The sequence below is a fragment of the Microbacterium sp. B19 genome, from assembly GCF_000333395.1.
Classification (GTDB): domain Bacteria; phylum Actinomycetota; class Actinomycetes; order Actinomycetales; family Microbacteriaceae; genus Microbacterium.
In genome coordinates this window covers 1-56482 of the sequence record NZ_BADA01000060.1, presented here as the reverse complement: position 1 = coordinate 56482, position 56482 = coordinate 1, and the positions used below count along the sequence as shown (strand labels likewise).

At 68.0% G+C, this 56482-nt stretch carries 60 protein-coding genes; 36 read left to right on the top strand and 24 right to left on the bottom strand.

Annotation, left to right across the window (positions count from 1 at the left end):
• A partial coding sequence (locus I5G_RS26290) for a 4-hydroxybenzoate 3-monooxygenase (RefSeq protein ID WP_187288789.1) occupies positions 1–2370 on the bottom strand: 2370 nt, incomplete at its 3' end.
• Between the two features lie 91 nt (positions 2371–2461).
• Here I5G_RS26290 and pcaH point away from each other — a divergent pair.
• The 7 genes from pcaH to I5G_RS23855 all read left to right on the top strand — a co-directional run bounded on the left by pcaH (position 2462) and on the right by I5G_RS23855 (position 8302).
• Entirely contained in the window at positions 2462–3274 is an 813-nt protein-coding gene (gene pcaH, locus I5G_RS02385; RefSeq protein ID WP_022877630.1) for a protocatechuate 3,4-dioxygenase subunit beta, read from the top strand.
• Positions 3271–3819: a protocatechuate 3,4-dioxygenase subunit alpha gene (gene pcaG / locus I5G_RS02380; protein WP_022877629.1), complete on the top strand. Its 549-nt coding sequence runs from the start codon at positions 3271–3273 to the stop codon at positions 3817–3819. Before pcaH ends, pcaG begins: the two co-directional genes overlap by 4 nt.
• Positions 3809–5134, top strand: coding sequence for a lyase family protein (locus I5G_RS02375; protein WP_022877628.1), 1326 nt, complete (start codon positions 3809–3811; stop codon positions 5132–5134). The genes pcaG and I5G_RS02375 overlap by 11 nt, the downstream gene beginning before the upstream one ends.
• Positions 5131–5898, top strand: a complete 768-nt coding sequence (locus I5G_RS02370) for an alpha/beta fold hydrolase (RefSeq protein WP_036325784.1) — start codon at positions 5131–5133, stop codon at positions 5896–5898. The genes I5G_RS02375 and I5G_RS02370 overlap by 4 nt, the downstream gene beginning before the upstream one ends.
• Positions 5898–6278: a 4-carboxymuconolactone decarboxylase gene (gene pcaC / locus I5G_RS02365; protein ID WP_026095591.1), complete on the top strand. Its 381-nt coding sequence runs from the start codon at positions 5898–5900 to the stop codon at positions 6276–6278. The genes I5G_RS02370 and pcaC overlap by 1 nt, the downstream gene beginning before the upstream one ends.
• A gap of 252 nt (positions 6279–6530) precedes the next feature.
• Entirely contained in the window at positions 6531–6791 is a 261-nt protein-coding gene (locus I5G_RS02360; RefSeq protein WP_022877627.1) for a glutaredoxin domain-containing protein, read from the top strand.
• 197 nt (positions 6792–6988) lie between these two features.
• A complete protein-coding gene (locus I5G_RS23855; protein WP_148286375.1) occupies positions 6989–8302 on the top strand; it encodes a pentapeptide repeat-containing protein in 1314 nt (437 codons plus the stop codon).
• 162 nt (positions 8303–8464) lie between these two features.
• On the opposite strand, the gene I5G_RS02345 is transcribed toward I5G_RS23855, so the two are convergent.
• Positions 8465–8734: a hypothetical protein gene (locus tag I5G_RS02345; protein WP_148286374.1), complete on the bottom strand. Its 270-nt coding sequence runs from the start codon at positions 8732–8734 to the stop codon at positions 8465–8467.
• Between the two features lie 9 nt (positions 8735–8743).
• Positions 8744–9019 carry a hypothetical protein gene (locus tag I5G_RS20140; protein ID WP_022877623.1) on the bottom strand — a complete coding sequence of 92 codons (276 nt, stop codon included), beginning with the start codon at positions 9017–9019 and terminating at the stop codon, positions 8744–8746.
• Here I5G_RS20140 and I5G_RS25055 point away from each other — a divergent pair.
• Complete coding sequence (locus I5G_RS25055) at positions 9018–9344, top strand: hypothetical protein (protein ID WP_148286373.1); 327 nt, start codon at positions 9018–9020, stop codon at positions 9342–9344. The genes I5G_RS20140 and I5G_RS25055 overlap by 2 nt on opposite strands.
• 254 nt (positions 9345–9598) lie before the next feature.
• On the opposite strand, the gene I5G_RS02330 is transcribed toward I5G_RS25055, so the two are convergent.
• Positions 9599–11074 (bottom strand): toll/interleukin-1 receptor domain-containing protein, encoded by a 1476-nt coding sequence (locus tag I5G_RS02330; RefSeq protein ID WP_022877621.1) that lies wholly within the window; start codon positions 11072–11074, stop codon positions 9599–9601.
• 845 nt (positions 11075–11919) lie between these two features.
• Here I5G_RS02330 and I5G_RS02325 point away from each other — a divergent pair.
• The 5 genes from I5G_RS02325 to I5G_RS02305 all read left to right on the top strand — a co-directional run bounded on the left by I5G_RS02325 (position 11920) and on the right by I5G_RS02305 (position 14926).
• On the top strand, positions 11920–12531 hold the full coding sequence (locus I5G_RS02325; protein WP_022877620.1) for a LysE family translocator: 612 nt from the start codon (positions 11920–11922) through the stop codon (positions 12529–12531).
• A 6-nt stretch (positions 12532–12537) separates the two neighbouring features.
• Positions 12538–13176 carry a B3/4 domain-containing protein gene (locus I5G_RS20135; RefSeq protein WP_022877619.1) on the top strand — a complete coding sequence of 213 codons (639 nt, stop codon included), beginning with the start codon at positions 12538–12540 and terminating at the stop codon, positions 13174–13176.
• A gap of 81 nt (positions 13177–13257) precedes the next feature.
• Positions 13258–13602, top strand: coding sequence for a helix-turn-helix transcriptional regulator (locus I5G_RS02315; protein WP_026095589.1), 345 nt, complete (start codon positions 13258–13260; stop codon positions 13600–13602).
• A complete protein-coding gene (locus I5G_RS02310; protein ID WP_022877617.1) occupies positions 13599–14279 on the top strand; it encodes a cation diffusion facilitator family transporter in 681 nt (226 codons plus the stop codon). The genes I5G_RS02315 and I5G_RS02310 overlap by 4 nt, the downstream gene beginning before the upstream one ends.
• A 2-nt stretch (positions 14280–14281) precedes the next feature.
• Positions 14282–14926, top strand: coding sequence for a thioredoxin domain-containing protein (locus I5G_RS02305; protein ID WP_022877616.1), 645 nt, complete (start codon positions 14282–14284; stop codon positions 14924–14926).
• Positions 14927–15063: 137 nt separating this feature from the next.
• Here the strand turns inward: I5G_RS02305 and I5G_RS24330 are convergent, their stop codons facing one another.
• The 5 genes from I5G_RS24330 to I5G_RS02280 form a co-directional block, all read right to left on the bottom strand.
• On the bottom strand, positions 15064–15762 hold the full coding sequence (locus tag I5G_RS24330) for a M23 family metallopeptidase (RefSeq protein WP_187288788.1): 699 nt from the start codon (positions 15760–15762) through the stop codon (positions 15064–15066).
• A gap of 408 nt (positions 15763–16170) precedes the next feature.
• Positions 16171–17037, bottom strand: a complete 867-nt coding sequence (locus I5G_RS20125; RefSeq protein WP_022877614.1) for a F510_1955 family glycosylhydrolase — start codon at positions 17035–17037, stop codon at positions 16171–16173.
• Between the two features lie 66 nt (positions 17038–17103).
• Complete coding sequence (locus tag I5G_RS02290) at positions 17104–17706, bottom strand: DUF305 domain-containing protein (RefSeq protein ID WP_022877613.1); 603 nt, start codon at positions 17704–17706, stop codon at positions 17104–17106.
• An 88-nt stretch (positions 17707–17794) separates the two neighbouring features.
• On the bottom strand, positions 17795–18253 hold the full coding sequence (locus I5G_RS02285) for a DUF6153 family protein (protein ID WP_026095588.1): 459 nt from the start codon (positions 18251–18253) through the stop codon (positions 17795–17797).
• Positions 18254–18302: 49 nt separating this feature from the next.
• Entirely contained in the window at positions 18303–20417 is a 2115-nt protein-coding gene (locus I5G_RS02280; RefSeq protein WP_026095587.1) for a heavy metal translocating P-type ATPase, read from the bottom strand.
• Positions 20418–20699: 282 nt separating this feature from the next.
• Here I5G_RS02280 and I5G_RS02275 point away from each other — a divergent pair, with 282 nt between their 5' ends.
• Together I5G_RS02275 and I5G_RS02270 are read left to right on the top strand one after the other, a co-directional pair.
• Entirely contained in the window at positions 20700–20960 is a 261-nt protein-coding gene (locus tag I5G_RS02275) for a hypothetical protein (RefSeq protein WP_022877610.1), read from the top strand.
• 164 nt (positions 20961–21124) lie between these two features.
• The gene (locus tag I5G_RS02270; RefSeq protein ID WP_026095586.1) at positions 21125–21454 is read left to right on the top strand and encodes a hypothetical protein; all 330 of its coding nucleotides are present in this window, start codon (positions 21125–21127) and stop codon (positions 21452–21454) included.
• Here I5G_RS02270 and I5G_RS02265 read toward each other — a convergent pair.
• From I5G_RS02265 to I5G_RS24320, 4 genes are all read right to left on the bottom strand, one after another.
• Entirely contained in the window at positions 21435–21821 is a 387-nt protein-coding gene (locus tag I5G_RS02265) for an IS5/IS1182 family transposase (protein ID WP_022877608.1), read from the bottom strand. The two genes, I5G_RS02270 and I5G_RS02265, sit on opposite strands and share 20 nt — an antisense overlap.
• 151 nt (positions 21822–21972) lie before the next feature.
• Complete coding sequence (locus tag I5G_RS27085; RefSeq protein ID WP_083896526.1) at positions 21973–22515, bottom strand: putative immunity protein; 543 nt, start codon at positions 22513–22515, stop codon at positions 21973–21975.
• Positions 22516–22612: 97 nt separating this feature from the next.
• Positions 22613–23257 carry a LysE family translocator gene (locus I5G_RS02255; RefSeq protein WP_022877606.1) on the bottom strand — a complete coding sequence of 215 codons (645 nt, stop codon included), beginning with the start codon at positions 23255–23257 and terminating at the stop codon, positions 22613–22615.
• 213 nt (positions 23258–23470) lie between these two features.
• Entirely contained in the window at positions 23471–23887 is a 417-nt protein-coding gene (locus I5G_RS24320) for a MarR family winged helix-turn-helix transcriptional regulator (RefSeq protein WP_187288786.1), read from the bottom strand.
• A 61-nt stretch (positions 23888–23948) separates the two neighbouring features.
• On the opposite strand from I5G_RS24320, the gene I5G_RS25660 reads away from it, so the two are divergent.
• Positions 23949–24401: a hypothetical protein gene (locus I5G_RS25660; protein WP_022877604.1), complete on the top strand. Its 453-nt coding sequence runs from the start codon at positions 23949–23951 to the stop codon at positions 24399–24401.
• Positions 24402–24867: 466 nt separating this feature from the next.
• Here I5G_RS25660 and I5G_RS20115 read toward each other — a convergent pair whose 3' ends face one another.
• Positions 24868–25791 (bottom strand): DMT family transporter, encoded by a 924-nt coding sequence (locus I5G_RS20115; protein ID WP_022877603.1) that lies wholly within the window; start codon positions 25789–25791, stop codon positions 24868–24870.
• A 638-nt stretch (positions 25792–26429) separates the two neighbouring features.
• Between I5G_RS20115 and I5G_RS02235 the strand changes: the two genes are divergently transcribed.
• The 4 genes from I5G_RS02235 to I5G_RS25050 all read left to right on the top strand — a co-directional run bounded on the left by I5G_RS02235 (position 26430) and on the right by I5G_RS25050 (position 30670).
• Complete coding sequence (locus I5G_RS02235; protein ID WP_022877602.1) at positions 26430–26699, top strand: hypothetical protein; 270 nt, start codon at positions 26430–26432, stop codon at positions 26697–26699.
• Entirely contained in the window at positions 26696–27868 is a 1173-nt protein-coding gene (locus tag I5G_RS23845; protein ID WP_022877601.1) for a zeta toxin family protein, read from the top strand. The genes I5G_RS02235 and I5G_RS23845 overlap by 4 nt, the downstream gene beginning before the upstream one ends.
• Entirely contained in the window at positions 27865–28512 is a 648-nt protein-coding gene (locus tag I5G_RS20105) for a recombinase family protein (RefSeq protein WP_022877600.1), read from the top strand. The genes I5G_RS23845 and I5G_RS20105 overlap by 4 nt, the downstream gene beginning before the upstream one ends.
• A 1315-nt stretch (positions 28513–29827) precedes the next feature.
• Positions 29828–30670 carry a hypothetical protein gene (locus tag I5G_RS25050; RefSeq protein WP_148286372.1) on the top strand — a complete coding sequence of 281 codons (843 nt, stop codon included), beginning with the start codon at positions 29828–29830 and terminating at the stop codon, positions 30668–30670.
• A 6-nt stretch (positions 30671–30676) separates the two neighbouring features.
• On the opposite strand, the gene I5G_RS25045 is transcribed toward I5G_RS25050, so the two are convergent.
• Entirely contained in the window at positions 30677–31216 is a 540-nt protein-coding gene (locus I5G_RS25045) for a hypothetical protein (protein ID WP_148286371.1), read from the bottom strand.
• Positions 31213–31530, bottom strand: coding sequence for a PadR family transcriptional regulator (locus I5G_RS27080; RefSeq protein WP_083896522.1), 318 nt, complete (start codon positions 31528–31530; stop codon positions 31213–31215). Before I5G_RS27080 ends, I5G_RS25045 begins: the two co-directional genes overlap by 4 nt.
• A gap of 424 nt (positions 31531–31954) precedes the next feature.
• Between I5G_RS27080 and I5G_RS02220 the strand changes: the two genes are divergently transcribed.
• Together I5G_RS02220 and I5G_RS02215 are read left to right on the top strand one after the other, a co-directional pair.
• On the top strand, positions 31955–33256 hold the full coding sequence (locus tag I5G_RS02220; RefSeq protein WP_022877599.1) for a DUF6379 domain-containing protein: 1302 nt from the start codon (positions 31955–31957) through the stop codon (positions 33254–33256).
• Between the two features lie 10 nt (positions 33257–33266).
• Positions 33267–34742, top strand: a complete 1476-nt coding sequence (locus I5G_RS02215) for a DUF6379 domain-containing protein (RefSeq protein WP_022877598.1) — start codon at positions 33267–33269, stop codon at positions 34740–34742.
• 147 nt (positions 34743–34889) lie between these two features.
• Here I5G_RS02215 and I5G_RS20100 read toward each other — a convergent pair whose 3' ends face one another.
• The 4 genes from I5G_RS20100 to I5G_RS02195 form a co-directional block, all read right to left on the bottom strand.
• A complete protein-coding gene (locus I5G_RS20100; RefSeq protein WP_022877597.1) occupies positions 34890–35522 on the bottom strand; it encodes a TetR/AcrR family transcriptional regulator in 633 nt (210 codons plus the stop codon).
• A 14-nt stretch (positions 35523–35536) separates the two neighbouring features.
• Entirely contained in the window at positions 35537–36973 is a 1437-nt protein-coding gene (locus tag I5G_RS02205) for a hypothetical protein (protein ID WP_022877596.1), read from the bottom strand.
• 20 nt (positions 36974–36993) lie between these two features.
• Positions 36994–38157 carry an FAD-dependent monooxygenase gene (locus tag I5G_RS20095; protein ID WP_022877595.1) on the bottom strand — a complete coding sequence of 388 codons (1164 nt, stop codon included), beginning with the start codon at positions 38155–38157 and terminating at the stop codon, positions 36994–36996.
• 177 nt (positions 38158–38334) lie between these two features.
• Positions 38335–39273: a LysR family transcriptional regulator gene (locus I5G_RS02195; RefSeq protein WP_026095585.1), complete on the bottom strand. Its 939-nt coding sequence runs from the start codon at positions 39271–39273 to the stop codon at positions 38335–38337.
• Positions 39274–39497: 224 nt separating this feature from the next.
• Between I5G_RS02195 and I5G_RS02190 the strand changes: the two genes are divergently transcribed.
• From I5G_RS02190 to I5G_RS02125, 14 genes are all read left to right on the top strand, one after another.
• On the top strand, positions 39498–40790 hold the full coding sequence (locus tag I5G_RS02190; RefSeq protein WP_022877593.1) for an extracellular solute-binding protein: 1293 nt from the start codon (positions 39498–39500) through the stop codon (positions 40788–40790).
• A 74-nt stretch (positions 40791–40864) separates the two neighbouring features.
• Positions 40865–41833 (top strand): carbohydrate ABC transporter permease, encoded by a 969-nt coding sequence (locus I5G_RS02185; protein ID WP_022877592.1) that lies wholly within the window; start codon positions 40865–40867, stop codon positions 41831–41833.
• A 1-nt stretch (position 41834) separates the two neighbouring features.
• Complete coding sequence (locus tag I5G_RS02180) at positions 41835–42671, top strand: carbohydrate ABC transporter permease (RefSeq protein WP_022877591.1); 837 nt, start codon at positions 41835–41837, stop codon at positions 42669–42671.
• A gap of 71 nt (positions 42672–42742) precedes the next feature.
• Entirely contained in the window at positions 42743–43537 is a 795-nt protein-coding gene (locus I5G_RS02175; RefSeq protein WP_022877590.1) for a TIM barrel protein, read from the top strand.
• Positions 43534–45048, top strand: a complete 1515-nt coding sequence (locus I5G_RS02170) for a GMC oxidoreductase (RefSeq protein ID WP_022877589.1) — start codon at positions 43534–43536, stop codon at positions 45046–45048. Before I5G_RS02175 ends, I5G_RS02170 begins: the two co-directional genes overlap by 4 nt.
• An 89-nt stretch (positions 45049–45137) precedes the next feature.
• Positions 45138–45545, top strand: a complete 408-nt coding sequence (locus I5G_RS02165) for a DUF6379 domain-containing protein (RefSeq protein WP_022877588.1) — start codon at positions 45138–45140, stop codon at positions 45543–45545.
• Positions 45542–46645: a sugar phosphate isomerase/epimerase gene (locus I5G_RS02160; protein ID WP_022877587.1), complete on the top strand. Its 1104-nt coding sequence runs from the start codon at positions 45542–45544 to the stop codon at positions 46643–46645. Before I5G_RS02165 ends, I5G_RS02160 begins: the two co-directional genes overlap by 4 nt.
• A 19-nt stretch (positions 46646–46664) precedes the next feature.
• Entirely contained in the window at positions 46665–47699 is a 1035-nt protein-coding gene (locus I5G_RS02155) for a sugar phosphate isomerase/epimerase (protein ID WP_022877586.1), read from the top strand.
• A 26-nt stretch (positions 47700–47725) separates the two neighbouring features.
• On the top strand, positions 47726–48508 hold the full coding sequence (locus tag I5G_RS02150) for a nuclear transport factor 2 family protein (RefSeq protein WP_022877585.1): 783 nt from the start codon (positions 47726–47728) through the stop codon (positions 48506–48508).
• Between the two features lie 8 nt (positions 48509–48516).
• The gene (locus I5G_RS02145) at positions 48517–48933 is read left to right on the top strand and encodes a DUF6379 domain-containing protein (RefSeq protein WP_022877584.1); all 417 of its coding nucleotides are present in this window, start codon (positions 48517–48519) and stop codon (positions 48931–48933) included.
• On the top strand, positions 48930–50120 hold the full coding sequence (locus I5G_RS02140; RefSeq protein ID WP_022877583.1) for a Gfo/Idh/MocA family protein: 1191 nt from the start codon (positions 48930–48932) through the stop codon (positions 50118–50120). The genes I5G_RS02145 and I5G_RS02140 overlap by 4 nt, the downstream gene beginning before the upstream one ends.
• Positions 50121–50131: 11 nt before the next feature.
• Complete coding sequence (locus I5G_RS02135) at positions 50132–51136, top strand: sugar phosphate isomerase/epimerase (protein WP_026095584.1); 1005 nt, start codon at positions 50132–50134, stop codon at positions 51134–51136.
• Between the two features lies 1 nt (position 51137).
• Positions 51138–52001: a ThuA domain-containing protein gene (locus tag I5G_RS02130; protein ID WP_022877581.1), complete on the top strand. Its 864-nt coding sequence runs from the start codon at positions 51138–51140 to the stop codon at positions 51999–52001.
• A gap of 94 nt (positions 52002–52095) precedes the next feature.
• Positions 52096–53082, top strand: coding sequence for a Gfo/Idh/MocA family protein (locus tag I5G_RS02125; protein ID WP_022877580.1), 987 nt, complete (start codon positions 52096–52098; stop codon positions 53080–53082).
• A 92-nt stretch (positions 53083–53174) separates the two neighbouring features.
• Here I5G_RS02125 and I5G_RS02120 read toward each other — a convergent pair whose 3' ends face one another.
• The 4 genes from I5G_RS02120 to I5G_RS02105 form a co-directional block, all read right to left on the bottom strand.
• Complete coding sequence (locus tag I5G_RS02120) at positions 53175–54146, bottom strand: sugar phosphate isomerase/epimerase (RefSeq protein WP_022877579.1); 972 nt, start codon at positions 54144–54146, stop codon at positions 53175–53177.
• Positions 54146–55102, bottom strand: coding sequence for a sugar phosphate isomerase/epimerase (locus I5G_RS02115; protein ID WP_022877578.1), 957 nt, complete (start codon positions 55100–55102; stop codon positions 54146–54148). The genes I5G_RS02120 and I5G_RS02115 overlap by 1 nt, the downstream gene beginning before the upstream one ends.
• Complete coding sequence (locus I5G_RS02110) at positions 55099–56112, bottom strand: restriction endonuclease subunit R (RefSeq protein WP_022877577.1); 1014 nt, start codon at positions 56110–56112, stop codon at positions 55099–55101. The genes I5G_RS02115 and I5G_RS02110 overlap by 4 nt, the downstream gene beginning before the upstream one ends.
• The coding region (locus tag I5G_RS02105) for a hypothetical protein (RefSeq protein ID WP_022877576.1) at positions 56109–56482 on the bottom strand (374 nt) is incomplete at its 5' end. The genes I5G_RS02110 and I5G_RS02105, both read right to left, overlap by 4 nt.

Genomic DNA, 56482 nt, shown 5'->3' with positions numbered 1-56482 from the left:
CCGTGGAACCAGACGGACGACGACGTGCTCTCCGACCCGCGGGCGTTCCCGCTGTACGTCGACGAGGTGCAGCGCGGATTCGAACTGGAGTGCTGGGCGCTCGGGCGCCCCGTGATGCTCAGCAGCGGGGCCGGCACCGACGTCTCGGTCGCCGACACCGCGGGTCGCGTCGACGGGCTGGCGATCTTCCCCTCGCCGCAGACGGCTCCCGCCCTGGCCCGGTACGCCCCGACGATCCCGATCGTGCTCTTCAGCGCCGCGCCGGACGGTGACCAGCATCACCGCGTCCGCGTGGACAACGCCGCGGGCATGCGCGCGCTCGCGGAACACCTGGCGGGGGAGCATGGCATCCGGGACCTCGCCTTCGTCGGGCGATCCGAAGCGTCCGACACCGTCGAGCGCCTGGGCGGCCTGCGACCACGAGAAGTGCTGCGCCTTCCAGATGCGGTGCAGCGCCCGCTCGGGGTACGTCTCGAGCGGGCGCGCGTCGCCCTCGAGGAGCAGCGCGTTCAGCGCGTCGGCGAGCAGGCGCACGTCGGCGACCGCGAGGTTCATGCCCTTCGCGCCCGTCGGCGGGACGGTGTGGGCCGCGTCCCCGACGAGCGCGACCCGGCCGCGGAGCAGTTCGTGGGCGACGAAGCTCCGGAAGCGCAGCACGTCGCGCTGGAAGATCGGCCCCTCCTTCAGCGTGGTGCCGGGCACACGCTTCTGCAGCTCGTCCCACAGCTGCGCCTCGGAGTACGCCGCGGTGTCGGTCTCGGGGTCGCACTGGAAGTACATCCGCTGCACGGTCGCCGATCGCTGGCTGATCAGCGCGAAGCCGTCGGGGGAGTTGCTGTAGATCAGCTCCTCCGAGCTGGGCGGCGCCTCGCACAGGATGCCGAACCACGCGAACGGGTACTCGCGGAAGTATCCGCCCGTGCTCGATCCCGTCACCGCGGCGCGGGCGACGCTGCGCGACCCGTCCGATCCGACGACGAACTCCGCCTCGATCTCGAACGGCTGCCCCTCGGCGTCCCGGGCGATCACGCGGGGGCGGTCGGTCTCGGCATCCACGACGCTCTCCGCCGTGACGCCGAACCGCAGGTCCTGCCCGGCGGCGAGGCGCGCGGCGATGAGGTCCTTCAGCACCTCGTGCTGCGGGTACAGCCACACGGAGCGGCCGACGAGCGAGGGGAAGTCGATGCGGTGCCCCTCGCAGGCGAAGCGCAGCTCGATGCCGTCGTGGCGGTGCCCGACGGTCCGGACGCGCGACGCGTCACCGAGCGTGTCGAGCAGTTCGACCGTGCCCTGCTCCAGGATGCCGGCGCGGATCGTGCTCTCGATCTCGTCGCGCGAGCGCTGGTCGATGACGACGGACGGGATGCCGGCGGCATCCAGCAGGTGCGAGAGCAGCAGCCCCGCGGGGCCGGCGCCGACGATCGCGACACGGGTGCGGACGGTGGTGGTCATGGCGTCTCCTTCGACGGGTACCCGCCCGATGCTGACGGACACGCCGCGCCCCCATGTGCCCCTTCTCATTGAACGGGCACCGGTCACCTCGCGTGAGTCGCCAAGATGTGTCGCTTCTCGGGGGTCACAGGCGACAAAATCTGGCGACTCACGCGAACGAGCGCGCTCAGCGGCGGTAGCCCAGGGCGCGCTCGGTGTCGCGGGCGGCGCGGTGCAGCTCGCCGAGGGCGAACTGCGTCTCGGCGTCGCGCGGCAGCACCACGACAGCGCCGCGATGACGGCGCCGGTCTCGTCGCGCACGGGGACCGCGACGCCGGTCGACACCTCGTCCACGTAGCCGGGGGCGACGACGTAGCCGAGCGTCCGGATCTCGGCGAGGGTGCGGCGGAGGGCCGAGGGGTCGACGATCGTGGACGGCGTCACCGGCGTGAGCGGCCCCCCGAGCACGCGCTCCTGCAGGTCGTGCGGACCGAAGGCCAGCAGCACGAGTCCCGACGACGACGCGTGCAGCGGCAACCGTCCCGCGACGCGCGTGATGTTCGCCCCCGAGTCGGGCGCGCTCAGCCGCTCGAGGAACAGCGCCTCGCCCTGCTCGAGGATCGCGAGCTGCGTGTGTTCGCGCACGCGCACCTGGACACGCTCCATGAACGGCAGCGCCGCCTGCCGCAGACGCAGCGCGTGCGACGAGCGCGTGGCCAGCTCCCACAGCCGCATGCCGACGCGCACCCGGCGCTCCTCGTCGCGCTCGAGGAGTCCGGCATCCACGAGTTCGTTCACGATCCGGTGCGCCGACGAGCTCGGCAGGCCGGCCCGGCGGCCGATCTCGGCGGTCGTCTGCGCGGTGCGCGTGGGGGTGAAGGTCTCCAGGATGCGCACCAGGCGATCGGTCACCGAGTCGCCCGAGGGGGAGTTGGCCATGGACTCAGGATGCCACGACTCCCATTCAGCGGGAACGCACTGGCGCATCGCTCGGCGCATGCCGGAACATGGATCGGTCGAAGGAGACCCGATGTCCCGCACCCCCGCCGCTGCCCCCGAATCGCTCCTCGCCGCCCCCGACCAGGCGACGCAGGACGAGATCACCCGCGAGATCCAGGCCGCGCACGCCGCGCTCGAGGCCCGCGAGGCCGCGGGCGAGCAGCTCCCCGCGACCGCGTACGACTTCCCCGCGTACCGGTCGAGCGTGCTCCGCCACCCCACGAAGAACCCCAAACTGGTCGACCCCGAGACCATCGAGCTGTACTCGCCCGCGTTCGGGCAGCGCGACGTCGCCGCGATCGAGTCCGACCTCACGCTGCAGCACGCCGGCGAGCCCCTCGGCGAGCGCATGACGGTGCGCGGGCGCCTGCTCGACTCGTGGGGGCGGCCCCTCGCGAACCAGCTGATCGAGATCTGGCAGGCCAACTCCGCCGGCCGCTACATCCACCAGCGCGACCAGCACCCGGCCCCGCTCGACCCGAACTTCACCGGTGCCGGCCGCGCGATCACGAACGACCAGGGCGAGTACGCCTTCACGACGATCAAGCCCGGCCCCTACCCGTGGAAGAACCACCGGAACGCCTGGCGTCCGGCGCACATCCACTTCTCGGTGTTCGGTACGTCGTTCACACAGCGGCTCGTGACGCAGATGTACTTCCCCGGCGACCCGCTGTTCGCGCTCGACCCGATCTACAACAGCATCCACCGGCAGAAGGACCGCGACGCCCTCGTCGGCGTCTACGACCACGACCTCACCTCCCCCGAGTGGGCCACCGGCTACCGCTTCGACATCGTCGTCGACGGCCCCGACCAGACGTACTTCGAGCAGGAGGGCGACGCATGATCCCCCCGAAGACCCACCGCCCGACCCCCGGCCAGACGGTCGGCCCGTTCTTCGCCTACGGGCTGGAGTTCCCGAAGCAGCACGAGGTCGCGTTCCCGCACTCGCCCGGCGCGATCGTGCTCTCCGGCACCGTGTACGACGGTGCGGGAGCCCCGATCCCCGACGCGCTGGTCGAGATCTTCGGACCGGATGCCGACGGCTCGGTGCCGCGTGCGCGCGGCGCGTTCCGCCGCGACGACCACACGTTCACCGGCTTCGGTCGCGCCTTCACGAACGACGAGGGGCACTACGAGTTCTGGACCCGCGAGCCCGGTGGCACGGCGGCGTTCTTCGCGGCGATCGTGTTCGCGCGCGGCCTGCCGAACAAGCTGCACACGCGCATCTACGTCCCCGCCGACGACGCCGCGCTGGCCGCCGACCCGCTGCTGTCCTCGCTCGACGCGGAGGAGCGCGCTAGCCTCGTGGCGACGCGTACGCCCGACGGACACCTCCACCACGACATCCGGCTGCAGGGCGAGAAGGAGACGGTCTTCCTTGCCTTCTGACCCCCTCGACGCCGGGCTCCTCTCGCCGGCGACCGTCGGTCACGACATCCTCGTCTCGGATCGGGCGTACCTGGACGCGCTCGTGCGCGCGGAGTGCGCGCTCGTCACGGCCTACGCCGACCGGGGGATCGCCCCCCGCGAGATCGCGGTCGCCGTGGATCACACGTTCGGCCTGGACGAGAAGTACGGCTCGCCTTCGCTGGGCATCGACCTCGGCGCGCTCGCGGCCGCGTCGGTGGCCGGCGGCAACCCGGTGATCCCGCTTGTCGGCGAACTCAAGGGCCGCGTGCCCGCCGAGTGCCGCCCCTGGATCCACCGCGGGGCGACGAGCCAGGACATCCTCGACACCGCGACGATGATCGTCGCGCGCGCCGCGGTCGAGCAGGTGATCGCGTCTCTCACGCACGCCGGACAGTGGCTGCGGGCGCTCGCGGAGACGCACGCCGACACCGTCGCCGCGGCCCGCACGCTCACGCAGCACGCCGTGCCGACCACCGTCGGTGCCCGCGCGGCGGCGTGGGGGCGTGGCATCCATCGCTCCCTGGTGCGGCTCGAGGCGCTGGTGTTCCCCGCGCAGCTCGGCGGGGCCGCGGGAACGCTGGCGTCGTTCGTCGAGATCACGGGATCGGTGGATGCCGCTGCCGCCCTGCCCGCGGCCTACGCCGAGGCCGCGGGGCTCGACGTGCCCGACGCGCCGTGGCACGTCACTCGCTGGCCGGTGACCGAGCTGGGCGACGCGCTCGTGCAGGCGATCGACGCGCTCGGCGTGTTCGCGGCCGACGTCGCGACCCTCAGCCGCACCGAGATCGGCGAGGTCGCCGAGGGCACGGGCGGCGGCTCGTCGGCCATGCCGCAGAAGCAGAACCCGGCCGAGGCCGTGCTCATCCGCTCCGCCGCGATGCGCGCGCCGCAGCTGGCCGCGACGCTGCACCTGGCATCCGCTCTCGCCGTCGACGAACGTCCCGACGGCGCCTGGCACGCCGAGTGGCCGACGCTGCGCGAGCTGCTGCGCCTCGCGCTGGGCGCGTCCTGGCACGCGTCCTCACTTGCGGCGCACCTGCGGGTGGACACGGATGCCGTGGCCCGCAACCTCGCGCTCACCGGCGGCCGGATCGTCAGCGAGCGCCTGCGCGGCGTCCTCGTGCCGCGGATCGGAACGGACCGCTTCGCGGCTCTCGTCGGCGGCGACGGCGACCTCGGGGAGGCGCTGCGCGCGCTACCCGAGACCCGCGACCTCGACCTCGACGCGCTGCTCGACCCGGCCGGCTACGTCGGCCTCGCGCCGCGCCTGGCCCGCACGGAGGACCCCCGATGATCGCGCTCACCGCCCCCGTCGGTCCGGCCGACGCGCCCCTCGTCGTTCTGGGGCCGTCGCTCGGCACCTCGACGATCCTGTGGGAGGACGTCGTGCCGCTGCTGGCCGACGACTACCGCGTCGCGGCGTGGGACCTCCCCGGCCACGGCGTGGGCCCGGTGGCGACCGGAGCGTTCACCGTCGCCGACCTCGCCGACGCGGTCGCCGCCGCCGTCCCCGACGAGACGTTCCTCTACGCCGGCGTCTCGCTCGGCGGCGCGACCGGCCTCGAGCTGGCGCTGCGCCACGGCCCCCGGCTGCGGGCCGCCGCGATCGTGGCATCCGGGGCCCAGCTCGGCGACCCCGAGGCGTGGACCGCGCGGGCCGCGCAAGCGCGCACGCAGAGCACCTCGAGCCTCATCATCGGCTCGGCGCAGCGGTGGTTCGCCCCCGAGTCCATGGCTCGGCGCCCCGAACTGAGCGGTCGCCTGCTGCACGTCCTGCAGGACGCCGACGACGAGAGCTACGCCCGATGCTGCGAAGCGCTCGCCGCGTACGACGTGCGATCCTCGCTCGGGGAGATCGAGGTGCCGGTGCTCGCGGCGTGGGGGCAGTTCGACGCCGTCGCGCCCGAGGACAAGGCCGTCGAGATCGCCTCGGGTGTGGCGCACGGGCGCGCGGTGCGCATCGACGACGCGGGACACCTGCCGCCCGCGGAGCAGCCGGAGGCCGTGGCATCCGTCCTCCGCTCGTTCTTCGCCACCGTCTCGGGAGAGGACGCCTGATGGCCACCGACCAGGAACGCTACGACCAGGGCATGGTGGTGCGCCGCGAAGTGCTGTCCGACGCGCACGTCGACCGCGCGACCGCCGCGGCGACCGACCTCACCGCCGACTGGCAGGACTTCATCACGCGCGTCGCGTGGGGCGATGTGTGGTCGCGCCCCGGGCTGGACCGTCGCTCGCGCTCCGTCGCGGTGCTGTCGTCGCTCATCGCCCACGGCCACCACGAGGAGCTCGCGATGCACCTGCGCGCGGCGATCCGCAACGGCCTGACGATCGACGAGATCCGCGAGGTCATCCTGCAGTCCGCGATCTACTCCGGAGTGCCGGCCGCGAACACGGCGTTCCGCATCGCCTCTGAGGTGTTCGCGGACCACGCGTGAGGTGAGGCGCCGGGCCGGACGACTCATCTCCGTTCCAGGCTCCGTTCAGGCGTCGCGATTCCTGCGGAATCGCTCGGCGCCGACAACCCTGGCGCGTCGGACAAGCCGCCACGCCCGGAACGCCGACGCGACCTGCACTACGCCCTCCACTACGCGCAAGGCGGCAGATGCCACCGAAAGCAGGCAGCTCGACGCAAGCGTCTAACTGCTCACTTTCGGGGCAATGAACAACGAACACGGACAGGCGAGAACATGAGCGACATGATCCACGACGAGGTGATCGTCTACAGCCAGCCCTCCTGCGGCCAGTGCATCGCGACCTACCGAGCATTGGAATCGAAAGGCATCCGCTACCGCGTCGTCGACCTCAGCGAGCACCCCGAAGCCGTCGACTACATACAAGAACTCGATTCCAGATACAGGGGAGCCCCCGTCGTCGTCGTCGACGACCAAGACCACTGGTCCGGCTTCCAACCCGCCGAGATCGACCGAATCGCCCAACACCGATCCTGACCCCTGTCACCGGCAGATCAGCCCCCAGCGCCGACAGCCTTCCTGCGATCGCCACCTCGCGTGCTCGAGCGCGGATGATCCACAATCGGGCTGTGGAAGCAGAACCCGACGCACCCGACCCACGGCCACCCGCCGAGAACCCGCCACCGCGGCCACCGCTATGGCGCCGGTTCGGGGTGCGAGTCACTGCTGGTGTCGTGGGGTACGTCATCGTCGGGGCGATCCTGCTTGCGAGTGTCCCCGACCGACTGTTGGCCAACTGGTTTCCCGACATGGACGAGCATGAGCGCGCAGCGTTCCTAGGGCCCGCCGCCAACGTCGTCCTTTTCGCCCTCGGCGGGTCGATCGCACTCGTCGGGGTTGGTCTCAGCCTGTCCCGACACCGTCAAGAACTGGAAGCCGCCGAACGCGACCGCCAGCGCCTCATCGACGACCGTGACCGGGAGCAGGCGCGTCGCGACGAGGTCGAAGCCCAACGACGTATCGACACCGAGCGAGCGCTACGAGAACGGTTCGTGACCACCGTGAAGCTCCTCAGCGACCCTGCCCTCGCCAACCGGCAAGCAGCCCTCTTTGCCCTCGGCGCTCTCGCCGACGACTGGGACGCATTCGGGAACCCAGACGAGGTTCAGGTATGCATCGAGGTCCTCACCGGCTACCTCCGCGCACCGCGCACCGACGACATGCTCGTTCCCCTCACCGAGGAAGAGCACGACCAGCTGCTCCCCGACGAACGCCGCGACGCGCAACGCACCACCCCACAGGAGGTGTCCGTTAAACAAGCGGGCTACTCAGTGATCAGCCGTCACCTCGCAAGGGACGCAGACCCGAACTGGCATGGGCGATCGATCAACCTCGAAGCCGCACATATCGACTTCGAAGTCAGATTTCCGAAAGCGAAGATCAGCGACCACGGTCAGTTGCTCTTCTCTGGTGCGGTGATCAGCGGCCGCGGCGCGGTGTACTTCTCTGGCGCGGTGATCAGCGGCGGGCTGAACTTCTCTGGTGCGGTGATCAGCGGCCGCGGCGCGGTGTATATGCCTGGCGCGGAGATAAGCGGCAGCGGCCGGGTGCGCTTCTCTGGCGCGAAGATCAGCGGCAGCGGCCAAGTGATGCTCAGAAACGTGAAGGTCAGCGGAGGTGGAGAGGTGGGCCTGTACGTCGCGAAGATCAGCGGCTTGGTGGACCTCTCTGAGGCGAAGATCAGCGGCAGCGGCCTGGTGAACCTGTCTGGCGCGAAGATCCGCGGCAGCGGCCTGGTGCACTTCTCTGGCGCGAAGATCAGCGACACCGGCCGGGTGCACTTCTCGGGCGCGGAGATCAGCGACACCGGCCTGGTGCAATTATCTGGCGTGAAGATCAGCGACAGGGGCCTGGCGGACCTCTCTCACGTGGAGGTTCGCGATACGGGCCGGGTGAACCTCTCTCACGTGGGGGTTCGCGATAGGGGCCGGGTGAACCTTGATGCCGCGAAGATCCGCGACGGCGGGCTGCGTGGACGGGGGAGATAGCAGCATGCTCGGGGGAGCGCTGCGGTAAGGGACGGTCAGATTTGCCTCATCGCCCTGCCTCAATCTCGCGGCCCTGACCACGAGTCGTTGGTCGCCCCATCTGGTGCGGGTGCACAGGAAAGCGCCCCGGCTGACCCAACCAGAAGTCGCCTCTAACCGGCGTCACTTGCGGTTGCTCCTGGACGGGCCGGTTTGCCTCACGTACTCCGACCAGGTGCATTCCACCGCCAGCTTCATCGCGTCCTCGGGGAAGTATCCGATGAGTTGCCGCGCTGCCGGGTCGTGATCGAACGTCACGGAGCGGAGGAGCTTGCGGCCACGCACCTCGACGAGGCGGATGATCGCGATGCGCTTACTCGTGTCGAACAGATACCAGACCCCCTGCTCAGGAGAGCGCTGCAGCTGCGACATAGGCGACCACGCCTGCACCATCACCGGCACCTAGCGCGCGGCCCGGGTCACGAGCCGTTTGATCCCACCGCCCGGCACGGGCGCCGAGATGATCGCCCGGTGTAGTCGCTCTGCCGCGACCTTCAACGATGTCGCCCACCCGATGAGCTGACCGCCGTGCTCAACCCGGTACCGGGGCCCATCGTCGGTGCGACGCAGCTCGATCGTTCCGGCGACCTCGTTTCGAGCGCCGAGCATGACCCAGTGCGCCGGGGGATTCTCGCGCGCGAGCAGCTGGGGGTGCCAGCGGGGACCGTCCTCACGCATGTCCGTCAGTATCGAATATTTGTTCTATGCATGCAAGTCGTGGGAAGCAGGGCTGGCAGCCCGCCGGCAGGCCCGCGCGCGTGTCCTACTCGTCGACGAGGACGCCGAGCGCGTGATGCGTGCGGACGGCGTCGACGCCCCCGGTCTGTTGGACGGTGAGGAGCGCGACTGTGGGTATCGCAGCACCACGCAGCAGCAGTGGGGGAGTGGGCGCGAACTCGCACACGAGGGTGGCTTCACCGACTTCGGGATAGATCGCCGTCATGGCTGCATACGGGAAGCTGAGCCACTTTTTTCCCGCGTGCATGGCGATCCGCTGGTCTGAGGCGATCACGCGGACAGACACCGGTCGCTGCCAGAGCGGCGCGTGCTGCGCCTCGAGCCAGGTGGGGGACGGCGGTACGTGCGTGTGACCATGAGGCCCGCGCTCACGAACGAATCGCGGCCGCCGGCACTGCAATCCCACTCACGATGTCGAGCGCGAATTGGTCCATACGCCCACCGTAGGGGTGAGGAGCCGGCGCGGGCGCACAATGAGTGCGATCGTCCTCGCGCCTGCGGACGGGGGTTGTCTCTGCGTCAATGCCGACCGAAGGAAAGACTCCGCGCATTTTCTACAACCACCGTGAGCGCGGCGACGGCGCGGTTGGTGTCGCCGCCAAAGAGACCGCCTAGCAGTGGGGTCCAGCCGGCCCCGGCTGCCTGCGCCTCGTCGAGCATGCGTCTTTCCGGTGGAATCTCGGCGTGCTCGTGGCGCCAGGTATAGCGGCCGTATCCGCCGCGGGCGCTGACATAGCTTCCGCTCTGTTGCTTCGCGTCGGCGGCAATCGCGTCCAGCAGTATTTCGACCCGGTCGTACGCATCGGCGTAGTCCTCGTCGCTGACGAACTGATCGGCGAACAAGGGAGCTAAGAGGGTGTACAGGTGGTCCGATATCGGGGTGTACCGCGCGCCGATGCGGCCAGATGCGAGCGAGCCGATCAGGCCATCATCGACGGGGATGTTCTCATCCCGCTTGCAGAGCAGTGAACCTAGCCAATTCCAGTTCCCTGGTATGCGGCCCGCTCCAGACATCAGGATGAACGGGGCTTGAGAGTTGAGCGTCCTCACGACGACATCAGCGACTCCGGCGCGGAGCATGCCGTAGTTGCTCTTGCTGACTGCCGCGAGGCCCAGCACGTAGCTCAGGAGCAGAGCCGGATACTGGTGGGCAGATCGGAACAGGTCGAGACCTGCTGACTGAGTGCATTCCTGCGCGAAGGCTCTCATGGTTCTGGTGAGCTCATCGTGATGCTGAGTCTGGCCGTACTCTCCGATCAGCTTCAGAGGCTCGAGGAGATCGACCACGATGTCCTCGTAGTCGAGAATCCGGGCGAGCCACGCCTTCGCGATCTCGGCATCGATCTGACCGCTGGGGCCGCTGATCGGGAACCTTTCCCGGTCAGCCAGATCACGGAGCGCTGGGCGACGCAAAGAGCTCAGGTACGCGTCGTAGTTCATGACCAGATTTGGATTACGAATCAGGTCGCGCAAGTGGTCGAGGCTCGTGTCGGCTCGTTTCGATGCGGCAACCGCGGCCAGTACATTGCCCGAGGGTGATCCAGGGCTTGTCTGCATGACTCGATGGAGAGCGGTAATGAGGCGGGCCTGCTGCGCCGACTCGTGTTCCCCGAAGAGGTCGAGTCGGTGGATCGTTCGGTCTAGGAACCGGCCACCCCCGAGATCGACAGACGGGATCTCGCATTCGTCGAATCTGATTGTCATCAACCAGCTCGTGTCGAGCGGACGCAGTCGATATTCGTCGGCGGCGAGCATCAGCTCGGCGAACTGGTACGAGGTGTCGCGGGCCTTTAGTGCGCTCGAGAAGCAAGCGAGGAAGACGAGCGTGCCGCCCTGGATCGCCTGGCGAATCTTCTGCTGCCAGTCGTCCCCAGGCCACAGGTTGGCGGTGTCACGCCACACAGAAAAGTCTGCCGCTTCGAGCACTCTCTGCAGCTTGTCGACTTGAGCGCTGTCCTCTCGGATGTACGAAAGGAACACGTGCTTGGTGGTCATCGTGAAACGGTATCCGGTCGACCCCGGCGCCCCAACCATCAGACCTAAGTTCTACTTCGGGGGCTCCCGGGGAAGAAACATTGCCAACACCTCCCGAGCTGTCTTGCCAACGGGACCTGTGTTGAATGCCGCCACGTAAACGATCGGCAGACCGAGCGCGCCGAGGACGACTGCGACCGGGGGGATGTTCGCAAGGAACAAGGCAATGTCAAGCATCGCGTCTCCCAACCTGCACCCTGCCAGGACAGGGCGCTGATGGTAGACGTTCCGCAATGATTGATGTCTGTAGAGCCGGCATGAGAGCCAGGGGTCTCGGACTACGCGATGTCCTCCTGGGGACACGTAGATTCCTAAACGGCCGCTGTGCTCGCCGGTTGCGTTCGGCGCTCCCGGCGCCTTCCGCGTTGCCCGATCGGATCCCGCCGATTCGGCAATGGTGTCATCATCCCGGCATCGCGCCGCAGATCATGACGCGCGGGCATCGCGCCCACGCTCGTTGTCACTGCTTCCAGCGTTTCGCTGGTTGCGTGTGGTGTTGCTCCTCTTCCGGACTCTATCCGGTCGAGTACTCGCTTCCAGCCTCTAGCCGGTTGCTTCTCTTCCGGACTCTATCCGGTCAAGTAGGAAGACTTTACCTCACGCTGGCGTGTTCTCGATCTCTCAGGAGCCACGGCGTGGCGAACTTGGCGATGTTGGGCGACGCTGAGACCGATCTGGCGCCTTCGGTTCGGCGGCGCGAAATCGATCGGTTTCGCACCACTCGGGAGAGCATCTCGACCGGACGGCCGTGGGCCGGCCTCTGGACGCGGTACTGTGCGGAAGCAACGACTCTCGGAGGAACGACGATGAGCATTGCATTCCTGCTGACCACCCTCGTGGTGGTCGCCACCCCCGGCACCGGTGCCGTCTACTCGATCGCCGCGGGCCTGTCCCGTGGCACGAAGGCCGGCATCATTGCCGCCTTCGGATGCACCCTCGGCGTCATCCCGCACATGGTCGCCGCGATCACCGGGCTCGCCGCGATCTTGAACGCCTCCGCGATCGCTTTCCAGACGATCAAATGGCTCGGCGTCGCCTACCTGCTCTACCTCGCCTGGCAGACCTTCCGCGACAAGTCGATGATCGACGTCGACGCGAGCGCGGCTCCCGTGACGTTCTGGCGCGTGATCCGCACGGCGATCCTCATCAACCTGCTCAACCCGAAGCTGACGATCTTCTTCTTCGCCTTCCTCCCCCAGTTCGTTCCCGCGGGTGAGGCCAACGGCACCTGGCACATGGTCTGGCTCAGCCTCGTCTTCATGGCGCTGACGTTCGTCGTGTTCGCGCTGTACGGCGTCTTCGCCGCCACCATGCGTAACCAGGTCATCACACGCCCCAAGGTCATGGCGTGGCTGCGCCGCACCTTCGCCGCCACCTACGTCCTGCTCGCCGGCAGACTTGCTCTCGAAACACGGTGACCGCCGATGCGCTTCTCACACGATCCGGCGCTGCGCGCCGAGTTCCCCCAGCTAGCCGTTGCGACGCTGATTCTCGACGGTGTGACGGCGACACCCGACGTCACGGACACCGCCGCCCCTTTCCTCCAACGAGCGGTCGCGCGTCTGCTTGACCGGTCCGAGAGTGAGCTACCCGAAATCGGCGGGTGGCGACGTGCGTACAGTCAAATGGGGCTCAAACCCACCCAGTACCGGTGCGCGTCGGAGGCCCTGCTGCGCCGCTTCAAGAAGGACGGCGAGCTGCCCTCGATTCACCCGCTGGTGGACCTCTGCAACGCCGTGTCCGTGGCCTATGCGATTCCCATCGCCGTGTTTGACCTCGCCCGCGTATCCGGCGACCTCGTCGTGATGCACGCGACAGGCACCGAGACCTACCTCACCTTCGGCGGAGCCACCGAGACACCCGACCCGGGCGAGGTGATCTTCCGCGATGACGCCGGCAACGCGCATGCTCGGCGCTGGGTGAATCGGCAAAGCGCTCTGTCCGCGATCCGGCCCGATACAGCGAGCGTCCTGATCGTCTCTGAGGCCATGCACGACACCGGCGACGTCGACGTCGACGCGCTCCGAAGCGACCTGGCCGACGCTCTTGCGAGGCACTGGTAAACGGTGCGAAACCGATCGGTTTCGCATCATCGAAAAAAGTACACCGCATGCTTAATTCAGCAAAACGTGTACTATCTCTGCATGCCCCCCGCGACCCTCACGGCTTCGGTGACGCACACCGCAGCGCTGTCCCGCCTCGGTCACGCGCTCTCCGACCCGACCCGAGCCGGCGTGCTGCTCGCGCTGCGAGAGGCCCCGGCGTACCCGTCCGACCTGGCCGACGCGCTCGGCGTCTCGCGGCAGGTCATGTCGAACCAGCTCGCGTGCCTTCGAGGGTGCGGACTGGTGGTAGCCGTGCCGGATGGTCGACGCACCTGGTACCGCCTCGCTGACTCCCACCTCGCACCCGCCCTCGATGAGCTGCTGCGCGTCGTCCTCTACGTCGAACCGGGCTGCTGCGCCGGAGAAAGCTGCACCTGCGCATGACCACCACCACCCCTCGCCCCACAGACGACCGCCGACACACTCTCCAGCGACGCATCAAGTGGATCGTCACCGCGACGATCGCCTACAACCTCATCGAGGCCATCGTCGCGATCACCGCCGGAACCGTCGCCTCCTCCGCGGCGCTGATCGGCTTCGGGCTGGACTCCACCATCGAGGTTCTTTCTGCGGCCGCTGTCGCCTGGCAGTTCACTCGCCGCGACCCCGAGCGGTGGGAAAAGGGCACGCTCCGCGTCATCGCCGTGGCGTTCTTCGCCCTCGCCGCGTACGTCACGGCAACGTCGGTGCTCGCGCTCGTGGGCCAGGTCGACGTGCAGCACTCCACGGTCGGAATTGTGCTCACCGCGCTCAGCGTCGTCATCATGCCGTTCCTCTCGCTGGCGGAGCGCCGCGCGGGCCGCGAGCTGGGATCAGCTACCGCTGTGGCCGACTCCAAGCAGACCCTCATCTGCACGTACCTGTCCGCCGCGGTTCTCATCGGCCTCATCGTCAACAGCCTATTCGGCTGGTGGTGGGCCGACGCGATCGCCGGCCTCGTCATCGCAGGCTTCGCAATCCGAGAGGGCATCGAGGCGTGGCGCGGTGACGCCTGCGCCACCTCCGTGGGGATGCTCCTCGAGGAGGAGCACGACGACGACCATCACGACCACCAGCACTGACAGTGAAAGCTAAGACCAAACCCCTGCTCGTCACGGCCGCCACCCTCGTCGTCGTCGTTGTCGTCGGGCTGGTCGCGTTCCTCGTCAACCGGGCACAAGCGCCTGATCCTGCGGCCGCCGCAGTTGTGCGCGCCGACTCGCACGTACTCGATAACGCCGGGGCCGACGCGGTGACCGTTGTGGAGTTCCTGGACTTCGAGTGCGAAGCGTGCGGCGCCTACTACCCGGTCGTGGAGGAACTGCGACGGAAGTACGCCGGTCAGATCACCTATGTCGTGCGCTATTTTCCCTTGCCGGGTCACCTCAACTCCACCCACTCCGCGGTTGCCGCCGAAGCCGCTGCGCAACAGGGCCGGTTCGAGGAGATGTATCAACGGCTCTTCGAGACACAGGCTGAGTGGGGCGAGGCACAGGACTCCAAAGCAGACGTGTTCCGCAGCTATGCCGTCGAGCTTGAGCTCGACATGACCGCCTACGACGCCAGCGTGGCCGACCCCGACACCGAACGGCGCGTGCGCGCGGACTTCAATGAAGGACGCGCACTTGGAGTCGGCAGTACCCCCACGTTCTTCGTGAACGGGCAACCACTCGTCATCGAACGATGGAACGACCTCGAAACGGCTATTCAATCCGCCCTCAGCCTCTAAGCGAATGTGGTGCAGAACCGATCGATTTTGCACCACCTCGAGTGACTACAGCGTGTCCGTCGATACACGTCATTGGCTCGTTCTCCGTCCGTCCGGCTTGGAGAGGCACGCGCAAACGCGCGCCTCCTGTACGACGGTCAGCAAGTGGCGTGCATGCGTAGCCAGGGCAATGGGTCGACAGCCTGGGACCCATTCTGCAGAATCTCAAAATGCAGATGGTCGCCGAAGGACCGTCCCGTGTTTCCGGTACGGCCTATGTACTGGCCAACCTGCACGGTGTCGCCCACCTCGACCTGACGTGAGTTGTATTCCATGTGCGCGTAGCGGGTGGAGACGAGAGCTCCGTCGATGAAGTGGTCGATGACGATGGTGACGCCGAACGCGCCGCCGTTGTCAGTGGCAACGCGGACCACACCGTCTGCGACGGCTTGAATTTGCGCACTCCTACCGGGGACGAAATCAGTTCCTTCATGCATGCGTCCATCCCGCATACCAAAGCCGTAGGTGATGGGAACCCCGGCGGGGTAGGGCCATTGCACGGCGCAGCCGGTGTCATTGGTGAAAACGGTGTCGGAAAAGTTGGAAATGCTGGTCGCACTTGCGAGGTCGACGAGGGTTCCGACCCCATACGTCGAGTCTCGGGCCAGGTCGGTGACGAGTGTGCCGGCGGGGGCAGCGTAGGCCTGGACATTGTTCGGCGGCAAAGTCGAACCGTTTGCCGGGGCTGTGACTGAGTCTTCGTGGGTATGTGGCAGCGCCTCAGCGGGTGTGGTCATCGCCACCGACAAGAGACCAACGATCCCAACAACCCCGGCGGACCATGCAGCTGTGCGCATGCGTCTCGGGGTATCCCGCCGAGCTGGCGGGGTTCGTCTCGGTTCTGCGAGTGCGGGCGAAGCGTTGGGGCTGACTAGAAGCAGGGGAAACATCGAAAGAGCTGCCGCGAATTCATCGGCTGGGACCGGCGCGGCGACAGGTCTGGTGCGCGAGCGCAGTCGTTGCGGGGGTTTGGGCGGAAGAACGAGCGCGGGGTGTGCGCTTTCGCTGGCGGGATGAAGCCGTGCATGGCGGGCTTGTTTTCGGGTGAGGACCGCCGTAGAGCGGGTATCAATTGAGAACGTCATAGAAAGGCTTTCTGTTGTCGGGTTCAGCGTGAGAGCAGCAGGTCGCGTACGCGAACACGGCCAGAAGGCGCGGGTTGACAGCGGCGTCCGCAGGCACGCCCGCCCCCCGCTAACCGTTGGCTACTCGCTGGGGATGAGGGTGAGGCCGCTGTCGTCAACGACGAGGATGTCGCCGCTGTTCGTGATGGTGACGGCTTGGGCGATACCGTGAATGGCTCCTACTTCGATCCAGTTCTGAGCCCCCGAGGTGGTTGTCCAGACTTTTCCTTTGGCGCCGACCCCGACCACTCGGGAGTGGTCGGGGGATGCGCTGAGTCCGGCGAGGCGAGGTGCATCTGGCCAAGCGCTGAATGTTGTGCCCCGGTTGGAACTGACGAGCAGGCCCTGTGGGGTAGATGCGATCACTCGTCCTGCGGCGTCAACCGCCAGTGACATGGCGTAGACGGGTGCCCCGGTGGGCTGCCACGTGACGCCTCGATCCATGCTGGTGAGCACTTCATTGGCGTCTGTGGCCACACCATAAAGCGTTCCATCTGCGCCCGCGGCGAGGGAGTGGAAGTCTTTCTCGCCGGTGTAGGCGGTGGGTTGCCAGGTCTGGCCGTTGTCGGAGCTGCGGATGATGCCGAGGTGGGGTGAACCGAGTTCGGGTGGTGTGCTTCGGCCGGGGTGTCCGGAAACGACGAGGGTGTCGTCAACGACCGTGAGGCCCATGGCGTCGAAGTCCGTGTCCGCGAGACGGGCGCCGAGCTCCCCGTCGCGGGTGACGGTGAAGATCCCCTCGTGCGTTCCCAGGAGAAACCCGTCGCTGGCGGGGTCTTCGACGATGCCGTGCACGTGCGTGAGCGGCAGTTCGGGGTGGGCCTCCCCCGTCAGTGGCGGGGTGGCGGTACAGCCCGCGAGAGCGAGAACGGCAGCGCCGATCAGTGCGAGGAGGAAGAGCGCCCGGGTGCGGTAGGAGGGCGCGGTGGAAGTCGGGTGGTGGTGCATGGGTGTGCGTTTCGTCTGACCAAGGGGTGGAGCGCGGCGGCTTTCCGCGCCCCACCCCGGGCGTGATCAGAGAGTTGCCAGGAGCTCCTCCATCGTGGAGATTTCGGAGGTCTGCGCCTCGATGATGGTGTTGGCGAGGGCGACGGCGTCGCTGTTCTGGCCGTTGGTGGCTTCTTCCTGGGCCATGTCGATGGCACCGCGGTGGTGCTCGATCATCTGCTGGAGAAACAGTCGGGCGGCGTCGGTCCCGGTGGCCTGCTCGAGCGATTGCATGTCGTCTTCGCTCATCATGCCGCTCCCGTGATCCATGCTGCCCATGTCGGAGGAGCCGGCACCCCAGTCCTCCAGCCAGCCTTCCATCTGCGCGATCTCGGGTTCCTGCGCGGCTTTGATCTGCTCCGCCAGAGCGGTCACACGCTCATCGATGCCGTCTTTCGACAGGAGGGTGTCGGACATCTCGATCGCTTGTGTGTGGTGCTCGATCATCATGCTGGCGAACATGACGTCGGCCTCGTTGGCGTCGGCGGACTGCGCAGGAGTAGCACTGCTGCTGCTGCCGTGGTCCATCCCCGGCATACTGCCGCCGGAGGTGGTGCCAACGGCGCAGCCAGCAAGGATGAGCGCGGTAGCGAGGGTGAGCGCGGCGGTCGCCGCGGTACGGGTCTTCATGGTGATGTTCTCTCCAAGTCGGTGATGCGGCGCGACGATTGCCGAGCCGAAGATGCGTTGCCCGTGTGCGAGGCGGGCGGACGCGTCATCACGTGCGACTGATGCAGAGAACAGTGAGAGAGGGCGGTAGGACGGTATGGGCGGACGCGGGCCATCGGGCTCGCACCGCACGGAGTACACCGTCTCGAGCGGCGGTGCGCCACCCGATGCGCACGTGGGCGAGCAAGATCACGCTGACCAGGAGCGCTAGAACACAGGCCATCCACGCCATCGCGTGATCGTCGCCGCAATCCGCACACCCCGAGGCGTCAGCGGCTGCCCCTGCGGGGTTCGCCGCGGCGGGCGCGTCGTGGTGACTAGAGGCATCGGTTGCGACGCTGGACGCGGTGGCTGCGCTGGCGTGTCCGGTGGTGGTGCCGTGGGTGTTGAGGGAGTGCATCGCCAGAAGGCCGACGATGATCGCTGCGGTCACGACGACTAGCAGCAGGAGGTTGCGGGTGAGCGTGCGCGGTCCACGGACCTGCTGCGCGACCTTGATCAGAGACATGCTCACCTCCCGTTCAAGTCAGGTTATCGACCCCCCGGCAGGGGTGGGATCACTTGACGATGGACTCGGGGCTGAGATTCAGCCGGCGTAGCAGCTGCGCATTCAGGGCAACCACGATGGTCGACAAGGACATCAGCAGCGCTCCCACGGACATCGGCAGCACGAAACCGATGGGGGCGAGCACGCCGGCGGCCAGCGGCACGGAGAGGAGGTTGTACCCGGCAGCCCACCAGAGGTTCTGCTTCATCTTCCGGTAGCTCGCCTTGGAGAGCTCGATAACCGAGAGCACCGACCGGGGGTCGTCGCTGGCGAGGATCACACCCGCGGAGGCAATCGCTACATCCGTTCCGGCGCCGATGGCGATACCGACATCGGCTTGCGCGAGAGCGGGGGCATCGTTCACGCCGTCACCGACCATCGCCACCCGGCGGCCCTCGTTCTGCAGTTCCTTGACCTTGGAGGCCTTGTCCTCGGGGCGCACCCCGGCGAAGAACCGATCGATTCCCAGGTCCGCCGCCACCGACGCAGCCACCGCCTCGGCGTCGCCGGTGATCATCACCACCTGCACGCCCCGCTCATGCAGAGCGGTCACCGTGGCGCGGGACTCGGGACGAATTTCGTCTGCGAGGCGGAGGGCGCCAGCGACAGACCCGTCGACGAGCACGTGCAGGATGATCGCGCCTTCACCCCGCCAATCGTCTGCGACGGCGAGCTCGCGACCATTCTCCCGCTCGAGCAAAGAGGGGCCGCCCACCTGCACGACTCGCCCGTCCACCTCGGCGCGCACACCCACCGCGGGAGAGGATTCAAAATCATTCGCGGCCGGGACGGTGAGGTTCTTGGCCTTCGCGGCGGTGACGATCGCGCGGGCCAGCGGGTGCTCCGAATCCGTCTCCGCCGCGGCAGCCAAAGCCAGCAGCTCGTCCGCCTGGATCGAGCCGGCCGGCTCGATAGCGGTGACGGCGGGCGCGCCCATGGTAAGGGTGCCGGTCTTATCGAACAGCACCGTGTTGACCGTTCGCATGCTTTCCAGCGCGAGACGGTCTTTCACCAGGACACCTGCGCGGGCAGCGCGCTCGGTCGCGATCGACACCACCAGCGGGATTGCCAACCCCAGGGCGTGGGGGCAGGCGATCACGAGAACGGTGATTGTGCGGATCACCGCGTCATCGGGTGAGCCCACCAAGGCCCACACCACGGCCGTGACCACCGCGGCGCCCAACGCGAACCAGAACAACCATGCGGCCGCTCGGTCAGCGAGACGCTGCGCGCGGGACGAAGAATTCTGTGCGTCGGTGACGAGCTTTTGGATGCCGGCGAGAGCGGTGTCCTCGCCCACGGCGGTGACCTGGACGCGGACGCCGGAGTCGGTGGCTACCGTCCCGGCGACCACCTGGTCACCGTCGCCTCGACGGACAGGGCGAGATTCCCCGGTAATCATTGACTCGTCCATGCTGGCTGAGCCCTGCACGATTCGACCATCTGCGGGCACACGACCACCAGGGCGGACGATGACGGTGTCCCCTACCCGGAGGTCGGAGGGGGCGACGGTAACCGTGGTGTCCCCGTCAATCTTCTCGGCCTCATCCGGTAACAGCGCCGCCAGCGAATCCAGTGCGGAGGTGGTCTGGGCGAGGGAGCGCATCTCGATCCAGTGCCCGAGCAGCATGATCACGATCAGCAGCGCCAGCTCCCACCAGAAGTCGAGCTGGTGATCGACCAGGCCCAGGCTCGCGTGCCATGACGCGAGAAATGCCACGGTGATGGCGAGGGCGATCAGTAGCATCATCCCGGGCCTGCGGGCACGGATCTCGCTCACAGCCCCGGTAAGGAATGGTGCCCCACCCCACGCGTACATCACGGTTCCCAAGACCGGGGAAACCCAGCCCACCCACGCCGCGTCAGGGAGTGAGTACCCCACCAGCATCGAGAACATCATCGAGAAACCAACGACGGGTACGGCAAGGATCAGCATGATCCAGAACAGTCGGCGGAACTTGCCGACGTGATCGCCGTGGCCCGCATGACCGCCGTGGTCCGCGTGTCCATGAGTGGACATTGCTCCTGCGGGCGCGACGTCGGAAACATCGTGCGCCCCCGTGGACGATCGCTCACCCGCCGACGCATGCCCGAGGCCACCGTGGTCGTGGTCGTGATTGCTCATCAGAGGCCTCCCGGCATTGCTAACTCCCCGCAGGCGCACGTGTTCAGCGCACGAGAACCGTTCGATTCCTAAGTAAGACAATACCCCTGGGGGGTATATTCCCAGTGGAGTCGCGGATGTCAACACCCCGGCTTTACTTGGCGCAAAACTCATCACCGCGTCCGCGTAGGGTCGGGAAAGCCCGGTCGGCGCTACCCCCGCGTCCCCCACGCGACTCGCGCCGGCCTGTCCGCGCCGTGCGACGACTTGCAACCAATCGAACACATATTCGATACTGGCGCCATGCGTGACGACAGCCCCCGCTGGCATCCCCAGCTCCTCGCGCGCGAGACATCACCCGCTCACTGGGTGATGCTCGACGCCCGCGACAAGGTGGCTGGCACGATCGAGCTGCGCCGCACCGACGACGGGCCGCGCTACCGGGTCGAGGTAGTCGGCGGTGAACTGCTCGGCTGGGCGACGTCGCTCAGAACGGCCACGGAGCGGCTGCACCGCGTCATCATCTCGGCGGGCGTGCCCGGTGGCGGGATCAACGGTTCGTGACCGTCACGGAGGCGTAGGGGCAGCGCTTGGTGCAAGTGTGGTCGCCCATGTCGCAGCTACAGCGCTCCCCTGAGCCGGGGGTGTGGTTCATCTTCGACAAGAGCAAGCGGATAAAGAAGGTGCGGGGTGGCCAGCCGCCGCGAGTTGCGCGGGAGAATGGGCGTGTGAAGATCCAGGTGCTGCATATCGAGGATTGCCCGAATTGGCAGGAGGCGGGCGATCGAGTACGGCTGGTGCTCGACTCGATCGGACGGGGCGATGTTCCGGTGGAGTTCGTGTTGATCCGCACCGAGGCTGAGGCGGTGAGCTCTGGTTTCGCGGGCTCGCCCACGATTCTTCTGGACGGTCAGGACTTGTTCCCGTCCCAGGGGAACACTGCCGACTTGGCGTGCAGGGTCTATCTGACCGAGCGCGGCTTTGCGGGTGCGCCGACGGTGGGACAGCTTGAGCGCACGCTGCAGGAGCGCGAAGCGCTCAGCGGAGATCGGTCTTGATCCAGATCAGCGCCGCGGCGAGGCTGACGGCGGCTCGGTAGTTGCGGGCGAGTTTGTCCGAGCGCATCGCGATGCCGCGCCACTGCTTGAGACGGTTGAAGCAGCGTTCTACGACGTTGCGTCCCTTGTAGCGTTCCTTCTGCTTGTCGCCGAAAGCGATCGGCCGGCCCGGCTTCTTGCGGCGGTGCGCGATCTGGTCGTCCCGCTCGGGGATGGTCGCCGCGATCCTCCGGTCGCGGAGCCAGGCGCGGTTCGCCCTTGAGGGGTACCCCTTGTCGGCGAGCACCCGGTCGGGGCGGGTGCGGGGGCGGCCCTTCCCGTCGCGGGGAACGCGGCCGCAACACAACACGTACTGAGCAGACCCCATTTCGGGCGGGCCGGAGGAGTTCACAGCCTCCGGCCCGGGTGCATCCTGGTGTCCTCGGTGTCGAAAGACGTTGGTCTGCAGAGCGCGCGCCGGGCTCGCGCGCCGACTTCGATCGAATGGGGTGGTGCGAAACCGATCGGTTTCGCGCCGGTCAGGGTCTTAGCGCGTTCCTCGGATCTGGTCCTGCAGCTCTCGGATTTGCTTCACCCAGGACGCCGCGGGCGAGTAGTCCACCAGCGACGAGTGGTCCCGCAGCATCCTCGCCTACAGGCGGCAGGAGGGAGAGGGCTCGACGGACTTCCTCTGTCATGTGCTCCACCTGCCAGGCCACCTCAGACTCGCGCTCCGCTGGCCGGTCCGCCGCCACAGCCTTCACGGCATAAGCGGCGGCACCGAAGGCGTGTGCACCCATATGCGCGACACCGGATGCTTGGGCGGCGGAGCGAGCTGCGGCGATCGCGGCCGGCGTCGTCACCGACTTCGCCGCGCGGCCGGCGACGAAGCGACGCCGAATCTCGTCCGCGGTACTCAGCTCACCAGCCCCATACGCACGCGCGCGAGCGATTGCATCACGGGGACGGTCATCGTCCGGAGCTTCATTCTCAAAGAGGGTAAGCACCCGCTCGGCGCAATCCGCCGCACAGCTTGCAACCAACCGTCGATCTGTCTCGCTGAGCGCTTGCGGTGAGAGCATCCGCCAATGCTGGCATGGAAGTGGTGCGAAACCGATCGGTTTCGCACCGACGTAGGCTCCTGTGGCCGTCCGTCCGCCAGTTCCCCTCATGGGGTGATTAGCCGCGGTGCAGGGCCGTATAGCCACCGACTGCAACCAGGCACCCACCCCCGATGCGCTTGAAGAGCCTCATGCGAGAAGGCGCGTTGACGATTGAGGATCGAGCCCAGCTTGCGCCCAACGCCCACGCGGCATCCGTTATCAGGCCTAGCGCGACGGGGACCATCGCCAGTAAGGCGATCTGCACCGGCGCGGGCACCGACGACGACGCATCAACGAAGGACGGAAGCAGCGCGGCGAAGATGATGTACACCTTCGGGTTGGTCAGCCCCACGATCAGCGCGGCGCCGAACGACTTAATGCCGGAGCGGTTGGCTGCCGCTGCTGGCAACGGCGCAGATTTCGCGTCATCGCTTCGACCCGCCGTCGCGATAGCTACCGCTCCGAGTGCAATCAAGACGCCGGCGCCCACGTATCGCATGACCTCGACGACAAGCGCGGACTGGGTGATCAGAACGCCCAGTCCAAGCGCGATCAGCAAACCAGCAATCAACGCGCCGATCGCGTTTCCCGCCGCGCTGAGCAAGGCCGCCGCACGCCCTCTCGCCAAAGCCTGCCCGACTATGAACACCACGCTGGGACCGGGCGCCAATATGAGCAGCACCGTCGCAGCCGCCACACCGAGGAACTGAACAGGAGACATGGCAGCACGTTAGGGCCGCAGAGCGCCGGGACGCGACCCGACGTGGCGCCAGATCACCCGAGGGGTGCGAAACCGATCGTTTCCGGGTCGGTGATGGGGAGTCGCCCGGTACTCAATGCCGAAACTCCCGGAGGCTTTGGCGACCGAAAGTTTCGGGCCTGAGTTTCGGTGCACGATCATTTCGGGATGCTTGATGCCAGCGCATCGGCTGACCTACGGTTGAGCCTGTCCCGAGCGACGCTCGATTGCCTCGGTGAGGAGTCGCATGACGGTGGCTTGGTCGGGACGAGGTAGACCTGCTAATAGCTGTTCGACCACTTCAACACTTTTTGTCGTGCATTCTGCAACCAGCTCTTGGCCGGTCGGGGTGATCCGCACCAGGCGTCGGCGTCGGTCAGCGGGGTCCACTTCGCGTTCAGCCAACGATCGATCAACGAGATCGTCGATGATGGCGACGAGATCGGTTGGGTGGAGGGCTAACAGTGCCCCGAGCTCGCGTTGCGAGCTGCTGTCGCGATCGGCAAGCGCGCCCAGGACTGCGAGGTGGCCCAGGCGCATTCCGGCTGGCAGTGCCTCCAACATGCCCGCTCGGGCATCGCGACCGAGAAGCGAGAGCACATACGTCGGCATGGCGGTCAGCGGGCCCGGAGGGCGAAGTAGACGGCGCACGCCAATATGATACATTGCACCAATGATTGGTGATGACAAACGAATTGAGTTGCTGGGGCAGTGGATCGGCGACGAACGCCTTGAGGCTACGGCGTGGACGCCCGCGGGTGAGGCTGTCGGCAAGTTCCGGATCGCCTTCGCGGCGGGCGTGCTGCTCATTGACTACGAAGAGACGCGGGCTGGCGCTGTTACCGTGACCGGCCACGGCGTCGCGACCGAGACCGGCTGGTGGTGGTTCGATTCCTACGGCTTCGAGCCTCAGCAGCCCGGCGCTGCGCACTGGGAAGGCGCCACCCTCCACCTCGATCGCCGCAGCCCGCGCGGGCGTACAGTAATGCGCTTGCATTGCGAGGGCGAACAGCTTGTCTGCGAGATGGCGACCGCGGTCCCCGTTGATGCGGAGCTTGCACCGATGCTGAGTGGTCGGTATACCCGCACGGAGCTCCGCGGAGCTAGTAGCCAATCGACGACATGACGAGCGCGGTCATATCGACGCGCGCAGCCGCATCGCTGTGGGGCGGGTCGTCAAGCCTTGTTTGTGAGGTTTGGCGTTCTTTGGCGGCGTTTTGATGCGGCTTCGTGTCGCGCGTGGTTGAGGAGTGCGGCCTGAACCCGGGCGGCAACAGCCTCGCGAAGGGACCGCTCGTTCCCTCACGCACTCCACGCTGGTACTGACAACGACGACGCGGCTGGGTTTGTCTTCGACCCAGATCGGGACGGCATGCTGGCGCCCTGAACGGAACTCGAAGTCTCGTGCGGAACCGATTATTTCGGGACGGGGGCGTTCAGGTTGCAATCGCGTCGGCCAGAAACGCTATGCGGAACGCCCCTTTCGGTGGACGTTCTTGGCCGCTGGGTGGGTCGTCCTCGGTTGCCCTGCTTTTGGGCACTCGGAGCGTCGGTGAAGACGGCTCGACCCTCACCGGTGCTGGCCGCATGTGCTAAATCTGATAGTCGTCCTCAGGCGAAGGTGACGCCGTTGTGCGGGTCGTGATGCGGTGCAGTCGCGGGATACGTCGTTGGCTGACGAGGATCCCCCCGACGATGACGAGCGCGCCGAGGGGCTGGTACCAGGAGAGTCTTTCGCCAAGCGCGATAACGCCGAGTGTGATCCCCACTACGGGTGTGAGGTAGGTGACCGTTGAGGCGACCGTGGCCCCCCAGCGGCTCACGACGTTTGCGTTCCAGACGTAGGCCAAACCAGTGCCCAGCACTCCCAGCGCAAGCATCGACATGACAATTGCGGGGGTGATGGCGACGGGCTGACTCGCGATCCAAGGGCTGATGATGAGCATGACGACGGCAGCCATACCGACCTGCGCGGTGGCAACGGGAATCGCTGTGTAGCCTCGCGGGGATACGAATCGGCGCATGTAAACGAACGCGACGCCGTAGCTGAGCGTTGCGCCCAAACAGGCGAGGTAGCCGAACACGTCCGTGCCGACCTCCAAACCCGTGAACGGGTCGAGCACCAGCAAGACTCCGACAAAGCCGACACCAAGACCACCGAGCTTCCATCGGTCGGGTCGTTCAGCGGGCAACGCAAGCAATGCGACGACCATTGTCATGAGCGGCGTCGTCGCGTTGATGATGCTCGCAAGACTCGACGGAACGTGTTGCTGCGCCCAGGCGAACAGCAGAAACGGGACGACACACAGCATCATCGCGACAACAAAAAGGTGCGCCCAGCTGCTCAGCGCTCGGGGCGGTCGCTGACGGGTCATCAAACTGATCACGACTAGGGCGACCGCGCCCAGTCCTAGCCGTGCGAGCACGACCTGTGTCGGCGAAAGGCCCCGAAGGCCGACGCTGACGAAGAAGAAGCTCGACCCCCATACCAAGGCCAGCATCACGTACTGCAGCAAGGTCGTTGGCGATAGTCCGGTAGCGGAAGCCCTCGTAATCACAAAGCCATGATTGGCTCTACTGGCTCCGAACGCTGGCGGAAATCGGCCGTCGCACGAGTTCGCGGGCCTGCCTTGCGCCGAGACGCCGTAGAAATCCGCACTCATCCGAAAACGATCACCTCTGAGAGATGGAACCCGCCGTGGGCGAGAAGGACACCAAGAGCTGTGGTCTCGCAGTGCACCCCACCCGAGGTGTCCACCCCAGCGATGCTTGTCGCGCCAGCAGTTCCGCCACCAGCGCTTGACGTGGACTCAGTCATCCGTCCCCCACTCGCGCCGCGAGCCACGACCTTTCTGCCTCGAGAAGGCAAAGTGAATACGAGAAAATCTCGCGCGCAGCATGAGGAAGACGGGTTTGTGCCTGTTCAGCAGCGAGCACGGCCGCGATGCGGTCGCTGATCCAGATCACACGTGGCCGCACTAGTCTCGAAAATCTGATCGTTTCTGGGACGGCTCACGTGGGTCCGTCGACGAGGCCGACACGCCGATAGGTTCTGTCGGAAGTCTGTCCCGAAACGGTTCTGTCCCGAAACGCGACCTGTATCGTTTTTGGGAAGTCGGGTAGACTGAAAGAAGGCCGAGGAGAGGGAGTCGCGATGTCCGACACCACGGGACGAGTCTTGAACCCGATGGCGTATGACGCCCTGCTCGAGCTGGCCACCCGGATCGGTGGCCGGTATGTCTCCTGGGTCGATCAGGCCCCGAGTGAGGCGGCAGGTCGACACTGGACGTACGCGCACATCGAGATGCAGCGCCAGGTGCGCCTGGTCGACCCCAATGACGCGGACGCGATCGAGGCGAAGCGTGCCGAGCTGCGCGAGCTGTGGGCGACGATGCCGGCTCACGCGCCGGTCATGGCTGCGTGAGCGAGCAGCTGACCCCGGATCAGCTGCGTCGACGGTTCGATCGCACGATCGTTCCCGTCTACCTCGAACCCCAGCGTGAGGGGGCCATTATCGGGCGCCCTCGGTTTGTCTCGGTGGGAGGACAGCCCGGCGCCGGAAAGGGCGGAGTGCTCGCAGCGATGCAGAGCGCCCTTCCCGGAGCGGTTGTGGTGAACGGCGACGATCTACGCCGGTTCCATCCCGAGTACGAGCAGACGATGAACCTCGACCCGTTCCGGATGCCGGAAGTCACAGCGGCGGCCGCGGGCGCGTGGGTCGGGATGTCGACGGAGTATCTGCGCGGTGTCGGCGTGAGCGCGATCGTGGAGACGACGCTGCGCAACGAGTCGATGTTGCGGGGAGAGTTCGAGGCGTTCCGCGAGGCAGGGTTTGAGACGGAGTTGCGTGTGGTGGCCGTTCCATTGGCCGTCTCACGCGCGGGCACCGTGGCCCGCTACGTGGAGCAGGTCAAGGACTACGGCACGGGCCGGTGGACCCCTGGCGCTGCGCACGACGAGGCCTCGGCGAACGTGCGGGGCACGGTCCGCGAGCTCGTGGCTGCAGGGGTAGTCGATCGGGTCGTGGTGCAGGATCGCCCCGGGCGTGTGTTTCTCGACGCGCACGCGGCCGCGGGGGGAGCGGACCTGGGGGGGGGGGGGGGGGGGCAGGTCGCGGCCGCGGTGGATCAGGCGCGCGACGTGCGCTCGCTCACCGCTGCACAAGCCCGCGACTGGATCGGCTACACCGGTGAGGCGGTGCGCGAGACGGCGCGGCTGCGGCGGAGTGATCCCGACCTGGTGCGGGTCGCACGCCGCCTCGCGCTCGAGGACGCCGGCGACGTCGTACAGGTCGCGTTCCCCGGTGACGAGCGAGCGCAGCGTGAGGCGCTGAAGGCGCTGCACGCCGCCGCGGAGGTTCTGGATGCTGGCGTCGGCGATCGCGGTACGCCGTCGACGAGCGCTGATCGTCTCGACGGTTTCGAGGCCGTGCGGCGCGCGCAAACCGGGCTCGCCGCACCCGACATCCGGCCGCCGCTGTCGTCGCCGGATGCCACGCGCGGCACTCCGCCTGCAGGCGGGCCGGCGGCGCGGAGGAGCGACCCGTACTTGCCGGGCGCACGGTACGGCAACGATCGAGGGGTGGGGCGATGAGCAACGTTGTGGGGTATGCCCGGGTGTCGCGTCACGACCAGAACCCGGCCGCTCAGGAGGCTGAGCTGCGCGCGGCGGGCGCGGGCCGTGTGTTCGTCGACCACGGCGAGTCCAGCCGGGTCAAGGACCGCCCACAGTGGCTCGCATGCCTGGACTATCTCCGCCCTGGCGACACCCTGTTGGTCCGCCGGCTGGACCGGCTGGCGGGCAGCGAGAAGATGGCTATCGAGACGATCACCGACCTCCACGAGCGAGGTGTGAACATCCGGAGTCTCACCGAGCCGGATATCGACACGACGACACCGATGGGTCGGGCGTTGTTCGGGATCGTCGCGGTATTCGCGCAGCTGCGCGTCGACACCATACGCGACAACACGAAGCGTGGGCTCGCGCATGCTCGCGCTCAGGGGCGCGTGGGAGGTCGACCCTCCGTGATGACGCCCGAGCGCGTCGCGGCCGCGGTGCGGATGCGTGACGAACAGAAGTTGAGCTTGGTGCAGATCGCGAACGTTCTCGGCGTGGGGAAATCGTCCGTGTCGCGGGCACTGGCGAAGCACGATGCTGCGCAGGACACCGACTCACTGACGACAGGTACCTCGTCGTTCGTTAGATCAGGCGGGGATCCTGTGGCACAAAGGGCTTGATCGTCCGATTGATCAGCACCCAGACCCTCACTCCGCCCCCCGGCCTGATCGTATCGCTCGTCGTCAGACTGCAGGCATCGCGATGAGATGCGGGGGTGGGTCGTGCGTCGCCCGCCTCCGATCCGCGCATCAGCGGGAGGCGGCCGCCGACGCTCCATGAATTTCGCGCTCCGCGCGGAAGACACGTTCTGCAGCCTCGGCGCGTCGCTCTGGGTTTGAGGACAGCGTTGCGAGGAACGCGGAACGCGCCTCGTGGCGACGATCTGCCTCGGCTTGGCCGGCGGTCGCAGCTTCAGACACGGCCCGGGAAGGCTGGCCTGCCTCACCGAGGCATGACGACTGCCACGCCCAGCAACACGGCGAGGCAGACGGCGACGTCAACGCGGACGAGCAAGCGGATGACAATGGACGTGACACGCGCGCGGTTAGCACGACGGTTCTTCTTGGGTTGTACGCTCATCTTGAATTCGACCTTCTGTGATTTGACGGTTGCGGTTGAGCGATTCACGGCCCGTCCCGGTGTCCTACGACCGGGGCGGGCCATCGCCTTGTATAGAACCGTAGCCACGACCCTGCGACTGCGGGACCGACAACACGCCCGAGAATGTGACGGGTGCGTTAACGCTCGCGGCCCGCCCGCGAGCCTCGACGCGTGCAGGCTTTCCGCTGGTAGGGCGCGGAGTAGACCCCAGATCAGCTGACCGCGGCGCCAGGAAGCTGGCAAGGACGCGTAGTGGGAAGTCCCACGTATCGGGCAGGTAGCCGGGATTCTGGCCGTCGACCGCAAGAGCGAGCTCCGCTGCGGGCGTAGAGGTGCTCGCCGATCCGCCTGCTGCCGGTTGTCGTCGATCATCGGCTGCACATATTGCGCCCAGCGAGCGAACTACCCCATCTCAGCGCGAACGGATGAAGTAGACCTCGCAATGAGCCGACTGCCACAGCAGGAAGTCACACGCCCGGCCACCTCTATCTTTCGAGCGTCGGGGACGTGTCGTGTGTCGGCGAGGTGTGCTGCCGCTCGCGGGCGGCGCGGTAAGCAGCGGATTCCTGTCGCGCGGCCTGTCCTGCGCGCTGAGCCGCGTACACGCGGTCCTTACGCTCCACCTGCTCGGCGGTGCCGCCGGTCGGCGGGACGGGTCTCCCGCCGGGTACGGGGTTCGCTCTGAGGCGTGCATGACGGGCGATCGCGGCGTGCTCGTTGGTGCGTGCGGCTTCGAGTCGCGAATCGACGCCCGCCGCGGTGGCAGCTGGTGACAAAGCGGTGAGTATCGGTACCTTCCCGTCGTCGTCGTATTGCTCCGATACCCTGAGTCACATGGCATGGGAGCGGCTGTCAGTACGAAGAGGACGCGCATCTGCTGAGGCACTGGTCGAAGGAATACCCGACTACCTCGCGTACCCACTGACGGAATGGCTGCGAACAGAGTTCGGCTGGCACCGACCGTCATCACAAGGGGGAGTGGACCAAGAATTTCTACGGCGGCTGGCTACAAACACTCGGATACCCGTCGCGGCCACAAGCGCCATTGGCGGGATAAGTACTCAAATCACTGACGCCATTCAGCGAAATTCGGACCTGTTCTTGGATGTCTTGGACGCCACGCTATACCTGCGCGGGCGCAGAGCTAATGCCCAAGACCTGCGGCAACTCTTAGAAATGGGCGCGTCAGCGTGGACGGTCTCCGCTGACGGCACGGCGCTCCAGAGGCGTGTGAACGACGCTGCGGCCGGGGCCTACGAATCCGCGATCACTTCCGAGGACGTAGTTTCGGGTGAACTCGCGGATGCGTGGTCAGCTGCATTTGGTCGCCATCCAGACCCGTCCGACGCGTGGGATCATGCAATCAAGGCTGTCGAGGAGCTTCTCATCCCAATGGTGCTGCCAAACAAGCCCAAGGCGAACCTAGGCGGCGTGGCTGGCGAGCTAGGCGGCCCGGCGTCTCACAAGTGGAAGCTGACCCCGTCGACCTCGAGCGAAAAGGTCGACGATGGCAAGACGCTCGAAGCGATGCTCCGTCTTATCTGGCCGAATCCCGATCGTCACGGAGGCGGGGTGGATCGCCGCGCACCGACGCAACCGGAGGCGGAACGAGTAGTGCACCTTTCAGTAGCAATCATCGAGCTATGTCGCGCTGGCGGCCTGTCTAAACTGACATAAGATCCATTATCGGCGCTTCCACCACCCGCGAACGCGAGCCATTCTGGCACTCCATACGATCTGTTTCGCCGTCTCGGCAGTCGTCTCGACCTCGAACGTCAAACCATCGGTCGTCGTGTAGATCACTCGAACCCCGCCATCACTCCGGCGTTTGAATCGGACCCAGCGAACCGTCCCTTCACCCAGCTCGACGAAAACTTCTTCCCCTTCGTCGCTCCTAGCGGCGAAGGCTTCTCGCCCGTCGACGCTCCTCGCGAAGAACGCAATGACCCATCGACCGCCCGGCTCGTAGACCCGACCACGTCGATCACGTGCTCGCGCGGGAATGCCCTCAAAGAGAGCCCGCTCCGCCTGTTGCGCTACCCAGAAGGGCTGTTCCCAGCGCGGAACGGTGTACAACTCTGCGATCATTTCGCGTCGTCGTGGATCCGTAGTCGGGTAGATACGAGCCATAAGCCGATTGACTAGTCCCGGCGCAAAACCCCACACGAGCACGGCGACACCCAAGGTCGGCAGCGCCACAGCGGCGGTAAGAATCTCGTTCACGCAAGCGCCGCCCTGCCCGCTCGACTGCGACCGCGGGCTTCCTCGAGATCCGCGCGGCGAACAACGGCGCCAAGCTCTCGAAGGCCATCGGGGGTGATCTCGTAGTACCGCCGTGGCGGACGTCTGGCTGCAGCCGGGTCAATATCCTCCCACCCGTCCTCCAGCCAGCCCTCAGCCATCATTCGGTTCAGGATCGGGTAGAGCGCGCCAGAGCGGAGCCCCGTGGTCTTGGTCAGGGGGTAGCCCCAGTGCTTTCCCCGGGGATCCGCGCACAGCGCGCGGGCTACCTTTACTAACGCATCCGTGTGTCGCACATATGAAGAATACTACCTATGTAGCCAACTGCGATGGCGGGCACAACTCGAGGATCCTGACGATGCGCAGTTTCCGGTTACCCCGGCCGATGCCGCTGGGGCGGTGTAGGCGTCGGCTGCGGGACGACTGATCCACCATCGTGTGATCCACAGTTCATGAAACGCCAGCGTGCATCGATCACAGAGAACCTCCTCACACTCCCAATGGATCGCTTCGGCCACGAGCCATCCATTCACGCAATGCACGCGTCCCACTTCGTGCGGCCTGAGCGCGCCCCGGTTGCACATCCTGGGACATCATCGGGTGCGGCGAAGGCTCCAGCGCGGGGTGCGCGACGGTGATGCGGGGGATCAGAAACGCTTATGTCTGAAAGCGGCATAAGCGGGTAGCGTCGAAGGCGAACCCCAGAGAGAGTGAGCGACGATGCTTCTCGAAAGAGACCTCATCCAGTCCGTCGGATTCCGCAACGTCCGCGAGGGCGGTGAGATCACCGGCTTCCAGTTCCGCGTCCGGATGCCGTCGTACCGCGGCATGGCCGCCTCCCTCATCGACGGCATCGGTGTGAGCATCCCCGGGCTCGTCGACGTCGCGCCCGACGTGCCGCTGTGGACGCTGCAGGGGAAGCAGTACACGCTCGCCGAGCTATGGGACGGCGACGGCGTGCGCTGGCCGCTCGAGGACGCGGCGATCGTGACCGTGCCGCTCCCGGGCGGTCTGCCCGACGGCGTGCACGAGCTGTCGATCGAACTGCGGCTGCGGATGTCGTACATCCCTCAGGAGCACCAGCCCAGCACGTACCGCGTGACCAAGCACGTCACGCTCGCGCCCGAGGCATCCGGCGCTCCCTTCCAGTATGGCGTCTCGCTGTACAGCTACATGAGCGACTTCGGCACGGTCATGGACCTCGAGACCGCGATGGCCTCGATCGCCGACATCGGCGCGACCGGCCTCGAGATCCTCGGCGAGGCGCACATCCCGAACTACCCGAACCCCTCCGACGAGTGGGTCGAGCAGTGGTTCGCGCTGCTGCAGAAGTACGGCCTCGAGCCGACGAACTACGGCTCCTGGATCGACACGCGCCTGCACTCCAGCGGCCCGAACGGCCGCGACATGACCGTGGAGGAGGGCGCCGCCGCCCTGCAGCGCGACCTGCGCCTCGCGAAGCGCCTGGGCTTCCGGTTCGTGCGGCCGAAGATCGGTGTCGTGTCGAGCGACCTCGTCCCGCACCCGATCTGGACCGAGGCCGTCGAGGCATCGCTCCCGCTCGCGGAAGAACTCGACGTCATCATCTGCCCCGAGATCCACTCGCCGACGCCCATCAAGCACGAGGTGGTCGAGGACTACATCGCTCTCATCCGCCGCACCGGCACGAAGCACTTCGGGCTGCTGCTGGACACCGGGATCTTCCAGGACCGCCCGATCCCGCTCAAGCCCGGCGAGCTGCCCGGCCAGCGCCCGGCGTTCCTCGATGGCATCCATGTCGACCCGAACGACGTGTTCGACGTGATCGACAACGTGGTGTTCATCCAGGCGAAGTTCCACGACATCGACGAAGAGCTCGACGACAAGCAGATCCCGTGGGAACCCGTGCTCCGCGCGCTGAAGGACGCCGGGTACACCGGCTACCTCTCCAGCGAGTACGAGGGCGAGCGCGAGCCGTGGCGCTCGATCGAGCAGGTGCGCCGCCAGCACTCGCTCATCCGCCAGATCGCCGACCGGCTCTGAGGCGGCCGCCGTGCCGAACGGACTGATCCACGACGACAGCCTCCGTCCCCACCCGGACGGTCTCGCGCTGCGGCTGACGATCCCCTGGTACCGCAGCCTGTGGCTGTCGTCGGTCACGTCGCTCGACCTCTCCGTCGACGGGGAGCGAGTGGATGCCAACGACCTCCAGTTCGAACTCGGCGACCGCCGCTACCGGCTCGACGAGCTGCCCGAGCAGAGCGAGACGCTGTGGTTCCTGCAGCAGCACCCGACGCTGGTGGCCCGTCTCGCCGAGCCCGTCGCCCTCGGCGAGACGCACGAGGTCGTGCTGCACGGCGAGCTGCGCCTGCCGTACATGCAGATCGCGCCCGGGGTCGACGGCGGACCCGGGATGTACGTCCCGAACGTGGTCCACGACGTGAAGACGCTGACGGTCGTCGACGCGGATGCCACGCCCCCGGCGCTCGTGCACGAGGTGGCGCCCGCGCCCCCCGCGACCGACGACGACCCGTTCCAGCTGGGGCTGACGCTGTACTCCGCCAGTGCGGAGTTCCGCGCCGGATGGTACGACTTCGACGGCCTGCTCGACCGGGTCGCGGAGCTCGGGATCGGACCGGGCATCGAGATCGTGGCATCCCAGATGGTCCCGACCTATCCGGTCGTCGGCGACGACTTCGTGCGCACGTGGCGCGCGGCGTTCGACCGGCACGGGTTCGTCGCGAGCTCGTTCGGGGCCAACCTCGACATGGGGCGCCGGCGCGATCGCGACATGACGCCGGACGAGGAGTTCGCCTTCTCGACCCTCATGTTCGAGGGGGCGAAGAAGCTCGGATTCCCGCTCGTGCGCATCCAGTCGGCCAAACCCGACCTGCTGCGCCGGCTGCTGCCGATCGCGGAGGACCTCGAGCTGAAGCTGGCGTACGAGATCCACGCGCCGATGGGCCCTAACGCCGATCCGATCCTGCGCGTGCGCGAGACGTACGCCGAGCTCGACTCGCCGCTGCTGGGATTCGTCGCCGACTTCTCCTCGACCATGCACGCGATGTCGCCGACCCTGCTGCGGGCCGTCCGCCGCGCGGGCCTCGACGACGACGCGGTCGCGCGTCTCCAGGAGATCTGGGCGACGGATGCCACCATGCAAGCGCGTCAGCAGGAGTTCCTCGGCTACCTCCGCGGCCGGGACTTCGACCCGGGGCGCCTCGGCGCGTTCGCGCACCTCGCGTTCAACATGCACGGCCGCGTCGACCCGCGCGAGTGGGCCGACATCATGCCGCAGATCCTTCACGTGCACGCCAAGTTCTACGACATCGACGACGACGGCCAGGAGCCGGCGATCGACTACCCCGAACTCGTGCGCGTGTTCGTCGAGGGCGGGTACCGCGGCTTCTGGTCGAGCGAGTGGGAGGGCCACGCGTTCGCCGAACTCGGCGAGGTCGACCCGCTGCTGCTCGTGCGGCGCCAGCACGACCTCATCCGCGCCTCGATGCGGGCGGTGCCGGCAGTCTGACCGGTCAGCCCCTCAAGAATCCTCTAAACGTGCTAATCGGAGGCTGAGATTGGTGCATTTGGCGGAAAGAAGGGGTCTTGGTCGTGGTCCCTATCGCTCCGCCAGCGGACTCGAATCGTCCGGTGACAGGACGGTCCTTGCCCCGCTTTAGTCCGCCGACACCGTGAGGTAGACCGTGCGTGACAGCCGGTCGAGGAGGTCGGGCCAGGCGTAGGTGTCGTGCGGGCTCGCCGTCGCGGTCACGCCGAGGCCGAGGTAGCGCACGCACAGGCTGTAGAAGATCTCGAACGCCCAGTGGGCCCTGTCCGGTGCCAGCTCGACGCGATGCTCCTCGGCGGCCGCCAGTAGGGCGCGGATGAACACCCCCTGCCCGGCATCACCGGACACGCGCCCGCGCTCGAGGATCTCGGCATCCTCCACGCCCAGCAGGAAGAACGGCGACAGCAGGTCGCGGTTCTCGCGCAGGATCGCCGCGTAGGCGGTGACGATCGCGGACGTCGCCGCCGCGAAGCTCGCGGCCCCCACGCCGGCCGCGCCGACGCGCTCCGCGGTCTCGCCGTCGAGGCGGTCGAACTCCTGGCTCTGGATGAGCCTCAGCAGCCCCGCCTTGCTGGACACCCGGCCGTAGATCGACCCGATGGACACCTCGGCCCGTGCGCTGACCTCGGCGAGCGAGAACTGACCGGTCCCGCGCTCGTGCAGGAGCTCGAGGACCGCGGCCCGCACCTTCGCGAAGGAGTCGCGGCTGCGCTGCTGCTTGGGCTCGGATACACCGCGCACGGGAACTCCCGTCCTCAGGCCGTCAGTTCCACGAGGATCGCGGACTGCGGCGGCAGGGGAACGTCCAGCTGGAGCGCGCCCGTGTCGGACACCGTCACCGGCTGCGGGCCGTGGGCTACGCCGTCCAGCGACGTGATGGTCGCGTGCACCGTGGCATCCGTCCAGGGAAGGTTGTGGACCTCGATGCGCACGGACTCCACCCCCGCAGATGCCAGCTCCCGACGCTGTGGGGGCAGGGTCAGCCCCAGCTCGATCCGCTGCTCGCCGATCGGGATGCGGAACGTGAAGCGGTCCTCCTCGCGCGGCGCGAGCGCACTGTCGGGGGCGACGTAGTTCGCCACCAGGACCCGCACGGTGTCTCCGTCGCGGCCGGCGGCCACCGCCAGGCCCGACTCGTCCCCGCCCGAGGCGGCGAGACGTCGCCCGGTCAGGGCGCGTCCGGCCAGGGCCAGCGCGTGGGAACGCTCATCCGGGTTGCCGTCGACGTCGCCGACCCCGCCCGGGTCGACGAAGCCGTAGTGCGGGTCGCGTCCGCTGTCGGCGCGGAAGAAGAACGCGTGGTCGATCACCGTGTCCTGCAGGTAGATCGCCGTCGCGGCCTGGAACGCGCCCTTCTCGGCGGCCGGTGCGGAGCTGCTGGGAACCGCGAGGTAGTTCCAGTACGAGAGCGCCAGGTCGGTGTCGGTGAACCCGTGCCGGTCGAGCACCTCCCGCAGCTGCTGGGACACGTAGCGGTAGTCCAGCGGATCGCGGCTGCCGTCGGTGAACCACAGGAACGAGAAGAAGTGGAGGGGGAGGTCGTTCTCGCGCACGAACTCCAGGAAGCCCTCGCGGTAGGGCGCGTCGGCTTCGAGCGCGAAGGCGAGGGAGGGGCCGCCGACCGTCAGGGTGGCATCCACTCGGAAGACCGCCTCGCAGAACGCGCGGTACATCGCGTAGAACTCCTCGGGCTGCCCCGCGAAGTGCAGAGGTCCGAAGTCGGGCTGGTCGCCGAACTCGTAGATGCGGATGGGCTTCGCGGGCCCGCCGGCCCACCCCTGGGAGTAGTGGCGGACGATGTGCTCGACGACCCGTCCGTAGAGCTCGACGTCCTCGGCCGGGAGCTTGTTCTTCGGGATGGAGCTGGCCACCGTGAACATGACCTCGGCGCCGATCGCGTGCACCGCGTCCACCCACTGGTCGCTCGCGGTGAAGTTGTAGCTCGCCGGGTCGTCGGGATCGGCGCTCCAGTCGGGGAACAGGCTCGTCGGGTTGTCGCGGGTGTCCAGGCGCGAGACCCAGTCGAACGAGCGGACGACCGTCACCCCGGCCTCGCGCCACAGGGGCGTCATGTCGGGGAATTCGGGGTATCCCTCGGCGGGGCCGGGGACACCGCCGACGCCGTTCAGTGGCCGGAAGGCGCTCTCGCGGGCGGCATCCACGACGAGGGTGCGGGTGGGGGTGTGCGACACGTGCGTCTCCTCGGAGGGTCTCAGTAGGGCATCCGCAGGAGGCGGTTCGCGTACTCGTTGGCGATGGGCTCGTCGTGGCGGAGGTGCTCGATGCGCGCGCGGTAGGTCTCCTCGGTGACGGAGTCGAACTCCTCGAGCATCGACTCGATCGACCGCTCGTGCACCGCGCGCACGCGCGGAAGGCGGCGCTTCATGAAGTTGAGCTGCGCGTCGAGCAGGGACTGGTCCTTCGCGAGTTCCTGCGCGAGCACGACCCCGTCCTCGATGCTCATCGCCGCCCCGGACCCGAGGTACGGGGTCATCGTGTGCGCCGCGTCGCCGAGGATCATCACGCGCCCGCGGAACCACGGGTACGGCACCCACACGGTCGAGTAGGGCGTGTAGGCCACGTTCTCGGCGTGCCGGACGTCTTCGAGCGCGTCGGACAGGAACTCCGACCCGCGGGTCAGGTCGGCCGCGCGGTCGTGCATGATCTCGGCCATCTTGCTCGCGTCGTAGCGCGGGCGCCCCTCCTCCGCCACGGTCAGCACCATGTACATGAGGTCTTCCGACAGGGGCGTGAGCATGATCTTGCCGCCGTAGCCCTGGCAGATGATCGGCTGCATGATCTTGCGGCGGTTCGGGAGTCCCGCGCGCCACGCCACCCCGCCGACCGGGCGGGGAGCGTACTTCTCGCCGAAGTACTCGCGACGGATCTGCGAGTGGAGCCCGTCGAAGCCGAGCACGAGGTCGTAGTCGGCGCGGTCGCCCGAGCTGAACGTGACCGTGGCCTTGTCGGCATCCTGGGCGATGTCGGCGACGGTCGTGCTCATCCGGAACGTGCACCCGTTGGCGAGGGCGTGCTTCGCGGCGAGCTCGAGGAAGGCGATCCGCGACATCGTCACGCAGCCGGGGAGCCCCTCGTCCCGTGTCCCGTAGCTCATGGTGCTGAGGAGGTTGCCGTCGGCGTCGTAGTTGTCGATCCCGGGGGCCGGGTGGCCGATCTCGAGGACGTCCTCCAGGAGACCGATGTCCCGTACCGCGCGCAGGCCGTTGATGCGCAGGCCGAACCCGACGCCGGCGACGCTGATCTCGGGTTTGTCGTCGATGACGTCGACCTTCGCGCCGATCCGGGCGAGGGCCGAGGCCGTGCTCAGGCCTCCGATCCCGGCGCCGACGATCAGGATCCTCAAGGGGTGTGCCATGGCGTGCTCCTCTCTGAGCAGACATCGGGCGTCGACGCGGTGCTCGCCGGGGCGCGATTACCGAATCAGGACGATGGTTCGGATTTCGAGAGTAGCCACGACCCCCGGCGAACGGCGACCGATGGGGGCGGTGGCTTCCCGATGCGGTCCATCACCGTCCCTGATGCGCCGCCGGTGTCACTGCGGCGTGTGCCCCGCGGCGATGAGTCGGCCGGCCTCGGCGAAGAGCCCTCGCATCCATTCGTGCTCGGGATCCCGCGTGTGGGATGGATGCCACCACAGCGCGCTCACCAGGGGCGTCGCCACGAACGGGAGCGGAACGACACGGATGCCGCCGATGCGCAGGAGATGCGGCGCGAGGGCCGACTGCACGAGGCCGACGCGGCGGGTGCCGCTGACGAAGTGTCCGACCGAGAGGAAGCTCTCCAGGACCACCTCGATGTGCGGCTCCACGCCGAGCTGCTGGATCTGGCGCGCCGCGGACGTGAACGCGGAGCGCGACTGGAAGGTCAGCACCCAGGGGAGGTCCGCGAGGTTCTTCATGGTGAGTTCCGCGCCGACCTCGGTGTTGTCGTCGGACACGACCGCGTACCAGTCGTCCTGCCACAGGTCGAGGTAGGGCAGCTCCGACACCGGGCCGTGGGGGATCACCATCGCGTCCGCCGAGCGCAGTCGCGTCGCGGCGTCCTCCACGATGCCGGGGTTGTGCAGCATGTAGCGGAACCGCACCCCGGGCGCGCGCTCGGCGGCGAGGCGCGACACGATCGTGCCGACGGTGACGAAGCCGTAGTCCGAGCCGTAGATCGAGAACTCGCGCGTCGATTCCGCGGGCGACCAGGACGCCTGGCTCTCGAACACGCGCCGTGCGGCTTCGAGCGCCGTCGTGGTGTGGTCGGTCAGGCGCACGGCGAACGGGGTGAGTTCGTACGTGTTGCCGCGGCGGGCGAGGATCTGGTCGTTGAAGTGGACCCGCAGCCGCGCGAGCGAGGCGCTCAGCGCCGGTTGGCTCAGGTGGAGGCGGTCGGCTGCTCGCGTGACGCTGCGCTCGGTCAGCAGGGCGTCGAGCGCGATGAGCAGATTGAGGTCGAGTCGCGACAGCGTCGCATGATCGGTCACCACGATGTGATCCTTCGCTCGGATATGCGTCCCGCCAGTGTATCCACCGTGTCTATGCGCCGCACGAGTGGCATCGTGGGGATGGATGCCAACGCTCCGGCGGGTCTTATGTGCTCTATCCGCAAGACTTATGTGCTTTTTCGGCGCATCCGTCTAATACTGAGGAACACAGCACAGGCGCTCCACCGAAGGGGCCGCCGACAACGTCGTCAGAAAGGCTGGCCATGACTCAACCCCGCCGTCGCGTCACGCGGCTCGTAAGTCTCCTCGCTCTCCCCGCAACCGCCGCCCTGGTCCTCGCCGGATGCTCCGGCTCCGGCGGTGGGGACGCCGGCTCGGGAGACGGGAAGTCCTTCACCTTCACGTTCGCCACCTCGAACAACCTCGAGAGCCCGTACCAGACGCTGGCCAACGAATACCAGCAGTCGCACGAGGGCGTCACGATCACCACGAACCCCACGCCGAACGACAAGTACGGCGAGACGATCCGCACGCAGCTGCAGGCCGGCAACGCCTCGGACGTCATCCAGACCACGCCCGGCTCGGGCGACGCCCGCAGCATCCTCCCGCTCGCGGAGGCCGGCTTCCTCGAGCCGCTCGGCGACACCGCGAAGAACCTCATCATCCCGGGCAGCGAGTCGGTCTACACCGTCGACGGCAAGATCTACGGCCAGCCCCTCGACTTCACGATCGGCGCCATCGTCGCGAGCCTCGGCACCGCCAAGATGAAGGGCCTCACCGACTTCCCGACCACGATGAGCGAGTTCACCGCGGCGTGCTCGTCGATGCAGGGTCAGGGTGCCTCGCTCCTCGCTCTCGCCGGCGCCGCCGGCCCCAACGTGGGTCTCACCATCCAGGGCATCTCGGCGACCCGTGTCTACTCGTCCACGCCCGACTGGAACCAGCAGCGCGCCGACGGCAAGGTGACCTTCGCCGGCAGCCAGGGCTGGAAGGACACCCTCCAGACCTTCGTCGACCTCAAGGACGCCGGCTGCTTCCAGCCCGGTGCCGAGGGCGGTGGCTTCGACGCCATCACCAACGGCCTCGCGCAGGGCACCTCGGTCGGCAGCTTCATCCCGTCCGGTGCCGCGGTCGAGATCTCCAAGGCGGCGCCGCCGGAGGCCGAGTTCGCCGTCGAGCCCTTCCCGGCCAAGAGCGGCAAGCCCATGGTCCTCGGCAGCTCGAACTACACCCTGTCGATCAACGCCAAGGCGAAGAACAAGCAGGCCGCGGAAGACTTCCTCGCCTGGATGGCCGAGCCCGAGCAGCAGCAGCGCTACTACGAGCTCTCCGGCGAGCTGCCGGTGTCGGCCTTCGACAAGCTCGACCTCAGCGGCACCATCTACGCCCCCGTGGCCGACCTGCTGAAGAACAAGCAGTACACGCCGCTGCCGAACAACATCTGGCCCAACCCCTCGGTCTACGAGGCGCTGCAGACCGGCGGCCAGGGACTGCTCACCGGTCAGACGACCATCGACCAGGTGCTCCAGAGCATGGACGCCGCCTGGGGCAACTGACCTCCTCCGCCGCCCGGGACCTGTGAGTACCCGGGCGGCGGAGCCGCACCCTTCCCCACGGAGACGAGGACGTCATGAGCACAACCCTTCGACCGAGCGAGGCTGCTCGGACCGAGACCGAACGCGTGGTGCTGCCGCGCCGGGGACGGCGCCGCGCGCCGGCTCCGCGACGCCCCGGACTGCTGAAGTTCGGCCACTGGTGGTGGGCCCTCCCCGGCATCCTCTTCGTCATCGGCATCCACTACGTCGCCACGAGCGTCGGCGGCTTCTTCGCCTTCACGAACTGGACCGGCATCGGCGCCTTCCAGCTGATCGGCCTCGACAACTTCGTCAAGATCTTCCAGGACCCCACCAAGCTCGGCGCCCTGGGGAACACGCTGTTCCTCGCCTTCGGCTCCGTGATCCTCAGCAACATCCTGGGCCTGGCCTTCGCGCTCGGCCTGAACCGCGGTCTCAAATCCCGCTACGTGCTGCGGACCCTCTTCTTCATGCCGGTGGTGCTCAGCCCCCTGGCGACCTCGTACATCTGGAAGTTCATCTTCGACTACAACGGTCCGCTCAACATCGCGCTGCGCGGGATGGGCCTCGGCAACGTGGCCCGCGCGTGGGTCGCCGACCCGACGTGGGCGATCTGGACCGTGCTGATCGTGCTGGTGTGGCAGAACATCGGCTTCGCGATGGTCATCTACATGGCGGGCCTGGCCGCGGTGCCGGTCGAGATCGAAGAGGCCGCGGCCATCGACGGCGCCAACCTCTGGCAGCGCTTCTGGCACGTGACCCTGCCGTCCATCCGCCCCGCCGTCGCGATCGCCACGACCCTCGGCCTCGTCAACGGCCTGCGCGTCTTCGACCAGATCATGGCCCTGACCGGCGGCGGTCCCGCCGCGGCCACCGAGACGCTGGCGACGCAGGTGTACAAGCAGTCGTTCGCCCTCGGCAACTTCGGCTACGGCGCAGCGCTCGCGCTGCTGCTGACGCTCATCATCCTGGTCTTCGCCGTCGTGCAGCAGCGCGTGACCGCCGGTCGTTCCGAGGAGTCCTGACATGTTCCGCTACACCAAGCTCACCGCGCTCCGCGAGTTCGGCTTCTGGCTCCTCGCGCTGGTGTTCCTCCTGCCGTTCTACTTCCTCATCACGACGGCGCTGAAGTCCGACCGCGAGGTCATCACGTCGTCGACCCTGGCGCCCCCGGCCGCCCCCGACTTCGGCAACTTCATCAAGGTCCTCACGGCCACCGGCAATTCCAACGTCGTGATGGGTCTCGTCAACAGCATCGTGATCACCGCCGGCAGCATCGTCCTGATGGTGCTCCTCGGGTCGCTGACCGGATACGTCATCGCCCGCAGCACCCGCCGCTGGAGCCGCGCCGTCTACTACCTGTTCCTCGTCGCGATCGTGCTGCCCACGCAGCTGGGCACCGTGCCGCTCTACATCGGAGCCCGCTCGCTCGGACTCACCGGCTCGGCCTGGGGCATGATCATCCTCTACACGGGGATGCTGCTCCCGCTGGCGATCTTCCTCTACGCCGGATTCTTCCGCGGGCTCGGCACCGAATACGAAGAGGCGGCCACCATCGATGGGGCGAACCGCACGCAGATCTTCTTCCGGATCGTCCTGCCGCTCATGTCGCCGGCCACCGGCACGGTCGCGATCCTCGCGGGCCTCATCGTGTGGAACGACTTCTTCACGTCGCTGATCTTCCTCGGCGGCTCCGCCAACCAGACCCTTCCGGTCGCCATGTACTACTACATCGGCTCGCTGGTGTCGGCCTGGAACCAGATCTTCGCGATCGTCATCGTCTCGATGGTGCCGATCCTCGCCTTCTACCTCTTCGCGCAGAAGCGCTTCATCCAGGGCTTCGCCGGCGGCCTCAAGGGCTAGGGCGCACCCCGATGGATGCCAGGACCCCTGGCATCCGTCGGTCGTCGCGCCCGCACAACGAAAGGACCCCCATGTACCAGCTCGCTCCGAACATCGAACTGCTCTTCACCGAGGCCGGCGACTACCACGACCGCGTGCGCGCGGCGGCCGCCGCCGGCTTCGACGCCGTCGAGTTCTGGGGGCCGACCGGCGTCGACGCGCCCGCGACCCCGAAGGACCTCCCGGCCCTCAAAGCCGCGCTGGAGGAGACCGGTACGCAGCTCACCGCGCAGCTCGCCGAGCCGCGGACCCAGTTCATGATCCCGCCGTGGGACCACTCGGAGTTCTACCGCAAGCTCGACGAGGGTGTCGCGATCGCCCAGGACCTGGGCTGCCCGCGCATCGTCGTCGGCAGCGGCACGGGCTTCGGCGGCTGGAAGCGCCAGGTGCAGCTCGACAAGCTGATCGAGATCTACCGGAAGGCCGTCGCGCAGATCGACGGCTCGGGCGTGACGCTCGTGCTCGAGCCCGTGAACGTCCGCGTGGACCACCCGGGGTCGCTGCTCGACCGGACGTCGGAGGCCGTCTATGTCGCGCGCGGCGTCGACTCGCCGCAGTTCGGCGTGCTCTACGACATCTACCACTCGGCCGTCGAGGGCGAGGACATGGAGGCGGAGCTCGCGAACGCGGGCGACCTCGTCAAGTACGTGCAGCTCGCCGACGCCCCCGGGCGCGGGGAGCCGGGGACGGGCGACCTCGACTGGGCCGAGCGTTTCCGCCTCCTGCGCGCGAGCGGCTACGACGGGCCGATCGGCCTGGAGTACTACCCGACCACCGAGTCCGCGGCATCCGTCGCCCACATCGTCGAGCTGGGGCGGACGGCATGAGCGCGCGCGAGTACCCGGAATCGGTCGACGTCGCGATCGTCGGTAGCGGCCCGACGGGCGCCGCGTACGCCCGCGTGCTCTCGGAGCGCGCACCCGGCCTGACCGTCGCGATGTTCGAGGTGGGCCCGACCGTGTCCGACCCGCCCGGCGCGCACGTCAAGAACATCGCCGAGCCGGCCGAGCGCACGCGCGCGCAGGTGGCGTCCGAGGGCCCGGGGGAGCGCGGCGAGAAGGTCGCCAGCCCCGGTGCCGCCAAGGCCGGGGTGCGCGGGGCGCGTCCCGGAACGTTCCTGCTCGACGACGGTTACGTCTTCGAGGGCGAGGACGGCCTGCCGGTCGCGGCGATGTCGAGCAACGTCGGCGGCATGGCCGCCCACTGGACCGGCGCGTGCCCGTGGCCGAACGAGAGCGAGCGCATCGCGTTCCTCCCCGACATGGACGAGCTCCTCGTCGAGGCGGAGCGTCTCCTCGGAGTCACGCGGAACGCCTTCGATTCCGCCCCGTTCGGGGAGATCGTGCGCGAGCGTCTCGCGGCCGCGGTCGACGCCGGCCGTACCGAGGCGACGAAGGTGCAGCGGATGCCACTCGCCGTGCACCGGCGCGACGACGGCCGTCTCGTGTGGTCGGGCTCGGACGTCGTCCTGGGGGACGTAACGCGGGCGAACCCGGCCTTCACGCTCCTCGACGAGTCGCTCGTGACCTCGGTGGTGCTCGCCGACGGCCGCGCCGCGGGGGTGGTCGTGCGCGACCTCCGGTCGGGCGAGGAACACGAGATCGCCGCGCGGGCGGTCGTCGTCGCCGCCGACGCACTGCGCACCCCCCAGCTGCTGTGGGCGTCGGGCGTCCGCCCGGCCGCCCTCGGGCGCTATCTCAACGACCAGTCCCAGGTCGTCTACGCCTCGCGCCTGCGCGACGTCGCCCCGCTCGGGGACGACTCCCCGACGACGGGGCTCGCCGAGTACAGCGGCGTCAGCTGGGTGCCCTTCACCGACGCCGTGCCGTTCCACGGCCAGATCATGCAGCTCGACGCCTCGCCGATCGCGCTCGCCGAGGACGACCCGGTCGTCCCCGGGTCGATCGTCGGTCTCGGCCTCTTCTGCGCGAAGGACCTGCGGGCCGACGACCGGGTCGAGTTCGACGACGCGCACGTGGACGGGTACGGGATGCCGGCTCCCCGCATCCACTACGTCCTCACCGATCGCGACCACGAGGTGATCGAACGCGCCCGCGCGGAGATCACGCGTCTGGCCGAGGCGGTCGGCGACCCGGTCGGCGACCGGCCCTTCACCCTGCCGCTCGGCTCGTCGCTGCACTACCAGGGCACCACGCGCATGGGGACCGAGGACGACGGGACGAGCGTGTGCGACGTCGACAGCCAGGTCTGGGGCGTCCCGGGTCTGTTCGTCGCCGGGAACGGCGTCATCCCCACCGCGACGGCGTGCAATCCGACGTTGACGTCCGTGGCGCTGGCGGTCCGCGGGGCGCGCGCGATCGTGGCATCCCTCGTCTGATTCCTTGCTTATGCAGGAAACCGACATTAGACTGTAGAAATCAAGACAAAGAGGTCTGCGGCTTCGGCCGCACCGACGAGGAGGTCGCGGTGATCCCGGATCGCATCATCGAACAGGGCACGCTGAGCGTCCGCGACGGACGGGCGGCCGTCGAAGTCCGCCTTCCCTGGTACCGCGCGCTCCCGGCATCCTGCATCTCCGCCGCGAAGCTCACGATCGACGGCGCCGAGGCTCCGGCCGAGACGCTGCGCTGGCAGATGAACGGCGCGGAGTTCACGTTCGCCGAGATGAAGACGAACACCGAGCAGTGGTGGTTCCCCACCGACTCCGCCGTGCTCTCGGGCGACCTGGAGGTGGACGCCGGCGAGCACGAGGTCCGCGTCGACCTCGAGCTCTACATCCCGTACATCATCATCGCCGACGACCAGGTGCTCCACATCGAGGAGCACGACACCAAGACGATGACGGTCCGTCAGGCCGAGGAGGCGCTCGCATGACCGCGGCGAAGGGCACGCCCATCCAGGGCGTCACGCTGTACAGCTTCACCCGCGCGTTCCACGGGCGTGAGTACGACCTCGACCAGCTCATCCGCAAGACCGCGGCCGAGGGCTTCGGGCCGGGCCTCGAGATCATCGGGTTCTCCAGCTTCCGCGGCTTCCCCGAGATCGACGACCACTTCGCCGGACGCTTCTCCGACCTGATCGACGAGGTCGGCCTGGTCCGCACCTCGCTCGCGGTCAACGCCGACATCGGTCTGCGGCCGGACAAGCTCATGGACCAGGACGAGCTCATCGCCTACATGCGCCGCCAGATCGCGGCGGCGGCGAAGCTCGGTTTCCCGATCGCCCGCGTGCAGATCTCGCTCACGCCGGACTCGATGGAGGCTCTCGCGCCCATCGCCGAGGAGTACGGCGTGACCCTGGCGCTCGAGGTCCACGCCGACCAGTACGCCTCGCACCCGCGGATCCTCGCGCTCCGCGACCGCTACGAGCAGGTCGGGTCGCCGTTCCTCGGCTTCACGATGGACTGGGGCGCCACGGTCACCGGCTTCGCGCCTTCGCTCCTCGAGGCGTACCGACGCCGCGGCGCGTCGGAGGAGCTGCTCGCCGCCGTCGTCGCCCTGTGGGACGAGTACTACGAGCAGGGCCCGCCCGCCGACCAGGCCGACCACGGCCAGCGGTTCGGCCGGTTCATCGGCCTCTCGCACCAGTTCGGCCGTCCCGACCTCGGGATCGATCTCGGCATCAACGGCACGGGCCTCTTCGGCCCGGCGCGGGTCGACGACTGGCTCGAGATCATGCCGTGGGTGCGTCACGTGCACGGCAAGTTCTTCGGCATCGACGAGAACGGCCAGGAACCCTCGGTCCCCGTCGCCGACCTCATCACGCTGCTCGTCGACAACGGCTACAGCGGCGCGGTCTCGAGCGAGTACGAGGGCTGGCACTGGAACCACTGGCAGAGCCCGTTCGAGATCATCCGCGCCGAGCAGGCGATCCAGCGCACGGCCGCCGAGGCCGCCGGCTCCCGGATGATCACGGATGCCGCCGAGGCCCGGCGCGCCATCGACGCCCACCTGTCGCACGCCGTGCGCGCCTGACCCCCGAAAGGACACCGCCATGACGGACGGCATCGCCGGGACCGGCATCCAGCTCGGGACCACCCTCTACTCGATGACGAGCGAGTTCGCCGCGGGGCTGTACACCCCCGAGACGCTGATCCGCGAGGTGCACGACCAGGGCATCGGCCCGGGCGTGGAGTTCAACTTCGCGCAGCTGCTGCGGTCGTACCCCGACGTGGACGACGACTTCGTGAAGCTGTGGTTCGACTCGCTGGAGAAGTACGGCCTCGAGGCCAGCGCGGTCGGCACCAACCTCGACATGGGGCGCCGCAAGGACCGCGACATGACGCCCGACGAGGAGCACGACTTCTTCGCACGCCAGCTGAAGTCGGCGCACACGCTCGGCTTCAAGCGAGTCGTCATCCGTTCGGCCGGCAAGGAACTGCTCCGCCGCCTGCTGCCCCTCGCCGAGAAGTACGACCAGAAGCTGGGCTACGAGATCCACGCGCCCTCCGGCCCGAACGACCCGAAGGTGCTCGAGATCCGCGAGGTGTACGAGGAGCTCGGCAGCGACCGCCTCGGCTTCACCGCCGACTTCTCCTCGACCATGCACTCCCTCTCCCCGACGCTGCTGCGCACGCTCGGCCAGATGGGCATGGACGAGAAGCACTTCCCCGTTATGGACGAGATCTGGCACGAGCCGACCCCCATGCACGTGCGCAACCAGAAGTTCGAGGACTACCTCTCGGGAGAGGGTGTCGACCCGCTGCGTTTCGGGCCGTTCACGCGCCTCGCGTTCAACATGCACGGGCTGGTGGCGCCGGAGGAGTGGCTCGACATCATGCCGCAGATCTTCCACGTCCACGCGAAGTTCTACGACATCGGGGCCGACGGCCAGGAGCCCGCCATGGACATTCCGCGCATCGTGAAGCAATTCGTCGAGGGCGGATACCAGGGCTACCTCTCCAGCGAGTGGGAGGGCCACGCCTTCAGCGACCTCGGCGAGAGCGACCCGATCGACCTCGTCAAGAAGCAGCACGCCCTCATGCGCACCGCCATCGAAGAAACCGTCGCCGCGCGCCAGCCGGCCTGACACCCATCACCAACGAAGGAGTACCCGTGTCGAACACCACCACCGAGGCATCCATCTCGGACCTCGTCGCCGAGATCGCGCGCCTGCGCGAGCAGGTCGAGGCCGCCCAGTCCCTCGCGCAGCGCGCCGAGGACCGCGGACAGGTCGAGAACCTGTTCAACCGCTACATGTTCCTGCACAACGCGTTCGAGGACGAGCAGATCATCCCGATGTGGGTGAAGGAGGGCACCGAGGGCATCCGCGCGCGGTACACCAACGCCGGTCAGTACACGACGTGGCAGAGCGTGACCGACTACCACCGCGGGCGCCCCCACCCCGAGGGCAAGCTCATCCTCCACACCACCAACACCCCCGTGATCGAGGTCGCCGCCGACGGCAAGACGGCCAAGGGCGTCTGGCTCATGGCCGGCACCGAGTCGGGCCTGACCGACCCCAAGGTCGCCGAGGAGTTCCCCGACATGTACTCGCCCGACGAGGTGCTCGGCAAGAAGGTCTGGGCGCACTGGGTGTGGTGCAAGTACGCCATCGACTTCCTCAAGCAGGACGGCGAGTGGAAGTTCTGGAAGTTCCGCTGCTACGAGCTCGCCCGTGCCCCCTTCGAGGAGAACTGGGTCAGCTTCGGCCTGAAGAACCAGGGCGCGTTCGACCTCGACCTGATGTACTTCGGCGACGACGGCAAGCCGGTCTTCATGCCCCCGGCCGACGAGCCGGTGCCGTCGAAGAACCACCCGTACAGCCCCGAGACGACGCAGAAGCTCGAGCCCGTGCCCCCGGTCGCGCACGAGCACTTCGTCGACACCTTCGCCTAGGAGTCCCCGTGGCCACCCACAACTCGCTCTTCGCCGAGAAGGACGTCCGTCGTACCGACGACGGGCTCGCCGTCTCGGTGCAGCTGCCGTGGTACCGGAGCCTCTGGCTGTCGGCCGTCGACGGCGTCGCCGCCTCGGTGAACGGTGTCGCGGTCCCGACCGAGGACCTCCGGTTCTCGCTCGAGGGCCGTGAGTACCGCGTCGAGGAGCTGCCGGAGCAGTCCGACACCCTGTGGTTCGTCGCCGACCGCCCCGACGTGCTGATCCACCTCGACACGCCGCCCGCGGCGGGAGAGAAGATCACCGTCGAGGTCGTCCTGACGATGCGTCTGCTCTACATGCAGATCATGCCGGGCGTCGACGGCGGACCCGGCCGGTACGTCACGAACCGCGTGCCGGTCGAGCGCGAGTTGGTGCTGGCATGACCTCCGCCCAGCCCCTGCGCGTGGCGATGATCGGCTACGGCTTCATGGGGGCCGCGCACTCCGTCGGGTGGCGGCAGGCGCCGCATGTGTTCGATCTGGCGCGCCCGGTCGAGATGACGGTGGTCGTCGGTCGGAACGCGGATGCCGTGGCATCCGCCGCCGCGAAATGGGGCTGGGCGGAATCGGCCACCGATTGGCGCGAGGTGATCGAACGCTCCGACATCGACATCGTCGACATCGTGACGCCGGGCGACTCGCACGCCGAGATCGCGATCGCGGCGCTCGAGGCCGGCAAGCACGTGCTGTGCGAGAAGCCGCTGGCGAACACCGTGGCCGAGGCCGAGGCGATGGCCGAGGCGGCGGAGCGGGCGCGGGCGCGTGGCATCCGGTCGATGGTCGGATTCACGTACCGTCGCGTGCCGGCGGTGACGCTGCTGCGCGACATGATCGCCGAGGGGGCCGTGGGCACGGTGCAGCAGGTGCGCGCGGCGTACCGGCAGGACTGGCTCGTCGACCCCGGGATGCCGCTCGCCTGGCGCCTGCAGAAGGAGCACGCCGGTTCGGGGGCGCTCGGCGACATCGGTGCGCACATCATCGACATGACCCAGTTCGTCACGGGCCTCGGCGTCGACAGCGTCACCGGGACGCTCGAGACGATCGTGAAGCAGCGTCCGCTGCAGGCCGCCGGGTCGGGGCTGTCGGGCTCGGCCGGCGAGGGCGTCGGCGAGGTCACGGTGGACGACGCCGCGATCTTCACCGGGCGCCTGTCGAACGGCGCGCTGGCGTCGTTCGAGGCGACGCGCTTCGCGACCGGCCGCAAGAACGCCCTCACCATCGAGGTCTCGGGCGACCGCGGGGCGCTCGCCTTCGACCTCGAGGACCTCAACAGCCTGCGGTTCTACGACCGCACGGCCCCCGAGGGGTGCCAGGGCTTCACACAGATCCTCGTCACCGAACCCGTGCATCCGTACGTCGCGGCGTGGTGGCCCGCCGGTCACATGCTCGGCTACGAGCACGGCTTCACCCACCAGGTCGTCGACCTCGTCGCCGCGATCGACGGCGGGACCGACCCGCACCCGTCGTTCGCCGAGGGCCTCTCGGTGCAGCGGGTCCTCGACGCGGTCGAGCGCAGCTCCGCCGCGGCCGCCGCGTGGACGAGCGTGGCATCCCCCGTTCCGGTCTCCTGAAAGGTTTCGTCATGGCACGCCCGATCACCCTGTTCACCGGCCAGTGGGCCGACCTGCCCTTCGAAGAGGTCGCGCGTCTCGCGGGCGAGTGGGGCTACGACGGCCTCGAGATCGCCTGCTGGGGCGACCACATCGACGTCTCGCGCTGGGACGACGCCGAGTACGTGCAGTCGCGTCTCGACATCCTCGAGCGCAACGGCCTGAAGGTCTGGACCATCGCGAACCACCTCGTCGGCCAGGCCGTGTGCGATGACCCGATCGACGAGCGGCACCACGACATCGTGCCCGCCCGGGTGTGGGGCGACGGGGATGCCGAGGGCGTCCGGCAGCGCGCCGCGGAAGACCTCAAGAACACGGCGCGCTTCGCCGCGAAACTCGGGGTGAAGACGGTGACCGGGTTCACAGGGTCGTCGATTTGGAAGTACGTCGCGATGTTCCCGCCGGCCTCCGAGGCGATGATCGAGGCCGGCTACCGCGACTTCGCCGACCGGTGGAACCCGATCCTCGACGTGTTCGAGGAGGTCGGGGTCCGCTTCGCCCTGGAGGTGCACCCGTCCGAGATCGCGTACGACTACTGGACGGCGAAGAAGACCCTGGAGGCCATCGGCCACCGGAAGAGCTTCGGCTTCAACTTCGACCCGTCGCACTTCGTGTGGCAGCAGCTGGACTCGGTCGCGTTCGTCCTGGATTTTGCGGAGCACATTCTCCACGTGCACTGCAAGGAGTCGGTGACCAGCCTCGACGGCCGCAACGGCGTGCTCGGGTCGCACCTGTCGTGGGACAACCCGCGCCGCGGGTGGACGTTCGTCTCGACCGGGCACGGCGCCGTGCCGTGGGAACCGCTGTTCCGCGCGCTCAACGCGATCGGCTACGACGGCCCCACGAGCGTGGAGTGGGAGGACGCCGGCATGGACCGGCTCGTCGGCGGCCCCGAGGCCCTCGCCTTCGTCCGCAAGCTCGCCGAGATCACGCCGCCGCACCAGCTCTTCGACGCCGCGTTCTCGCGCAAGGACTGACGTGCTGAACGCTCTGATCCTCTCGGGGCACATGACCACCGAGCACGACAACGCCCACCGCAGCTTCCGCCTGCACAATCAGTGGATCACGACGCTCCTGGAGGACACCGGGCGCTTCAGAGTCCGCGTCGTCGAGGACCCGCGCGGGTTGCCGGCGAGCGTCATCGACAAGTACGACGTGCTGATCGTCGTGTTCGAGGGCCGAGACGGCTACCACGACATCGCGACCGGCTTCGGGGCGGAGACGGATGCCGCGATCCTCCGCTTCGTGCACGACGAAGGCAAGGGCATCGTGTGGTTCCACGGCTCCGCCGCCCAGGAGGACCGTTGGGGCTACCCCGAGGAGTACAACGTCATGCGCGGAGCCAAGCTCAGCGCGTGGGAGACGGGACTGCGCCCACGTCCGTGGGGCGAGGCGCTCCTGCGGACGGCCGAGCCCCGGCATCCCATCACCGAGGGCATCAACGAGACGTGGACCGTGACCGGTGACGACATCCTCGTCGGCGTGCAGATGTACGAGGGCGCCCAGGTGCTGCTGACGACGTTCGACGACCTCGAGGCGTACGAGAAGGCGCCGGTGTGGCCGATGTCGCATTACCCCGTCGACATCCCGCCGGAGGGCATCGCGGCGCTGCCGGGCATCAACACCGACCAGCCGCTCGCGTGGATCAACGAGTACGGCGCGGGCCGGTCGTTCACGATCACGATCGGGCACGACATCGACACGTTCCGGCGCATCGAGTTCATCCGGATGTTCCCGCGCGGTGTCGAGTGGGCCGCGACCGGCGAGGTCACGCTCACGGGCCCCGACCGCCGCGGCGACCGCCGCATCAACCCCTGGCCGTACTACAACGGCGAGGGGTGAGGCGGTCCGTGTCGGGCGATAAACGCCATTCGTTGCGAGACACTGTGCGTCTCGCCGTGTCTCGTGAGGAATCGCGTTTCTCGGTGGTGCGGGCGTGATCGGGATCGGCATCCTGGGAGCCGGCGGCATCGCGGAACGCGCGATGGTCGAACCGTCGCGGACGATCGACGGCGTCGAGGTCGTGGCCATCGGGGCGCGGGATCCGGAGCGGGCGCGCGTCTTCGCCGACCGGCTCGACCTCCCCGCGTGGGGCGACTACGACGCGGTGCTGTCCGATCCGCGTGTCGAGCTCGTCTACCTCGCGCTGCCGCCGATCGTCCACGCCGAGTGGGCGACGCGTGCCCTCGAGGCGGGGAAGCACGTTCTGTGCGAGAAGCCCCTGTCGGCGAACGGCACGACCGCCGCAGCCATCGCGGACACGGCGGATGCCAGTGGCCGACGCGCGTTCGTCGGCTTCCACTACCGCCTGCACCCGTTCATCGCGGACCTCCTCGCCACGATCGCGTCGGGGGTCCTCGGTGACGTGCAGCGGGTCGAAGTGGACTTCAGCATCCCGCACTTCGTCGTGAAGCCCGGCAACATCCGCCTCGACGGCGACCTCGCCGGAGGAGCCGTGATGGACGTCGGCTGCTACGCGGTCGATCTGCTCCGGGCGGCGTGGGGCGAGCCCGAGGTGGTCTCGGCGTCGGCGCGGACGTACGACACCGACCCCCGCATCGACCTGCAGACCGACGCCGAATTGCGGCTCCCGGCCGGCATCCCGGCCGCGGTCCGGGCGTCGTTCCTCGGCGACGACACCGGCGCGATGGAGGTGCGCGTCTTCGGGAGCGCCGCGTCGCTCCGGGCGACGAGCGTGATCGTGCCGCAGTGGGGCGCGACGCTGTCCGTGACCTCGCCCGAGGGCGCGGTGCTCCGCGAGGTCGCGGTCGACCCCGCCGAGAACAGCTACGCCCGGCAGCTGGAGCACCTGCGCGGCGCGCTGACCACCGGCGCTCCCAGCATCCTGGACGCGCGCCGTGCCGTCGGCACGATGCGCACGGTCGACGCGATCTACCGCGCCGCCGGGTTGTCGCCCCGCTGAGCGCGGTGCCATAGGGCGTGAGTCGCCAAGATTTGTCGCTTTCCGGCATGCCGAGGCGACAAATCCTGGCGACTCACGCGAAGGACGGAACCTCAGCCCAGCAGCGGCTGCAGCACCTTCTGCACGTACCATCCCGCGACCATCGTGCTCTCGGCGGGGTGGGGGCTCTGGTCGGACTCGACGACGATCCAGCCCCGGTAGCCGTGCTCGGCCAGCGCCCTGACGAAGCCCTCGAAGTCGACCAGCGCGCGCTCGTCGCTCGGCTCGTAGAACCAGCGCAGGATCTTGCGCGCACCGCCCTCCGTGCGGATGAACTGCTCCGCGTGCGGCGTCGACGCCTCGGCGTCGTCCACGGTCTCGCGGGCGTCCTTCAGCTGCACGTGCACGACGCGGTCCGCGTACCGCCGGTACAGCGCGACCGGGTCGATCCCGGCGATCGCGTACTCCGCGGTGTCGATCGCGAGCCCGACTTTCGCGGGATCCGTGGCGGCGAGCAGACGATGGATGCCATCCTCCAGACGCAGCGCGGAGAGGAAGTCCACGTGCAGGCCGAGGGCGATGCCGTCCGCGGCGACGGCCGAGCCGACCGTGTTCCACAGGTCGGCGAGCACGCCGATCTGCTCGTCGGAGAGCGGGCCCGTCTGCCACGCCGACGGCGCAGCACGCACCACCAGCACACTGCCGCCGAGGCGGCGCAGGGCATCTGCGAACCACCGGGCGGTGCGCACGATCTGATCCACCGACTCCGGGTTCAGCGGGTCGGGGCCGCGCCCCATCTCGACCTCGAAGCCCACGGAGGGGTCGTACACGTAGCTGCTCACGGCCTCGAGCGCGCACGCGGACAGCACCTCGCGGAACCCCTCGAGGGAGCCGTAGAGGTCGGCGATCTGCTGCGGCGTCCCGAGCGGCTCCCACGCGCCGAAGCTCACGGCGGTGAGCTCCACGCCCGAGAAGCCGCTGATCGACACGGTCTTGAACGCGCGCTCGTGCTCGCGCTTGCGCACGAACGAGTCGATGTTCGTGTCCCACTGGTTGACGGCGTAGGCCCAGCGCACGTCGCTCATCACGCCACCTTCTCGTTGTAGATGCCGTCCAGCACGTTCTTGGCGTACCAGCGCGAGATCGCGGTGCTCTCGGCGTAGTCGCCGCCGAGCTTGTCGGCCTTGTCGTGCTCGACGCTGATCCAGCCGGTGTACCCGTTGTCGCGCACCGAGCGCATCATCGCCTCGAAGTCGACGAGCCCTTCATCGGTGCCCATCTCGTAGAACCATTTCTCGGTCGTCTTCGCCGAGACCTCGGCATCCGGGAACATCCGATAGTCGTCGTTGACGTCCTTGTGGCGGGTGTCCTTGAAGTGGAAGCCGGTCACGCGCTCGTGGTGCTTCTCGTACACGGCGACCGGGTCGACGTCGGCGATGCAGTGCTGCGCGGTGTCGACGAAGAACTTCACGTAGCGCGGGTCGGCGTACGAGTAGAAGCGGTCGATCTGGTCGCGCGTGCGGATGCCGGCGTAGAACTCGTGGTGGCAGGTGAGGTTGACGCCGTACTGCTGCGTCAGCTCGCCGACCTTGCCCCAGATGTCGGCCGCGTGCTTGAGGCCGTCGTCGGGCACGCCGGCCTCGTCGAAGTAGCGCGACCCGGGCATCACGATGATGTTGTCGAGCTGGATGCCGGACCACATGTCCAGCGTCCGCTGGAAGTCCTCGAGGATCGTGGCGTGCGTCGCGGGCACCTCGGGCGCGTAGCGGTCGGGGGAGTAGTAGACGCCGTGGAACGTGTTGACGATCCGCTCGAGGCCCTGCTCCTGCACGAACTCCTGGTAGTTGGCCACCGACCCGTACTGCTCGAAGATCTGCCAGATCCGGAAGTCGAACGTGTCGATCGCGTCGAACCCGACCGCCGCGACCTGCTGCAGGAAGCGCTTCATCGCGAGGCGCGACTGCCATTGGTCGTAGGGTCCGGCGGGTCCTTGGGCCCGCCAGTGGTCCATATAGCTCCACTTGATGGGTCGATCGGTCATGGCGTGCTCGCTTTCTGCAGCGTTTCGGAGGGGTGACGGTCGGAGAGGAGACCGGCGGCCAGCGAGAGATGACGCGAGGTCGTCTCCCACGGGTCGTCGTCGAGCCACTCCTGGCCGCCCCACTCGCTGCAGAGCGTGCCGGTGAAGCCCGTCGCGGCGAGGGCGGTGCCCACGTCGCGGATCGGGTCGGAAATTCGATCGTCGGCGTCGTCGAGATCCCAGAACTTCAGGTGGACCCCGCCGAGCAGGGGCAGGACGGATGCCACATCGGCGATGTCCGAGCGCCCGAAGCGGACGAGCAGGTTCATGTACAACGTGTGCACCGGCCCCGGGACGCGCCCCGACCGCAGGTGGTCGATGACGGCGCCGTGGGTCTCGGGCTCACGCCAGTGGTCGCGCAGGCGCGCCACGAGAGCCGGGTCCACGCCACCGCGAGAGAGGGCGTCGAGGTAGGACACGGGGAGCGCCGGCATGAGCATGCTGATGTCCAGCAGCAGCCGGACGCGCTGGCTGTCGATCGCCGCGATCCGCGCGTACGCCTCGGGTACCGCGGCGGGAGTCCCGTGGCCCTGAGCCTCCTCGTACAGCACGAGGTCGTGCTCCTCGAGCAGCGGCAACGCGCGCTCGAGGAGCGCGCCCGCCTGGCCGAGGGGGAGACGCACGCCCTGCGCGCCGAGCGCGGCGGAGGTGCGCAGCTGCGGTTCGAGGAACGCCAGGCGCTCGTCGTCGGTGCGGCGGTGACGCCCGTCCCACTCGTCGATGCTCACGCCGACGATGCTCACGCGTCCGCCGGCGGCGTCGAGGCGGTCGCGCAGGGCGCGGGCCTCGGCGAGCGTGGCCGCCGGATAGCCGCGCCACAGCTGCCCGAGCTCCACCTCGATCGCGGAGGCGAGGCCGCGTTCGACGAGCGTCAGGGCGAGGTCGGGCGCCGTGCGCTCGGCGCGCACGACCTCGGGCGTGAGGTTGAACGCGCTCGCCGACAGCGTCCAGCCCGCGGGCAGCGCGCTCACGCGACGCTCCCGACGTCGCGCGAGACGCCCGTCGTCGGGGTCTCGGTGTCCAGCGCACGGGTGAAGAAGAAGGGAAGGGCGAGGGGCCCGTCGGGTCCGCCGTCGAGGTACGGCACCTCGAGACGGAAAGACACCGACACCTCGTGGATGCCAGGACTCGCGGCATCCGTCACGTGCAGGGCGACGCGGTCCTGTACGTGCCACCACCGGGTCTCGGACTCGAGGGCGGCGGGGTCGACGCGGCGGTCGCCGAGCTGGACCGTCGCGGGCAGGGGACGACCGTCGATCCGCACCGCGGGCTCGACGAGACCGGCGAGGGGGAGCGAGCGGATCCACGGGAGGGAGAGCCGCAGAGCGTACCCGTCGGGGA

Coding starts and splice junctions, on each gene's coding strand:
- pcaH (WP_022877630.1), top strand. CDS start 2,462: ATGTCCCGCACCCCCGCCGCTGCCCCCGAATCGCTCCTCGCCGCCCCC.
- pcaG (WP_022877629.1), top strand. CDS start 3,271: ATGATCCCCCCGAAGACCCACCGCCCGACCCCCGGCCAGACGGTCGGC.
- I5G_RS02370 (WP_036325784.1), top strand. CDS start 5,131: ATGATCGCGCTCACCGCCCCCGTCGGTCCGGCCGACGCGCCCCTCGTC.
- pcaC (WP_026095591.1), top strand. CDS start 5,898: ATGGCCACCGACCAGGAACGCTACGACCAGGGCATGGTGGTGCGCCGC.
- I5G_RS02360 (WP_022877627.1), top strand. CDS start 6,531: ATGAGCGACATGATCCACGACGAGGTGATCGTCTACAGCCAGCCCTCC.
- I5G_RS02345 (WP_148286374.1), bottom strand. CDS start 8,734: ATGGTGCAGGCGTGGTCGCCTATGTCGCAGCTGCAGCGCTCTCCTGAG.
- I5G_RS25055 (WP_148286373.1), top strand. CDS start 9,018: ATGTCCGTCAGTATCGAATATTTGTTCTATGCATGCAAGTCGTGGGAA.
- I5G_RS20140 (WP_022877623.1), bottom strand. CDS start 9,019: ATGCGTGAGGACGGTCCCCGCTGGCACCCCCAGCTGCTCGCGCGCGAG.
- I5G_RS02330 (WP_022877621.1), bottom strand. CDS start 11,074: ATGACCACCAAGCACGTGTTCCTTTCGTACATCCGAGAGGACAGCGCT.
- I5G_RS02325 (WP_022877620.1), top strand. CDS start 11,920: ATGAGCATTGCATTCCTGCTGACCACCCTCGTGGTGGTCGCCACCCCC.
- I5G_RS20135 (WP_022877619.1), top strand. CDS start 12,538: ATGCGCTTCTCACACGATCCGGCGCTGCGCGCCGAGTTCCCCCAGCTA.
- I5G_RS02315 (WP_026095589.1), top strand. CDS start 13,258: ATGCCCCCCGCGACCCTCACGGCTTCGGTGACGCACACCGCAGCGCTG.
- I5G_RS02310 (WP_022877617.1), top strand. CDS start 13,599: ATGACCACCACCACCCCTCGCCCCACAGACGACCGCCGACACACTCTC.
- I5G_RS24330 (WP_187288788.1), bottom strand. CDS start 15,762: ATGCGCACAGCTGCATGGTCCGCCGGGGTTGTTGGGATCGTTGGTCTC.
- I5G_RS20125 (WP_022877614.1), bottom strand. CDS start 17,037: ATGCACCACCACCCGACTTCCACCGCGCCCTCCTACCGCACCCGGGCG.
- I5G_RS02290 (WP_022877613.1), bottom strand. CDS start 17,706: ATGAAGACCCGTACCGCGGCGACCGCCGCGCTCACCCTCGCTACCGCG.
- I5G_RS02285 (WP_026095588.1), bottom strand. CDS start 18,253: ATGTCTCTGATCAAGGTCGCGCAGCAGGTCCGTGGACCGCGCACGCTC.
- I5G_RS02280 (WP_026095587.1), bottom strand. CDS start 20,417: ATGAGCAATCACGACCACGACCACGGTGGCCTCGGGCATGCGTCGGCG.
- I5G_RS02275 (WP_022877610.1), top strand. CDS start 20,700: ATGCGTGACGACAGCCCCCGCTGGCATCCCCAGCTCCTCGCGCGCGAG.
- I5G_RS02265 (WP_022877608.1), bottom strand. CDS start 21,821: ATGGGGTCTGCTCAGTACGTGTTGTGTTGCGGCCGCGTTCCCCGCGAC.
- I5G_RS27085 (WP_083896526.1), bottom strand. CDS start 22,515: ATGCTCTCACCGCAAGCGCTCAGCGAGACAGATCGACGGTTGGTTGCA.
- I5G_RS02255 (WP_022877606.1), bottom strand. CDS start 23,257: ATGTCTCCTGTTCAGTTCCTCGGTGTGGCGGCTGCGACGGTGCTGCTC.
- I5G_RS24320 (WP_187288786.1), bottom strand. CDS start 23,887: ATGCCGACGTATGTGCTCTCGCTTCTCGGTCGCGATGCCCGAGCGGGC.
- I5G_RS25660 (WP_022877604.1), top strand. CDS start 23,949: ATGATTGGTGATGACAAACGAATTGAGTTGCTGGGGCAGTGGATCGGC.
- I5G_RS02235 (WP_022877602.1), top strand. CDS start 26,430: ATGTCCGACACCACGGGACGAGTCTTGAACCCGATGGCGTATGACGCC.
- I5G_RS20105 (WP_022877600.1), top strand. CDS start 27,865: ATGAGCAACGTTGTGGGGTATGCCCGGGTGTCGCGTCACGACCAGAAC.
- I5G_RS25050 (WP_148286372.1), top strand. CDS start 29,828: ATGGCATGGGAGCGGCTGTCAGTACGAAGAGGACGCGCATCTGCTGAG.
- I5G_RS02220 (WP_022877599.1), top strand. CDS start 31,955: ATGCTTCTCGAAAGAGACCTCATCCAGTCCGTCGGATTCCGCAACGTC.
- I5G_RS20095 (WP_022877595.1), bottom strand. CDS start 38,157: ATGGCACACCCCTTGAGGATCCTGATCGTCGGCGCCGGGATCGGAGGC.
- I5G_RS02190 (WP_022877593.1), top strand. CDS start 39,498: ATGACTCAACCCCGCCGTCGCGTCACGCGGCTCGTAAGTCTCCTCGCT.
- I5G_RS02185 (WP_022877592.1), top strand. CDS start 40,865: ATGAGCACAACCCTTCGACCGAGCGAGGCTGCTCGGACCGAGACCGAA.
- I5G_RS02180 (WP_022877591.1), top strand. CDS start 41,835: ATGTTCCGCTACACCAAGCTCACCGCGCTCCGCGAGTTCGGCTTCTGG.
- I5G_RS02175 (WP_022877590.1), top strand. CDS start 42,743: ATGTACCAGCTCGCTCCGAACATCGAACTGCTCTTCACCGAGGCCGGC.
- I5G_RS02170 (WP_022877589.1), top strand. CDS start 43,534: ATGAGCGCGCGCGAGTACCCGGAATCGGTCGACGTCGCGATCGTCGGT.
- I5G_RS02160 (WP_022877587.1), top strand. CDS start 45,542: ATGACCGCGGCGAAGGGCACGCCCATCCAGGGCGTCACGCTGTACAGC.
- I5G_RS02155 (WP_022877586.1), top strand. CDS start 46,665: ATGACGGACGGCATCGCCGGGACCGGCATCCAGCTCGGGACCACCCTC.
- I5G_RS02140 (WP_022877583.1), top strand. CDS start 48,930: ATGACCTCCGCCCAGCCCCTGCGCGTGGCGATGATCGGCTACGGCTTC.
- I5G_RS02135 (WP_026095584.1), top strand. CDS start 50,132: ATGGCACGCCCGATCACCCTGTTCACCGGCCAGTGGGCCGACCTGCCC.
- I5G_RS02120 (WP_022877579.1), bottom strand. CDS start 54,146: ATGAGCGACGTGCGCTGGGCCTACGCCGTCAACCAGTGGGACACGAAC.
- I5G_RS02115 (WP_022877578.1), bottom strand. CDS start 55,102: ATGACCGATCGACCCATCAAGTGGAGCTATATGGACCACTGGCGGGCC.